This window comes from Agrococcus baldri (assembly GCA_900114805.1).
In the GTDB taxonomy this organism is placed as follows: domain Bacteria; phylum Actinomycetota; class Actinomycetes; order Actinomycetales; family Microbacteriaceae; genus Agrococcus; species Agrococcus baldri.
The window spans coordinates 57,672-113,870 of the sequence record FOZN01000002.1 but is presented as its reverse complement, the minus strand read 5'-3'; the positions used below and the strand labels follow the sequence as shown (position 1 = coordinate 113,870).

The 56,199-nt window shown below is 69.7% G+C and carries 56 protein-coding genes, 3 tRNA genes and 1 pseudogene (2 of these 60 running past the window's edge); 35 read left to right on the top strand and 25 right to left on the bottom strand.

The features are described 5' to 3' along the window. The 3 genes in view from BM288_RS04625 to BM288_RS04620 are tightly spaced (at most 23 nt apart) and all read left to right on the top strand, a layout consistent with a single transcriptional unit that may run on beyond the window. Positions 1–439: the 3' end of a sodium-dependent transporter gene (locus tag BM288_RS04625; RefSeq protein WP_092916433.1), read on the top strand. Its footprint begins 1,094 nt before the window's first position; 439 of the gene's 1,533 nt are visible here — the last part of the coding sequence; its start codon lies beyond the left edge, outside the window; its stop codon occupies positions 437–439. Beyond that, the gene (locus tag BM288_RS14255; RefSeq protein WP_177220254.1) at positions 436–564 is read left to right on the top strand and encodes a methionine/alanine import family NSS transporter small subunit; all 129 of its coding nucleotides are present in this window, start codon (positions 436–438) and stop codon (positions 562–564) included. Before BM288_RS04625 ends, BM288_RS14255 begins: the two co-directional genes overlap by 4 nt. 23 nt (positions 565–587) lie before the next feature. Beyond that, on the top strand, positions 588–2,579 hold the full coding sequence (locus BM288_RS04620) for a glycoside hydrolase family 13 protein (protein ID WP_092916430.1): 1,992 nt from the start codon (positions 588–590) through the stop codon (positions 2,577–2,579). A 129-nt stretch (positions 2,580–2,708) separates the two neighbouring features. On the opposite strand, the gene BM288_RS04615 is transcribed toward BM288_RS04620, so the two are convergent. Next, positions 2,709–3,707, bottom strand: a complete 999-nt coding sequence (locus tag BM288_RS04615; RefSeq protein WP_092916428.1) for an epimerase — start codon at positions 3,705–3,707, stop codon at positions 2,709–2,711. A gap of 66 nt (positions 3,708–3,773) precedes the next feature. Here BM288_RS04615 and BM288_RS04610 point away from each other — a divergent pair. From BM288_RS04610 to BM288_RS04575, 8 genes are all read left to right on the top strand, one after another. Continuing rightward, a tRNA-Thr gene (locus BM288_RS04610) sits at positions 3,774–3,845 on the top strand. 39 nt (positions 3,846–3,884) lie between these two features. Further along, positions 3,885–3,958, top strand: a tRNA-Met gene (locus BM288_RS04605). A gap of 166 nt (positions 3,959–4,124) precedes the next feature. Then, positions 4,125–5,081, top strand: coding sequence for a homocysteine S-methyltransferase family protein (locus tag BM288_RS04600; RefSeq protein ID WP_092916426.1), 957 nt, complete (start codon positions 4,125–4,127; stop codon positions 5,079–5,081). A 9-nt stretch (positions 5,082–5,090) separates the two neighbouring features. After that, on the top strand, positions 5,091–5,540 hold the full coding sequence (locus tag BM288_RS04595) for an FAS1-like dehydratase domain-containing protein (RefSeq protein ID WP_092916424.1): 450 nt from the start codon (positions 5,091–5,093) through the stop codon (positions 5,538–5,540). Continuing rightward, a complete protein-coding gene (locus BM288_RS04590; protein ID WP_092916422.1) occupies positions 5,537–5,968 on the top strand; it encodes a MaoC/PaaZ C-terminal domain-containing protein in 432 nt (143 codons plus the stop codon). Before BM288_RS04595 ends, BM288_RS04590 begins: the two co-directional genes overlap by 4 nt. Then, a complete protein-coding gene (locus tag BM288_RS04585; protein ID WP_092916420.1) occupies positions 5,965–7,164 on the top strand; it encodes a UDP-N-acetylmuramate dehydrogenase in 1,200 nt (399 codons plus the stop codon). The genes BM288_RS04590 and BM288_RS04585 overlap by 4 nt, the downstream gene beginning before the upstream one ends. A gap of 16 nt (positions 7,165–7,180) precedes the next feature. Then, a complete protein-coding gene (locus BM288_RS04580) occupies positions 7,181–8,356 on the top strand; it encodes an adenosylhomocysteinase (RefSeq protein ID WP_092916418.1) in 1,176 nt (391 codons plus the stop codon). A gap of 39 nt (positions 8,357–8,395) precedes the next feature. Further along, a complete protein-coding gene (locus BM288_RS04575) occupies positions 8,396–8,896 on the top strand; it encodes an SRPBCC domain-containing protein (protein ID WP_143103021.1) in 501 nt (166 codons plus the stop codon). Between the two features lie 21 nt (positions 8,897–8,917). On the opposite strand, the gene BM288_RS04570 is transcribed toward BM288_RS04575, so the two are convergent. Both BM288_RS04570 and rraA read right to left on the bottom strand, forming a co-directional pair. Next, on the bottom strand, positions 8,918–10,111 hold the full coding sequence (locus BM288_RS04570; RefSeq protein ID WP_092916414.1) for a pyridoxal phosphate-dependent aminotransferase: 1,194 nt from the start codon (positions 10,109–10,111) through the stop codon (positions 8,918–8,920). Between the two features lie 108 nt (positions 10,112–10,219). After that, the gene (gene rraA, locus BM288_RS04565; protein ID WP_092916412.1) at positions 10,220–10,699 is read right to left on the bottom strand and encodes a ribonuclease E activity regulator RraA; all 480 of its coding nucleotides are present in this window, start codon (positions 10,697–10,699) and stop codon (positions 10,220–10,222) included. Positions 10,700–10,844: 145 nt separating this feature from the next. Here rraA and BM288_RS04560 point away from each other — a divergent pair. From BM288_RS04560 to BM288_RS04535, 6 genes and pseudogenes are all read left to right on the top strand, one after another. After that, positions 10,845–10,917: transfer RNA gene (locus BM288_RS04560), tRNA-Trp, on the top strand. 131 nt (positions 10,918–11,048) lie between these two features. After that, positions 11,049–11,252, top strand: a complete 204-nt coding sequence (gene secE / locus BM288_RS04555) for a preprotein translocase subunit SecE (protein ID WP_404799692.1) — start codon at positions 11,049–11,051, stop codon at positions 11,250–11,252. A 121-nt stretch (positions 11,253–11,373) separates the two neighbouring features. Next, positions 11,374–11,976, top strand: a pseudogene (nusG, locus tag BM288_RS04550) (transcription termination/antitermination protein NusG); the annotation flags it as partial. Between the two features lie 77 nt (positions 11,977–12,053). Continuing rightward, positions 12,054–12,485, top strand: coding sequence for a 50S ribosomal protein L11 (gene rplK, locus BM288_RS04545; RefSeq protein ID WP_092916405.1), 432 nt, complete (start codon positions 12,054–12,056; stop codon positions 12,483–12,485). Between the two features lie 95 nt (positions 12,486–12,580). Further along, the gene (rplA, locus tag BM288_RS04540) at positions 12,581–13,273 is read left to right on the top strand and encodes a 50S ribosomal protein L1 (protein ID WP_092916403.1); all 693 of its coding nucleotides are present in this window, start codon (positions 12,581–12,583) and stop codon (positions 13,271–13,273) included. 118 nt (positions 13,274–13,391) lie between these two features. After that, positions 13,392–14,006, top strand: coding sequence for a hypothetical protein (locus BM288_RS04535; protein WP_092916401.1), 615 nt, complete (start codon positions 13,392–13,394; stop codon positions 14,004–14,006). Here the strand turns inward: BM288_RS04535 and BM288_RS04530 are convergent. Both BM288_RS04530 and BM288_RS04525 read right to left on the bottom strand, forming a co-directional pair. Further along, positions 13,993–14,589, bottom strand: a complete 597-nt coding sequence (locus BM288_RS04530; protein WP_092917696.1) for a response regulator — start codon at positions 14,587–14,589, stop codon at positions 13,993–13,995. The two genes, BM288_RS04535 and BM288_RS04530, sit on opposite strands and share 14 nt — an antisense overlap. A gap of 65 nt (positions 14,590–14,654) precedes the next feature. Further along, positions 14,655–16,109, bottom strand: a complete 1,455-nt coding sequence (locus BM288_RS04525) for a sensor histidine kinase (RefSeq protein ID WP_092916399.1) — start codon at positions 16,107–16,109, stop codon at positions 14,655–14,657. Positions 16,110–16,383: 274 nt separating this feature from the next. On the opposite strand from BM288_RS04525, the gene BM288_RS04520 reads away from it, so the two are divergent. The 3 genes from BM288_RS04520 (at position 16,384) to BM288_RS04510 (ending at position 20,044) form a co-directional block, all read left to right on the top strand. Further along, a complete protein-coding gene (locus BM288_RS04520; RefSeq protein WP_092917694.1) occupies positions 16,384–18,006 on the top strand; it encodes an ABC transporter substrate-binding protein in 1,623 nt (540 codons plus the stop codon). 101 nt (positions 18,007–18,107) lie between these two features. Then, entirely contained in the window at positions 18,108–19,112 is a 1,005-nt protein-coding gene (locus BM288_RS04515; protein ID WP_092916397.1) for an ABC transporter permease, read from the top strand. Further along, entirely contained in the window at positions 19,109–20,044 is a 936-nt protein-coding gene (locus BM288_RS04510; RefSeq protein ID WP_092916395.1) for an ABC transporter permease, read from the top strand. The genes BM288_RS04515 and BM288_RS04510 overlap by 4 nt, the downstream gene beginning before the upstream one ends. A 60-nt stretch (positions 20,045–20,104) precedes the next feature. On the opposite strand, the gene BM288_RS04505 is transcribed toward BM288_RS04510, so the two are convergent. Both BM288_RS04505 and BM288_RS04500 read right to left on the bottom strand, forming a co-directional pair. Then, positions 20,105–21,751, bottom strand: coding sequence for an ABC transporter ATP-binding protein (locus BM288_RS04505; protein ID WP_092916393.1), 1,647 nt, complete (start codon positions 21,749–21,751; stop codon positions 20,105–20,107). Positions 21,752–21,792: 41 nt separating this feature from the next. Next, entirely contained in the window at positions 21,793–22,746 is a 954-nt protein-coding gene (locus BM288_RS04500) for an NADP-dependent oxidoreductase (protein ID WP_092916391.1), read from the bottom strand. Between the two features lie 104 nt (positions 22,747–22,850). Here BM288_RS04500 and BM288_RS04495 point away from each other — a divergent pair, with 104 nt between their 5' ends. After that, positions 22,851–23,552, top strand: coding sequence for a DUF998 domain-containing protein (locus BM288_RS04495; protein ID WP_092916389.1), 702 nt, complete (start codon positions 22,851–22,853; stop codon positions 23,550–23,552). A gap of 13 nt (positions 23,553–23,565) precedes the next feature. On the opposite strand, the gene BM288_RS04490 is transcribed toward BM288_RS04495, so the two are convergent. Continuing rightward, positions 23,566–24,309: an alpha/beta fold hydrolase gene (locus BM288_RS04490; protein ID WP_092916387.1), complete on the bottom strand. Its 744-nt coding sequence runs from the start codon at positions 24,307–24,309 to the stop codon at positions 23,566–23,568. Next, positions 24,309–24,974 (bottom strand): YqaJ viral recombinase family protein, encoded by a 666-nt coding sequence (locus BM288_RS04485; RefSeq protein ID WP_318255334.1) that lies wholly within the window; start codon positions 24,972–24,974, stop codon positions 24,309–24,311. Before BM288_RS04485 ends, BM288_RS04490 begins: the two co-directional genes overlap by 1 nt. A 63-nt stretch (positions 24,975–25,037) precedes the next feature. Between BM288_RS04485 and BM288_RS04480 the strand changes: the two genes are divergently transcribed. From BM288_RS04480 to BM288_RS04450, 7 genes are all read left to right on the top strand, one after another. Beyond that, a complete protein-coding gene (locus BM288_RS04480) occupies positions 25,038–26,030 on the top strand; it encodes a phosphotransferase enzyme family protein (RefSeq protein ID WP_092916383.1) in 993 nt (330 codons plus the stop codon). 105 nt (positions 26,031–26,135) lie between these two features. Further along, a complete protein-coding gene (locus BM288_RS04475; protein ID WP_092917692.1) occupies positions 26,136–26,879 on the top strand; it encodes a response regulator transcription factor in 744 nt (247 codons plus the stop codon). A gap of 19 nt (positions 26,880–26,898) precedes the next feature. Next, positions 26,899–28,386 carry a sensor histidine kinase gene (locus BM288_RS04470; protein ID WP_092916381.1) on the top strand — a complete coding sequence of 496 codons (1,488 nt, stop codon included), beginning with the start codon at positions 26,899–26,901 and terminating at the stop codon, positions 28,384–28,386. 298 nt (positions 28,387–28,684) lie between these two features. Next, on the top strand, positions 28,685–29,203 hold the full coding sequence (rplJ, locus tag BM288_RS04465; RefSeq protein ID WP_092916379.1) for a 50S ribosomal protein L10: 519 nt from the start codon (positions 28,685–28,687) through the stop codon (positions 29,201–29,203). A 33-nt stretch (positions 29,204–29,236) separates the two neighbouring features. Further along, positions 29,237–29,626 (top strand): 50S ribosomal protein L7/L12, encoded by a 390-nt coding sequence (gene rplL / locus BM288_RS04460; protein ID WP_092916377.1) that lies wholly within the window; start codon positions 29,237–29,239, stop codon positions 29,624–29,626. Between the two features lie 84 nt (positions 29,627–29,710). Beyond that, positions 29,711–29,923, top strand: coding sequence for a helix-hairpin-helix domain-containing protein (locus BM288_RS04455; protein ID WP_092916375.1), 213 nt, complete (start codon positions 29,711–29,713; stop codon positions 29,921–29,923). Beyond that, entirely contained in the window at positions 29,916–30,629 is a 714-nt protein-coding gene (locus BM288_RS04450) for an MBL fold metallo-hydrolase (RefSeq protein ID WP_092916373.1), read from the top strand. Before BM288_RS04455 ends, BM288_RS04450 begins: the two co-directional genes overlap by 8 nt. 38 nt (positions 30,630–30,667) lie before the next feature. Here the strand turns inward: BM288_RS04450 and BM288_RS04445 are convergent, their stop codons facing one another. Next, positions 30,668–31,147, bottom strand: a complete 480-nt coding sequence (locus BM288_RS04445; RefSeq protein ID WP_092916371.1) for a DUF6226 family protein — start codon at positions 31,145–31,147, stop codon at positions 30,668–30,670. Between the two features lie 60 nt (positions 31,148–31,207). On the opposite strand from BM288_RS04445, the gene BM288_RS04440 reads away from it, so the two are divergent. The 5 genes from BM288_RS04440 to BM288_RS04420 all read left to right on the top strand — a co-directional run bounded on the left by BM288_RS04440 (position 31,208) and on the right by BM288_RS04420 (position 38,413). Beyond that, positions 31,208–33,076 (top strand): ABC transporter ATP-binding protein, encoded by a 1,869-nt coding sequence (locus BM288_RS04440; RefSeq protein WP_092916369.1) that lies wholly within the window; start codon positions 31,208–31,210, stop codon positions 33,074–33,076. An 87-nt stretch (positions 33,077–33,163) separates the two neighbouring features. Continuing rightward, positions 33,164–34,333, top strand: a complete 1,170-nt coding sequence (locus BM288_RS04435; protein ID WP_177220253.1) for an ROK family transcriptional regulator — start codon at positions 33,164–33,166, stop codon at positions 34,331–34,333. 131 nt (positions 34,334–34,464) lie between these two features. Then, positions 34,465–35,976 (top strand): multiple monosaccharide ABC transporter ATP-binding protein, encoded by a 1,512-nt coding sequence (gene mmsA, locus BM288_RS04430; RefSeq protein ID WP_177220307.1) that lies wholly within the window; start codon positions 34,465–34,467, stop codon positions 35,974–35,976. A gap of 36 nt (positions 35,977–36,012) precedes the next feature. Continuing rightward, positions 36,013–37,260 (top strand): multiple monosaccharide ABC transporter permease, encoded by a 1,248-nt coding sequence (gene mmsB, locus BM288_RS04425; protein ID WP_404799691.1) that lies wholly within the window; start codon positions 36,013–36,015, stop codon positions 37,258–37,260. A gap of 46 nt (positions 37,261–37,306) precedes the next feature. Then, on the top strand, positions 37,307–38,413 hold the full coding sequence (locus tag BM288_RS04420) for a substrate-binding domain-containing protein (RefSeq protein ID WP_092916363.1): 1,107 nt from the start codon (positions 37,307–37,309) through the stop codon (positions 38,411–38,413). A gap of 117 nt (positions 38,414–38,530) precedes the next feature. Here the strand turns inward: BM288_RS04420 and BM288_RS04415 are convergent, their stop codons facing one another. After that, positions 38,531–38,908: an MGMT family protein gene (locus BM288_RS04415; protein WP_092916361.1), complete on the bottom strand. Its 378-nt coding sequence runs from the start codon at positions 38,906–38,908 to the stop codon at positions 38,531–38,533. Positions 38,909–38,980: 72 nt separating this feature from the next. Between BM288_RS04415 and BM288_RS04410 the strand changes: the two genes are divergently transcribed. Continuing rightward, positions 38,981–40,378 carry a cystathionine beta-synthase gene (locus tag BM288_RS04410; protein WP_092917688.1) on the top strand — a complete coding sequence of 466 codons (1,398 nt, stop codon included), beginning with the start codon at positions 38,981–38,983 and terminating at the stop codon, positions 40,376–40,378. Between the two features lies 1 nt (position 40,379). Beyond that, complete coding sequence (locus tag BM288_RS04405) at positions 40,380–41,582, top strand: cystathionine gamma-synthase (RefSeq protein WP_092916359.1); 1,203 nt, start codon at positions 40,380–40,382, stop codon at positions 41,580–41,582. A gap of 4 nt (positions 41,583–41,586) precedes the next feature. Here BM288_RS04405 and BM288_RS04400 read toward each other — a convergent pair whose 3' ends face one another. The 14 genes from BM288_RS04400 to BM288_RS04335 all read right to left on the bottom strand — a co-directional run. Next, positions 41,587–42,444 (bottom strand): fumarylacetoacetate hydrolase family protein, encoded by an 858-nt coding sequence (locus BM288_RS04400; protein WP_092916357.1) that lies wholly within the window; start codon positions 42,442–42,444, stop codon positions 41,587–41,589. 5 nt (positions 42,445–42,449) lie between these two features. Further along, positions 42,450–42,827 (bottom strand): RidA family protein, encoded by a 378-nt coding sequence (locus BM288_RS04395; protein WP_092916355.1) that lies wholly within the window; start codon positions 42,825–42,827, stop codon positions 42,450–42,452. 13 nt (positions 42,828–42,840) lie between these two features. Beyond that, complete coding sequence (locus BM288_RS04390) at positions 42,841–43,953, bottom strand: alanine racemase (protein WP_092916353.1); 1,113 nt, start codon at positions 43,951–43,953, stop codon at positions 42,841–42,843. Between the two features lie 32 nt (positions 43,954–43,985). Continuing rightward, complete coding sequence (locus BM288_RS04385) at positions 43,986–44,831, bottom strand: PIG-L deacetylase family protein (protein ID WP_092916351.1); 846 nt, start codon at positions 44,829–44,831, stop codon at positions 43,986–43,988. A gap of 36 nt (positions 44,832–44,867) precedes the next feature. Next, the gene (locus BM288_RS04380) at positions 44,868–46,532 is read right to left on the bottom strand and encodes a dipeptide ABC transporter ATP-binding protein (RefSeq protein ID WP_092916349.1); all 1,665 of its coding nucleotides are present in this window, start codon (positions 46,530–46,532) and stop codon (positions 44,868–44,870) included. A 1-nt stretch (position 46,533) separates the two neighbouring features. Further along, positions 46,534–47,439, bottom strand: coding sequence for an oligopeptide ABC transporter permease (gene opp4C / locus BM288_RS04375; RefSeq protein WP_092916347.1), 906 nt, complete (start codon positions 47,437–47,439; stop codon positions 46,534–46,536). Then, positions 47,436–48,395, bottom strand: coding sequence for an ABC transporter permease (locus BM288_RS04370; RefSeq protein WP_092916345.1), 960 nt, complete (start codon positions 48,393–48,395; stop codon positions 47,436–47,438). The genes opp4C and BM288_RS04370 overlap by 4 nt, the downstream gene beginning before the upstream one ends. A gap of 4 nt (positions 48,396–48,399) precedes the next feature. Then, the gene (locus BM288_RS04365) at positions 48,400–49,953 is read right to left on the bottom strand and encodes an ABC transporter substrate-binding protein (protein ID WP_177220252.1); all 1,554 of its coding nucleotides are present in this window, start codon (positions 49,951–49,953) and stop codon (positions 48,400–48,402) included. 120 nt (positions 49,954–50,073) lie between these two features. Beyond that, entirely contained in the window at positions 50,074–50,919 is an 846-nt protein-coding gene (locus BM288_RS04360; protein WP_318255417.1) for a fumarylacetoacetate hydrolase family protein, read from the bottom strand. Positions 50,920–50,932: 13 nt separating this feature from the next. Further along, positions 50,933–51,445: a hypothetical protein gene (locus BM288_RS04355; protein ID WP_092916339.1), complete on the bottom strand. Its 513-nt coding sequence runs from the start codon at positions 51,443–51,445 to the stop codon at positions 50,933–50,935. Next, positions 51,442–52,443 carry a Gfo/Idh/MocA family protein gene (locus BM288_RS04350; protein WP_092916337.1) on the bottom strand — a complete coding sequence of 334 codons (1,002 nt, stop codon included), beginning with the start codon at positions 52,441–52,443 and terminating at the stop codon, positions 51,442–51,444. Before BM288_RS04350 ends, BM288_RS04355 begins: the two co-directional genes overlap by 4 nt. An 11-nt stretch (positions 52,444–52,454) precedes the next feature. Beyond that, positions 52,455–54,008 carry an N-acyl-D-amino-acid deacylase family protein gene (locus BM288_RS04345; RefSeq protein ID WP_177220251.1) on the bottom strand — a complete coding sequence of 518 codons (1,554 nt, stop codon included), beginning with the start codon at positions 54,006–54,008 and terminating at the stop codon, positions 52,455–52,457. Positions 54,009–54,015: 7 nt separating this feature from the next. Beyond that, positions 54,016–55,341 carry an aspartate aminotransferase family protein gene (locus tag BM288_RS04340; protein WP_092916333.1) on the bottom strand — a complete coding sequence of 442 codons (1,326 nt, stop codon included), beginning with the start codon at positions 55,339–55,341 and terminating at the stop codon, positions 54,016–54,018. Further along, positions 55,338–56,199, bottom strand: the 3' portion of a protein-coding gene (locus BM288_RS04335) for an amidohydrolase family protein (RefSeq protein ID WP_092916331.1). 38 nt of this gene lie beyond the right edge of the window; the window shows 862 of its 900 coding nt (coding positions 39–900); the start codon falls outside the window, past its right edge; the stop codon is at positions 55,338–55,340. Before BM288_RS04335 ends, BM288_RS04340 begins: the two co-directional genes overlap by 4 nt.

The following is a 56,199-nucleotide window of genomic DNA, read 5'->3' as shown; positions in this document are numbered from 1 at the left end:
CATCCCGCTCGCGCTGATCAGCATCCTGCTGTTCTCCACCACCAGCGGCGTCTACGTGCTCGACATCGCCGACTACTTCATCAACCGCTTCGGCATCCTGCTCGCTGCCCTGGTGGCGATGGTCGCCATCGCGTGGGGTGTGCGCAAGGTGCCCTGGTTCGCCGATCACATGAGCCGCTACGGCTCGATCAGGCTGGGCGCCTGGTGGCGGGTGCTGGTGATGTTCGTCACGCCGATCGCTCTCGTGATCATGCTCGTGCAGGAGACGATCACCGCGATCACCGTGCCCTACGAGGGCTACCCGGCCTGGATGCTCGGGCTGTTCGGCTGGGGCGTTGCGGCTGCCGCGATCGTCGCCGGCATCCTGCTCTCGCTGACCAGATGGAAGCCGTCGACGCCGATGGAGGCGCCGGAGCGCGACGAGGAGGTGGTCCGATGAGCGGCGACGCCGTTGCGATGATGGTCCTGGCGATGGTGGTCCTGTGGGGCGGCCTGGGCGCTGCGATCGTGAACATCGTGCGCTTCAAGGGTCGCGAGCCGCAGGAGTCGATGCGCGACCTGTGACGCGGATGCCCTAGCGTGGTCGGGTGCTCCAGCCCCACCACGACGGTTCTGCCCTCCACGTCTCGACCCTGACGCCCGCCCTCGGCGAGACCGTCAGGGTGCGCCTGCGCATCCCGGTCGCCCACGACACCCCGCTCGAGGTGCTCGTGCGCTCGAACCCCGACCGCGAGCCCTTCTTCAACAAGGCCGTGCACATCGGCTCCGTCGGTGCCTACGACTGGTGGGAGGCCGAGATCCGGGTCGCGAACCCGGTGCACCGCTACCGCTGGCTGGTGCACTACGAGTCCGGCCACACCGACTGGATCAACCAGGAGGGCGTGCAGGGCATCGAGACCCGCGACGACGCCGACTTCGCGCTCGTGGCGCACGAGCCGCCCCCGGCGTGGGCGACGGATGCGGTGCTCTACCAGGTCTTCCCCGATCGCTTCGCGCGCTCTGCGGATGCCGACAGGCATCCGGTCCCTGCCTGGGCACAGCGAGCCGACTGGGACGAGCCGGTGATCGGCTCGGGCCCTGGCGTCTCGACGCAGCTCTACGGCGGCGACCTGCCGGGCATCGAGGCGCACCTCGACCACCTCGTCGAGCTCGGCGCCACCGTGCTCTACCTGACCCCGGTCTTCCCCGGCGCCTCGAACCACCGCTACAACGCCTCGACCTTCGACCACGTCGACCCGCTGCTGGGCGGCGACGAGGCGCTCGTCTCGCTGGTCGAGGCGGCGCACGCGCGCGGGCTCAAGGTGCTCGGCGACCTCACCAGCAACCACACGGGTGACACGCACGCGTGGTTCGTGGCGGCGCAGGGCGATGCGACGGCACCGGAGCGCGACTTCTACTACTTCCACGAGGGCGGCACCTACGCGGCCTGGCTCGGGCACGGCTCGCTGCCGAAGCTGAACTGGAACTCGCAGGAGCTGCGCGATCGGTTCATCGAGGGGCCTGACTCGGTGGTCGGCAAGTGGCTGCGGCCGCCCTACTCGTTCGACGGCTGGCGCATCGACGTGGCGAACATGACCGGCCGCTACGAGGCCGACGACCTGAACGCCGAGGTGCGGCAGATCATCCGCCGCACCATGATCGACATCAACCCCGACACGCTGCTGCTGGGAGAGTCGACCAACGACGCGACGGATGACTTCCAGGGCGACGCGTGGCACGGCGCGATGACCTATGCGAACTTCACCCGGCCCGTGTGGGGCTGGCTGTCGGTGCCGGGGTCCGCGGCGTTCGGCGGCCTCGGCATGGCGCGCTCGGTCATCCCCTCGTACACGGGCGTCGACCTGCACGCGCAGCACCAGCGGTTCATCGCGGGCATCCCGTGGCGCACGCGCCTGCACAACATGAACGCGCTCGACACGCACGACACCCCGCGCTTCGCGACCAACGCGCTGCCTGGCGCCGTGCCGGCGGCGCTCGGCATGGCGGTGTCGCTGCCGGGCATCCCGGTCGTGTGGGCGGGCGACGAGCTCGGCCTGACGGGCGTGAACGGCGAGGACTCGCGCACGCCCATGCCGTGGGAGTCGCTCGCCGAGCATGCCGACTCGATCGAGCTCTACCGCGAGCTGCTGGCGCTGCGCGCGGCCCAGCCGGCCCTGCGGGGCGGGGGGATGCGGTGGCTGCACGTGGGCGAGGAGGTGCTCGTCTGGGTGCGCGAGTGCGCCGAGTCGAGCGTGCTGTGCGTCGCCGCCCGCGGCTTCTACGACGTCGTGCTCGAGGAGGGCGACGTGTGGCTCGAGGGCGAGCCGGAGCGGCTCTTCGGCGACGGCGGGGTGAGCCTGTTCGGCGACAGTGGGCTGCGGCTGACGGGCGCGGGCCCCGCGTTCGCGGCGTGGTCGCTGCCGGGCGTCGAGGTGCCGAGCACCGACGACCACGAGGAGCTCGCGCAGCAGGCGCTGCTGGACGAGAACGCCTCGCAGGACGCCGCGCTGTCGCACGGCGAGCCGGCGGCGCCGACGCTCACCGCAGCCTGGAGCAAGGACACCGTGCTTCCCGAACCGGCCGACCCGTTGGTCGAGTAGGGCGCGCGGCGCGCGCATCGAGACTCAGGTCCCCCCAGACTCCGTCGTTCAGACGGGCGCCTGGTTCGGCAACGCGATTATCGGCGGTATCCAGCCAATGACCCGTCTGGGGAACGGGATGACCGCGAGCTAGGCTCCAGCGCGCATCCTGGCCCAGATGTCCCGCAGCGACCAGTCGAGCCGCGGCTGCTGGAAGACGTAGCCCGACGCCAGCAGCTTCCCGGGCGAGACCCAGCGGCTCTTGAGCAGCAGCTCGCTCTCGGTGCGCAGCAGCCAGGTGGCTGGCTCCAGCACGAAGCGCGGCGCGGGGATGCCGATCGGCATGCCGACGGTCTGCCGCAGCAGCCGCATCAGCTCGGCGTTCGTCGACGCCTCCGGCGCTGCGAAGTTCACCGGCCCGGTGATCGAGGGCGTCGCCTCGATATGCCGCACCGCGCCCACCACGTCGTCGATGTGGATCCACGAGAAGCGCTGCCGACCGCGCGTGCCGCGCCCGCGACTGGGCGCCCTCGCCTCCTCGCTGCCGCGGTCGGCTGCGAGGCTGCGGTAGCGGTCGTGCGCGAACCACCAGCCGTCGATCTGCGGCCCGCCGAGCCCCAGCCGCGCAAGCCGGAACAGCAGCCGGGTCGCCTCGCTGTCGTGCCCCAGTGCGATCGTCGTGCGCATCGCCGCCCTGCGCGTCGCCGGCGCATCGGCGAGCTCGAACTCGCGCTCCCAGGCCCGCGCGACATCCTCCGAGAAGCCCTGCTGGCCGGTGGGGTCGTCCTCGGTGTGCGCGTGGGTGGTGGAGTGCGAGTAGGCGGTGGCGGTCGACTGGTTCAGCCAGAGCGCCGGGGGAGCGGCCGAGCGGGCGACTGCTTCGCCGAGCTCGCGCGTGGTCTCCACCCGTGAGCGCAGGATCTCGTTCCTGGACGCATCGTCGTAGCGCGCATGCACCGGCTTGCCTGCCAGGTTGATGAGCAGTGCTGCGCCGTCGAGCACCCGGGTGAGGCCGTCTGCATCGCCCCACACCGCATCCGCCGCACGGCCTCTGCCGATGGTGCGCACGGAGCGGCCCTCTTGCCGGAAGGCGGCGCTCAGGTGGCTGCCGATGAAGCCCGATGCCCCAGCGATGACGACGTCGGTCATGCTGCCTCCCAGTGTGCGATGGCGTTCCTCCCGATGCTATGATCGTTCGGTTGCCTACGCGGCATCGCCCCGATAGCTCAGTGGTAGAGCACTTCCATGGTAAGGAAGGGGTCGCGAGTTCAATCCTCGCTCGGGGCTCGCGCTTGCTTGATGCCTCGTGCTTGGGTGAGCGTATCTGGCGGGGTAGCTCAGTTGGTGAGAGCGCACGACTCATAATCGTGAGGTCGCGGGTTCGAACCCCGCCCTCGCTACCGTCAGGGAAGGCCCGGCTTCGGTCGGGCCTTCTGCGTTCCCGCCGGCGCCGACGGCCGCTGGATGCGCCGCGATCCGGGGGCTTCACCTCGGTTCACTACGGATGTAGTATTCGCGCATCGCGGGCCGTGGGGCCCGCGCCAGAGGAAGAGGACGACGATGTCCATGGAGACCGCGACGCGCCCCGCCGAGCACGGCTGGCCCACGCCGACGCATCCGTACGTCACCGACGGCGGCCTGGAGACCGACCTGATCTTCAACCACCACGTCGACTTGCCGCACTTCGCCGCCTACCCGCTGCTGCGCAGCGAGCGCGGCCGGGCGCTGCTGGCGACCTACTTCGCCGCCTACGCGGCGCTCGCGCATCGCTTCGGCACGGGGCTGCTGCTCGAGACGCCGACCTGGCGCGCCAACCCGGACTGGGGCGCGCGGCTCGGCGACAGCCGCCGCCAGCTCTACGACGCGAACGTGCACGCCGTGCGAGAGCTGCATCAGCTGCGCGATGCCTACGACGTCGACGACGTGCTTGTCAGCGGAGCGATCGGCCCGCGCCACGACGCCTACGCGCCGACGCAGCCGATGGATCCCGGTGCCTCGCAGGTCTACCACGAGCAGCAGGTGGGCGCCTTCGCCGAGGCCGGTGCCGACCTCGTCACCGCCTTCACGCTCACCGACCCCGGCGAGGCGATCGGCATCGCGCGCGCGGCCTACTTCCACGGACTGCCCGTGGTCATCGGCTTCACCGTCGAGACCGACGGCCGCATGCGCGACGGCACGACCCTGGCGCAGGCGATCGGCACCGTCGACCGCGAGGCGCACGTGCTGCACTACATGATCAACTGCGCGCACCCCGAGCACGTCGACGGCGCCCTCGAGGAGGGCGGCGCGTGGCGAGACCGGATCGGGAGCGTGCGCTACAACGCGTCGACCCAGAGCCACGCAGAGCTCGACGCGGCCGAGCACCTCGACGCCGGCGACACCGCGCTGCTGCGCAGCGGGCATGACGCGCTGCGCCCGCTGCTGCCGCGGCTGTCGGTCGTCGGGGGCTGCTGCGGTACCGACGCGCGCCACGTCGCGGCCCTCTGGGAGGAGCGCGCGCCCGCGCAGCGCGTCCCCGCCTAGACTGTCCGCGTGCCAGTGAACCCCGAGCTCCAGGGCAGGCAGTACCCGCCCACAGCCCCCTACCTCGTCGGGCGCGAGAAGGTGCGCGAGTTCGCGCGCGCCGTGCAGGCCACGCACGCCGAGCACCTCGACGTCGAGGCCGCGCGCGCCGCCGGCCACGCCGACGTGATCGCGCCGCCCACCTTCCCGATCGTCATCCAGCAGCTCACCTGGAACCAGCTGCTCGACGATCCGGAGGCCGGCATCGTGCTCGAGCGCATCGTGCACGGCGACCAGCGCTTCACCGCCACCCGCCCGATCGTCGCGGGCGACGAGCTCACCGCGCAGCTGACGGTGACGCGCGTGCGCTCGCTCGGCGGCAACGACATGGTCACGTGCGAGACCGAGGTGACGGATGCGTCGGGCGCCCACGTGGTGACCGCCACGTCGTCGCTCGTGGTCGCGGGGGAGGCGGCATGAGCGGCATCGAGGCGGTGCAGTTCGAGCCGCAGCTCGAGGTCGGCCAGGTGGTCGCGGAGCGGGAGCTGCGCTTCACGCGCGACAGCCTGGTGCGCTACGCCGGCGCCTCGGGCGACTTCAACGCCATCCACTACCGCGACGACGTCGCCGCGGCTGTCGGGCTTCCGGGCGTGCTTGCGCACGGCATGCTGACGATGGGCGCCGCCGTGCAGCCGGTCATCGACTGGGCCGGCCCCGCGCGCATCCTCGACTACCAGGTGCGCTTCACCCGCCCCGTGGTCGTCGACCAGGAGACGGGTGCGACCCTGCACGTGCTCGCGAAGGTCGGGCAGCTGGGCGAGGGCACCGCACGCATCGACCTGACCGTCAGCGCGGGCGAGCAGACCGTGCTCGGCAAGGCGCAGGTCGTCGTCGCGATCGATCGATGAGGGCGGGCGCAGTGAGCGACAGCCGCAGCACCCCGCGCACCCTCGCGGCGGCCACCACCATGCAGGTCGGCGGCGAGGTCGCGACCTGGGTGGAGGCGACCACGCGCGACGAGATCGCGAGCACCTACGCCGCCGCCCTCGACGACGACTACACGCCGCACCTGCTGCTCGGCGGCGGCTCGAACACCGTCGCCTCGTCCGAGCCCTTCGACGGGACGGTCCTGCGGGTCGCGACCCGAGGCATCCGCACCCTGCCCGCCGCGCAGCGGCCGCATCGCCCTGCCGGGGAGGAGCCGCCGAGCGACGACTCGGTGGTGCTGCGCGTCGAGGCCGGGGAGTCGTGGGATGCGCTGGTCGCGCAGACGGTCGCCGACGGACTGGCCGGACTCGAGGCGCTCAGCGGCATCCCCGGCTCGGTCGGTGCCGCACCGATCCAGAACATCGGCGCGTACGGGCAGGAGGTCGCCTCGACGCTGCTCGGCATCGAGCTGCTCACACTCGACGATGCGAGCGGCGACCTGATGGTGCGCGAGGTGCCGGCGTCGGAGCTGCGGCTCGGCTACCGCGACTCGGCGATCAAGCGGGGCGTGCTGCGGGGCGTCGTGCTCTCGGCCGACCTCCGGCTGCGCCGAACGCCCGACGGGCGGAGCCAGCCGGTGGCCTACCAGCAGCTCGCGACCGCGCTCGGCGTCGAGATCGGCACCCGCGTGCCGCTCCAGGATGTGCGCGCCTCGGTGCTCGAGCTGCGGCGCTCGAAGGGCATGGTGCTCTCGGACGACCCCGACTCGGTGAGCGCCGGCTCCTTCTTCACGAACCCCATCGTCTCCGCCCGCTTCGCGAGCGCGCTGCCCGTGGATGCGCCGCGCTGGTCGGTCTCGCCGCAGCCCTCCGCGACGGTGCTGCCGCTCGACCCCGACACTCCCGCCGGCGCGGGCGTGCCCTCGCTCGACCGGCCGGTGCCGCAGGTGAAGCTCTCGGCCGCCTGGCTCATCGAGCACTCCGGCGTCACCCGCGGCTTCGCGCTGCCGGGCTCGCGAGCCGCCGTCTCGTCGAAGCACACCCTCGCGCTCACCAACCGCGGCGGAGCGACCGGCGAGCAGGTGGCCGAGCTCGCGCGCTTCGTGCAGGCGCGGGTCGAGAACCAGTTCGGCGTGCACCTGGTGCCCGAGCCGGTGCTGGTCGGCCTGCCGCTCTGAGCAGGAGGGCACCCGCATGACCGACACCGCACAGCAGCTCGCCGCCGAGGGCGCCGCCCGCATCGAGTGGATCCGCTCGCGCATGCCGCTGCTGGCGGCGCTGCGCGACGAGTTCGCCCAGACGCAGCCCTTCGCCGGCCGCACCATCGGCGTCTCGCTGCACCTCGAGCCCAAGACCGCCGTGCTGGTCGAGACCCTCGCCGCCGGCGGCGCGCAGCTCGTCGGCACCGGCAACCACGGCTCGACGCAGGACGACGTCGTGGCCGCGCTGCAGGCATCCGGAGCCCGCCTGTTCGGCCGGCGCGACGACACCCTCGACGACCACCGCGCCAACCTGCGCCGCACGCTCGAGGCGCGACCCGACATGCTGCTCGACAACGGCGCCGACCTCGCGCTCGGCACCGTTGAGCACGGCTTCGCGCACGAGGTCGTCGGTGGCACCGAGGAGACCACCTCCGGCGGCTTCAGGCTGCGCGAGGAGGGCATCGCCGTGCCGTTCCCGGTGATCGTCATCAACGACTCGCGCATCAAGGCGATCGGCGAGAACCGGCACGCCGTCGGCCAGAGCGCCGTCGAGTCGCTCATGCGCATCACCAACCTGCAGGTGCCGGGCAGCCGCTTCGTCGTGATCGGCTACGGCTGGTGCGGCCGCGGCGTCGCGCAGTATCTGGCAGCGCTGGGCGGCAAGGTGGGCGTGGTCGAGCGCGACCCCGTGACGGCGCTCGAGGCCGCCTACGACGGCCACCGCGTCGGCACGCTCGAGGAGCTGCTGCCGTGGGCGGAGGTCGTGGTGACGGCGACCGGGCGACCGGATGCGCTGCCCGCGGCGGCGCTGCCGATGCTCGCCGACGGCGCGGTGCTGGCCAACATCGGCCACTTCCCGTGGGAGATCGACGTCGACGCGCTGCGTGAGGGCGCCACGAGCCGGCAGGTCGCGCCGGCGATTGAGCGCATCGAGCGCGACGGCCGCCACGTGGTGCTGCTGGCGGAGGGCCGCATGTTCAACCTCGCCGGGCCCCATCCCAAGGGCAACTCCATCCAGTCGATGGATCTGGGCTTCCTGCTGCAGGCGCGCTCGCTGGAACGGGCGGCAACGGGCGAGGGGCTCGTCCCCGGCCCGCAAGGGGTGCCCGTCGACATCGAGCACGGCATCGCGCTCGCGATGCTCGCGGCGATGGGCGCCTCGCGCTGAGTGCTTGCCCGCTCGTCACGGCCGTGGCAGAGTCGACCGTTGGGGGACAGCATCATGGACGAGCACGACACCGCGCAGGCCGACGACACCGCGCTGGCCGAGTCCGGCGACGCGTCCGCGCCGATCACGCATGAGGTGGAGGTCGCGGTCAGCCGCACGCGCGCCTGGGATGCCTACGTGCACGGGCTCGAGGAGTGGTGGCACCCCGGCTGGACCGCATTCGGCACGGGGCTGGACCGCATCGAGGTGGAGCCGCACGCGGGCGGCCGCATCATCGAGCACGGCCGCGACGGCGAGCAGCGCGAATGGGGCGAGGTGCTCGAGGCCGAGCCGGGCGAGCGCTTCGCGCACACCCTCCACCCCTCGCACGAGGGTGACCCGACGGTGGTGACGGTCGACTTCGACGACCTGCCGCACGGCGGCACGCGGGTGCGCCTCACGCACGGCGGCTGGAACGAGAGCAACCTCGCCGGTCGCGCGAAGCACACCGACTGGCCGATGCTGCTCGAGCGCTACCGCGCCCACGCCCAGCACGTCTGAGCGGCGCGCCGCCGCCGCGGCTCAGGCGCCGAAGAGCCGCTGCAGCCGCTGCGCGCCCTCGAGCAGCGCGTCGTCGGCGAGCGCGTACGAGAAGCGCAGGTAGCCCGACGGCCCGAAGGCCTCGCCGGGCACCGCCGCGACCTCGGCCTGCTCGAGCATGAGGTCGGCGAGCTCGAGGCTCGAGGTGGGCGTCACCCCGCCGAACTCCTTGCCCAGCAGTCCCGACACATCCGCGTAGACGTAGAAGGCACCCTTGGGAGTGGGCACCGAGAAGCCGGGGATCTTCGACAGCTCGGTCACGATGGTCTTCCGGCGCACATCGAACGCCGCCAGCATCTCGGCGACCGCGTCCTGCGGACCGTTCAGCGCCTCGACCGCGCCGAGCTGCGCGACGTTGTTGACGTTGCTGGTCAGGTGCGACTGCAGGTTGGCGGCGGCCTTGATGACGTCGGCCGGGCCGACCATCCAGCCCACCCGCCAGCCGGTCATCGCGTAGGTCTTCGCGACGCCGTTGACGAGGATGGTGCGGTCGGCGATCGCCGGGTGCGCCTCCACCACCGAGACGGCCCGCTCGCCGTCGTAGACGAGGTTCTGGTAGATCTCGTCGGCGATGATCCACAGGCCGTGTCTCTCGGCCCACTCGGCGATCTCGCGGATGCGCTCGGCCGGGTAGACGGCGCCGGTCGGGTTCGAGGGGCTCACCATCAGCAGCACCTTGGTGCGATCGGTGCGGGCCGCCTCGAGCTGGTCGACGGTGACCAGGTAGCCCTGGTCGGCGCCGGCGAAGACGTCGACCTGCTTCGCGCCGGTCAGCCCGATGGCCTCCGGATAGGTGGTCCAGTAGGGCGTCGGCACGAGCACCTCGTCGCCCGGGTCGAGGATGGTCTGGAACGCCTGGTAGACCGACTGCTTGCCGCCGTTGGTGACCAGCACCTGGCTCGCCTCGACCTGCAGCCCCGAATCGCGCAGCGTCTTCGCGGCGACCGCCTCGCGCAGCTCGGGCAGGCCGGCGGCGGGCGTGTAGCGGTAGTTCTTCGGGTCGGCGAGCGCCCGCTGGGCGGCCTCCACGATGTTCGGCGGCGTGGCGAAGTTCGGCTCGCCCGCGGCGTAGGAGATCACGTCGCGGCCGTCGGCCTTCAGCGCCTTGGCCTTCGCGTCGACTTTGAGGGTGGCGGATTCGTTGATCGCGGCGATGCGCGCAGAGATGCGGTTCACGGCACCAACACTACGGTGGCCCGAATGCTCGGGACAGGGGACGTCAGTCGGACCGACGCCCGAGACGGGCGACGGCGCCGGGGTCGCGGTGACGGCCCGAAAGGGCCGTCACTCCAGAGCTCCACCGCGCTCGACCAGCACGCCGTCCTCGTCGGCCCAGAGCATGGCGCCGGGACGGAAGGCGACGCCGCCGAACTCGACCACCGCATCCGCCTCTCCCGTGCCCGACTTGCCGCTCTTGCGGGGGATCGATCCGAGCGCCTTCACGCCCAGGTCGAGCTGCGCGAGCGCCGTGCGGTCGCGCACCGGACCGTGGATGATCACGCCCGCCCAGCCGTGCTCGAGCGCCGAGCCGGCGATCATGTCTCCCATCAGCGCCGTGGCCATCGAGCCGCCGCCGTCGACCACCAGCACGGCGCCGTCGCCGGGGGAGGCGAGCGTCGCCTTCACGAGCGCGTTGTCGTTCCGGCATCGGATGGTGCGCACGGGCCCGGAGAACCGGGTGCGCCCGCCCAGGTCGAGCAGCTGCGTCTCGAGCGCCTGCAGCTCGTCGCCCCGGTCGTCGTAGAGATCGGCTGTGCTCGTCATGCGGCCAACCGTACTCGCGGATGCGCGACAGGCCGTGAAGTGGACAGGGGGCCGGGCGGCGAAGTATGCTGTTCCCTTGGTGGTTGACGACTGCCATGCTGTCGCGTGCCCTCGGGCTCACGAGCGCATGGGTCTCCACCAGCCCAGGGCGGTGGCGCAATTGGTAGCGCAGCGGTCTCCAAAACCGCAGGTTGCAGGTTCGAGTCCTGTCCGCCCTGCTCGAGGCATCGGTCACGGTGCCTGACGGGCTCCGGCACTCGCCGGGCCGAACAGACGAAGGGTCACTGTGGCTGAGAACGCGATCGAGGAGGCACCCCGCTCACGCGAGGGAGCCTCTCGCAACCCGTTCGTGCGCCTGGTCGCATTCCTCAAGGAAGTGCTGGTCGAGCTGCGCAAGGTCGTCACACCGACGCGCAAAGAGCTGATCCGCTACACGCTCGTCGTGCTCGTGTTCGTCGTGTTCATGATGCTCTTCGTGTCAGGTCTCGACCTGGTGTTCGGCTCCTTCGTCGGCTGGATGTTCGGCGATCTGCCGCTGTTCGGCCTCGTCTGAGCCCGATCCGAGACTGAAGGAGAAGTACTACGTGTCTGACGTCAACGACCTCGACATCGAGCTGAACAAGGCGCTCGACGACCTCGTCCCCGATGACGAGAAGCCGGCCGAGCCGGAGACCGACCTGTACGAGGACTTCAAGCGCGAGATGCGCATGAAGCCCGGCCGCTGGTACGTCATCCACTCGTACGCGGGCTACGAGAAGAAGGTCAAGGCCAACATCGCCTCGCGCGCCGAGAACATGCAGGTCGACGGCATCTACGAGATCCAGGTGCCCACCGAGGACGTGCTCGAGACGAAGAACGGCCAGGCCAAGCGCGTCAACCGCGTGCGCGTCCCCGGCTACGTGCTGGTGCGCATGGACCTCGACGAGGACACCTGGTCGATCGTCCGCCACACGCCCGGCGTCACCGGCTTCGTCGGCAATGCCCACAACCCGGCGCCGCTGCGCTTCGACGAGGCGTTCACGATGCTGAAGCCGCTCGCCGACGAGGAGCTCGCCGAGCAGCAGAAGGCCACGCCCGACGCGAAGCCCACGCAGCTCGCGGTCGAGGTCGACTTCGAGGTCGGCGAGACCATCACGATCACCGAGGGCTCGTTCGCGGGCTTCCCGGGCACGATCTCCGAGATCCAGCCGGCGAGCCGCAAGCTCACCGTGCTCGTCAGCCTGTTCGAGCGCGAGACTCCTGTCGAGCTCGGCTTCGGTCAGGTCAGCAAGCTCTAGTCCCCCAGAGGGGACTGGATGCGGTCCCGGGCTTCACACGCGAGCCCACGACCGCGAACCACCAAGAAGGAAGAGACATGGCACCCAAGAAGAAGGTCACGGGTCTGATCAAGCTGCAGATCCAGGCCGGCGCCGCCAACCCCGCACCGCCGGTCGGTCCGGCGCTCGGTCAGCACGGCGTCAACATCATGGAGTTCTGCAAGGCGTACAACGCGGCGACCGAGTCGCAGCGTGGCAACGTCATCCCGGTCGAGATCACCGTCTACGAGGACCGCTCGTTCGACTTCGTGCTCAAGACCCCGCCGGCAGCTGAGCTCATCAAGAAGGCAGCTGGCGTCAAGAAGGGCTCCGGCGTCCCGCACACGACGAAGGTCGGCAAGCTGACGCAGGCGCAGGTCGAGGAGATCGCGCAGCAGAAGATGCCCGACCTCAACGCGAACGACCTCGAGGGCGCGAAGAAGATCGTCGCCGGCACCGCCCGCTCCATGGGCATCACCGTCGAGGCCTGACCTCGACGCTGCGCTCGCGCAGACCCGAGCCGCACGGCTCACCAGTGGCAGCGCCGGCCAGGCGCGCACCACGAACTCTGAACTAGGAGATCCACATGGCACAGAAGTCCAAGGCCTACAGGGCCGCAGCGGCGAAGATCGACGCTGACGCCTCGTACACGGCCGCAGAGGCCGTCGCAGTCGCTCGCGAGACCGGCTCGAAGAACACCGACTCGACCGTCGAGGTGGCGCTGAAGCTCGGCGTCGACCCGCGCAAGGCAGACCAGATGGTCCGCGGTACCGTTTCTCTTCCTCACGGCACCGGCAAGACCGCTCGCGTCATCGTCTTCGCGCAGGGCCCCGCAGCCGAGGCCGCCATCGCTGCTGGCGCCGACGAAGTGGGCTCCGACGAGCTCATCGAGAAGGTCGCCGGCGGCTGGACCAACTTCGACGCAGCCGTCGCGAGCCCCGAGCTCATGGGCAAGGTCGGTCGTCTCGGCAAGGTGCTCGGCCCGCGCGGCCTGATGCCGAACCCGAAGACCGGCACCGTCACCCCGAACGTCGCGCAGGCCGTCACCGACATCAAGGGCGGCCGCATCGAGTTCCGCGTCGACAAGCACTCGAACGTGCACTTCATCATCGGCAAGGCCTCGTTCTCGGCCGAGCAGCTCACCGACAACATCCAGGCAGCGCTCGACGAGATCGTCCGCCTCAAGCCGTCGTCGTCGAAGGGCCGCTACGTCACGAAGGCCACGGTCTCCACGACCTTCGGCCCCGGCGTGCCGGTGGACGTCACCAGCATCGGCTGAGACCCCGTCTCACACGAAGGCCCCGCTCCGGCGGGGCCTTCGTCGTTCCGCGGCCGCGGATGGGCACTGTCGCGCCGCGCGCGCCGGGCGTATGGTGCCACCGGATGCGGGAGGCGGCATGGGCGCATCGGGAGACCGAGGTCGGGGCGGAGCGCTGCGCGCGACCGTCGCGCGCGACGACCTGCGCGGTGCCGCGCTCGGTGCAGCCGCGGGGCTGGCGTGGATCGGGGCGCTCCGGGTCTGGATGGCGCTGCTGGCGGGGAGCGAGTCGACGGTGACGTGGCGCACCGGACCGTTCGTGCTGCTGCCGGGCGCGATCGTCGGCGCCGCGCACGGCCTGGGCGCGAGCCGCCGCTCTCATCGCGAGCTGGTGCCCATGGCGGTGCGGTGGAGCCCGATCGCGTTCGCCGCGCCGCTGCTGCTACCGGGCGCGATGCCGAAGTTGCTGCACTCCGGCATCGGGAGCGGCGCGCTCATGCCGCTCACGGCGATGGCTGTGTCGGGGGCGGTGCTGAGGCCCGCGTTCGCGCACGACCGACCGCGCGTGCGGCAGGGCGCTGCTGTGGTCGCCGCGCTCGCCATCGTCGGCGGCATGGTGGGCGGCGCGACCACCCGCGCACTCGCCCAGCCGCTGCGCGGCGCCCTCGTCGGCCTGCTCGGCACGAGCCTCCTCGTGCTCGCCGGCGTTGCAGCGCCCCTCGCCTACGACCGCGCGGTGGTCACGCCTCGATGAGGCGATGCTCGTAGGCGAGCGCGATGAGCTGCACGCGGCTCGCGACGCCGAGCTTCGTGAGGATCGCGCGCATGTGCGTCTTCACAGTCGTCTCGGCCACCCACAGCCGCTTCGCGATCTCCGCGTTCGAGAGTCCGCGGGCGGCGAGCGCGAACAGCTCGCGCTCCCGCTCGGTGAGCTCTGCGAGGATCGCCGTGTCGGGCGCGGGCCGCACGGGCGCGAACGCCCGCAGCAGGTCGAAGGTCTCGGCGGGCGCGATCACCTGCTGGCCGTCGACGACCGCGCGGATCGACTGCACGAGGAACTCCGACCGGGCGTCCTTGAGCAGGAAGCCGCTCGCTCCCGCGCGCAGCGCATCCACGACCGCCTTGTCCTGCCGGATCGTGGTGAGCACGATCACGTGCGGCGGCGGCTCGGGCGCCTCACGGCGGATGGCGGCGGTGGCGCTGACGCCATCGAGCACCGGCATGCGGATGTCCATCAGCACCACGTCGGGCCGCAGCTCCCGCGTGCGCGCGACCGCCTGCTCGCCGTCGAGCGCCGTGCCGACGACCTCGAGCCCGTCCTGGCTCTCGAGGATCATCGACAGCCCCTGCAGGAAGAGCTCCTGGTCGTCGACCAGCAGCAGCCGGATCGGCGCGGTCTGGCTCACCGGAGCGTCTCGTCGGGCGACATGGGGTTGCGGATGCGCCCATCGGGCAGGCGGGCGTCGGTCAGATCGACCGTGGTCGCCTGCGACCAGTCGTGCGTGGGGTACGGGGTGGTCGGATACGGCGTGGCGGGCTGTGCGCCGGGCTGCTGCGCGCCGCTCTGCTCCGGGTGGCGCTGCTGGTGCAGCCGGGTCGCCTCGACGATCCACGGCGCCACGACGTCTTCGGGCCGCTGCTGCTTGGGCACCGGCAGGGTGAACAGCTGCTCCTCGGTGAGCGGCGGGGTCGGCTCGTGGCTGATCGGCTCATAGGGCAGGTAGGCGCTCACGACGAAGCTGTCGCCATCGGCATCGATCTCCACCGTGCCGCCCGCGAGCCGGGCGCGCTCGTGCATCCCGGCGATGCCGCGGCCGGCGGGCTTCAGCACGATGCGGTCGAGGATGGGGGAGGCGATCGCGATCGAGAGCCCCGGGCCGGTCCAGGTGAGTGCAACGACGATGTCGATGTCGGCACCGCCGTGGCGGAGGGCGTTCGTGAGGCTCTCCTGCACGATGCGGTACGCGGCGATGTCGGCCAGCCGCGACAGGTGGCCGTGGGCGCCGATGTCGTGCAGCGCGACGCGCGGGCCGGCAGAGCGCAGCTGGGCGACCACTCCGGGGATGTCGGCGCTGGTGGGCTGCGGGCGGCGCGCGTCGTCATCGACCCGCTCGAGCAGCTGCCGCACCTCGACCAGCGCGAGCCGCGCCGTGTCGCTGATGGTCGTGAGCACCGGGTCGATGCGCTCCGGATGCTGCTGGTGGCTCAGGCGCAGTCCCTCGGCCTGGGCGGCGAGCACGGCGAGCGAGTGCGCCATCACGTCGTGGAAGTCGTGGGTCAGATCGGCGCGCAGCCGCTCGTCGCGCAGCTCGGACTCGACCACCGTGGTGCGGGCGACCGCCTGCTTCTTCGCGCTCTCGGCGCGCAGGGCGTCGCGCAGCCCGCGCGCGCCTATGACCGCTGCCCAGCCGAGCATCGCCGGCAGCCACCCGAGCAGCACCTCGTCCACTGATGGCACGATGGCACCGCCCAGACCCCACCACATCGACTGCGTGCTGAGCTGCCAGGTGATCGCGATGCCCGCGACGACGGCGATCGGCAGACCGGAGAGCAGCCGCAGTCGCAGCGGCTCGATGTGCCACGAGGCCAGCGCGGCCGTGACGAGCCCGATGGCGATGATGAACCAGGCGTTGTTCGGCTCGGTCGGCGCGGCCCAGAGCGCGCCGAGCAGGCCGAGCGCGTAGGCAGCCCAGACCCAGCGCATGCAGATGGCGAACCCGGCCAGCACGAGCATCACGGCGACGAGCGCTCCTGGCCCCTGGATCTGCGCGCTCATCGCCATCGACACGAGCGCGATGAGGGCGACGGGCGCGGGCCACCATCGCAGGCCGATGCCGAAGGCGCGCGTCAGGTTCATGCGCTCAGGCTAAGCCGGTGCGTGCGACCCGCGCACCGCATCCGGGACCATCTCGTCCTGAAGGACGAGAGCACCGGCCGCGCGGGAGGAAGGTCGTTGCGCAATCGTGACTGTCCGCGAACGATGTTTCCGCTGTGGTGCGGCTAGGTTGGTGCTCACGCACGCTCACCGCGGAGCCGCGGGCGCGTGCGAACGATCCCATAAGGAAAGGTCCAGCACCGTGATCTCACCCGCAAAGCGGCGTCTGCTCGCCGGCCTCGCCGGAGCTGCAGCCATGACGCTCGTGCTCACCGGTTGTGTGCAGAGCCAGCGCGACGACACCGACACAGGCGACGGCGACAGCGCCGCGCCCAGCGACGTCAACTCCACCTTCGTCTTCGCCTCCTCGAGCGACCCCTCGGGCCTCGACCCGGCCTTCGCCAACGACGGCGAGACGTTCCGCATCTCGCGCAACATCTTCGAGGGCCTGATCGGCGTCGAGCCCGGCACGGCCGACCCGGCGCCCCTGCTCGCCGAGGACTGGACGACGACCGAGGACGGCCTGTCGACCACCTTCAACCTGAAGTCCGATGTCACGTTCCACGACGGCACTCCGTTCGACGCCGAGGCGGTGTGCACCAACTTCGAACGCTGGTTCAACTGGACCGGTATCGCCGCGACCGAGAGCCTGTCCTACTACTACGGCGCGCTCTACCACGGGTTCGCCGGCGACGAGGACGCGCTCTACGAGTCGTGCTCGGCCGACGACGAGCTCACCGCCACCGTCACGTTGACCCGTCCGTTCTCGGGCTTCATCCCCTCGCTGTCGCTGCCGGCCTTCGCCATGCAGAGTCCGACTGCGATGGAGGAGTTCGGCGCGGATGACGTCGGCGGTTCGGCCGAGGCACCCGAGTACTCGGAGTACGCCGAGGCGCACCCGGTCGGCACCGGCCCCTTCACCTTCGACTCCTGGTCGCCCGGTGAGTCCGTCGTCCTGCAGGCTTACCCCGACTACTGGGGCGAGCAGGGTCAGGTGCAGGAGGTCGTGTTCCGCGTGATCGACGACCCGACCGCGCGCCGCCAGGCCCTCGAGGCGGGCGACGTCGACGGCTACGACCTGGTCGCGCCGGCCGACACCGCCGCGCTCGAGGAGGCCGGCTTCAACGTCATGCAGCGTGACCCGTTCACGATCCTCTACCTCGCCTTCAACCAGCAGGTCGAAGAGCTGCAGGACCCGCTCGTCCGCGAGGCGATCTCGCACGCGATCGACCGCGACGCGCTCATCACGCAGGTGCTCCCCGAGGGCACCGAGCCGGCGACGCAGTTCATCCCCGACGTGGTCAACGGCTACAACGAGGACGTCACGACCTACGACTACGACCCGGAGCGCGCGCGTGAGCTGCTCGCCGAGGCCGGCTACGAGGACGGGCTGGAGCTGACCTTCAACTACCCCGTCAACATCTCGCGCCCGTACATGCCCAACCCCGAGGAGATCTTCGTCGCGCTGTCCGGCCAGCTGGAGGAGGTCGGCATCACCGTCAACCCCGTCTCCAACGAGTGGGTCGACTACCTCGACCTCATCCAGGGCAGCGCCGACCACGGCATCCACCTGCTGGGCTGGACCGGCGACTACAACGACACCGACAACTTCGTCGGCGTCTTCTTCGGGTCGCAGGGCAACGAGTGGGGCTTCGACAACCCGGAGCTCTTCCAGGCCCTCGCCGAGGCGCGCGAGCTGCCCGACTTCGAGGAGGCCGGTGCTCGCTACCAGGAGATCAACGAGCAGATCGCCCAGTTCATCCCCGGCGTGCCGCTCGCGCACCCGGCGCCCTCGCTGGCATTCAACGAGCGCGTGATCTCGTACCCGGCCAGCCCCGTCAACGACGAGGTGTACAACATGATCGAGCTCAGCGAGTAGTCTCGGTCAGTCATGCGGATGCCGTGGGGCGCAAGCTCCACGGCATCCGCACGACCGGGTAGATCCCGGTCCCCTGAGCTAGCCCCCGACGGAGAGACGACGTGCTGCGAACCATCGGCAGACGCCTGCTGCTGCTGATCCCGACCCTGTTCGGCTTGACCGTGCTGCTGTTCTTCTGGGTGCGGGCTCTGCCCGGCGGCCCGGCTGCAGCGCTCCTGGGCGAACGCGCGACGCCGGAGGCGATCGAGCGGATCAACGAGGCCTACGGGTTCAACCGGCCGCTGCCTGAGCAGTACATCACCTGGCTCGGCAAGCTCGTGCAGGGCGACTTCGGCAACTCGATCGAGACCCGCAGGCCGGTGCTCGAGGAGTTCATGAACCGCTTCCCGGCCACTATCGAGCTGTCCGTGTTCGCGCTCATCATCGCCGTGGGCATCGGCGTCCCGCTCGGCTACTGGGCGGCCCGCAACCACGGCAGATGGCTCGACCACCTCTCGGTGGGGGCGAGCCTGCTGGGCATCACCATCCCCGTCTTCTTCCTCGCGTTCATGCTCAAGTGGGCGTTCGCGGTGCAGCTCGGCTGGCTGCCGACCACTGGGCGTCAGGATCGCGGCGTCGACGCGACGCACTTCACGGGCTTCTACGTGCTCGATGGCGTCCTGACCGGCGAGTTCGACGCATCCTGGAACGCGATCGTCCACCTGATCCTGCCTGCCGTGGCGCTGGCGACCATCCCGCTCGCCATCATCGTGCGCATCACCCGCGCATCCGTGCTCGAGGTCGTCAACGCCGACTACGTGCGCACCGGCCGTGCGAAGGGCGTCTCGAAGCAGATCATCCGCAACCGGTTCGTGCTGCGGAACGCCATGCTGCCGGTCGTGACCACGATCGGCCTGCAGACGGGCCTGCTGATCTCCGGCGCGGTGCTCACCGAGACGGTGTTCGCCTTCCCCGGGATCGGCTCGTTCCTCGCGAACGCCATCTTCGCGCGCGACTTCCCGGTGCTGCAGGGCTTCGTGCTCTTCATCGCCGTCGCCTACGCGCTGATCAACCTGCTCGTCGACATCTCCTACAGCATCATCGACCCGAGAGTGAGGATCCAGTGAGCACCACAGAAGTCCTCCAGCCCTCCACCGGTCCCGAGACGGGAGCGGAGGCACCACGCCGCAGCGGCAGCTTCTGGGGCGATGTCTTCCGTCGCGTGCGCAAGAACCCGGCCGCCTGGGTCGGCGCGATCGTGGTGCTGCTGTTCATCCTGGTCGCGGCACTCGCACCCTGGCTGGCGCCGTACGCCGAGCTCGACACCCCTGGTCGTGAGCACCTGCGGCCGACCTCGCTGCCGGGTCCCGGTGACTTGGCGGAGTTCCCGCTCGGCATCGATCGCTTCGGTGGCGACGTGCTCTCGAAGCTCATCTGGGGTGCGCAGGCATCCCTGCTGATCGGCGTCATCTCGACCTTCTTCGGGCTGGCCGGCGGCATGGTGCTCGGCGCGATCGCCGGCGCGTTCGGCGGCTGGATCGACGGCCTGATCATGCGCATCGTCGACATCCTGCTGTCGGTGCCGAACCTGCTGCTCGCGGTCTCGATCGCAGCCATCCTCGGCCGCACGCCGCTCGCGATCATGATCGCCATCGGCGTCTCGCAAGTGCCGATCTTCGCACGTCTGCTGCGCTCGTCGATGCTCGGCCAGCGCAGTGCTGACTACGTGCTGGCCGCCCGCACGCTGGGCCTCGGCACCGGCCGCATCACCATGACGCACCTGCTGCCGAACTCCGTCGGCCCGGTGATCGTGCAGGCGACGCTGACGCTCGCGACCGCAGTCATCGACGCCGCAGCGCTGTCGTTCCTCGGCCTGGGTGGCGGCCGGCCTGAGACGGCCGAGTGGGGCCGCATGCTCACCTACGCGCAGAACGAGCTCGCGATCGCGCCGTCGCTCGCCTTCCTGCCCGGCGTCTGCATCATGATCACGGCGCTCGGCTTCACCCTGCTGGGCGAGTCGCTGCGCGAGGCCATGGATCCGCGCACGCGCAAGCGCTGACGCCGAAGCAGCAGACGCCCTGGGCCGCACTCGGCTCGGGGCGTCTGCCGTCGGCGCGGCTCAGCTGGCGATCTTGAGCTCGTTGCCCGGGATCGACGCGAGCAGCTTGCGCGTGTACGGGTCACGCGGGTTCGTGAAGATCTCCTCCGAGGTCGCGGCCTCGACGAGCCTGCCGTTCTGCATCACGCTGACGTAGTCGCTGATGAGGCGCACCACCGCGAGGTCGTGCGAGATGAAGAGGTAGCTGAGGCCGAGCTCCTGCTGCAGGTCGCCCAGCAATCGCAGGATCTGATCCTGCACGAGCACGTCGAGGGCAGAGACCGGCTCGTCGCAGACGATCACGTCGGGCTTGAGCGCGAGCGCGCGAGCGATCGCGACACGCTGCCGCTGGCCGCCCGAGAGCTCCGAAGGGTACCGGCGCGCCATCTCGCTCGGAAGCGCCACCTGGTCCAGCAGCTCGCGCACGCGCAACTCTCGCTCTCGCTTGCCACCCTGCTGGTAGAAGGCCAGCGGCTCCTCGATGATCTTCTCGATCGTGAACATCGGGTTGAGCGACGAGTACGGATCCTGGAACACCGGCTGCACGCGCTGCCGGAACTCGCGCTGCTCCTGCTTCGACAGCCCGAAGACGTCCTTGCCCTCGAAGCGGATGGTGCCGCTCGTGGGCTCGAACGCCTTCAGCAGCATGCGGGCAGCCGTGGTCTTGCCCGAGCCCGACTCTCCCACGATCGAGACGGTCGTGCCGCGGGGCACCTTGAGCGAGACGTCGTCGACGGCCTTGAACGGCTCGCGGCTGCCCCGCACGGGGAACTCCTTGGTGACCCCCTCGAACTCGACGATCACGTCCTGCGCGAGCGCCGCATCCGTCCCCTCGTCCTTCGAGAAGTCCTCCGGGCGCAGGCGAGCCATCGCGACCGAGGGAGCCGCCTTGACGAGCGACTGCGTGTAGGGGTGCTGCGGCGCCTCGAGGATCTGCTTCGCGGGCCCCTGCTCGACGACGCGGCCGCGGTGCATGACCACGACGTGCTTGGCGCGCTCTGCCGCGAGTCCGAGGTCGTGCGTGATGAGCAGCACCGAGGTGCCGAGCTCCTTCGTCATCGTGTCGAGCTGATCGAGGATGGTGCGCTGCACGGTGACGTCGAGCGCGCTCGTCGGCTCGTCGGCGATCAGCAGCTGCGGCCGGCACGCGAGGCCGATCGCGATCAGCGCGCGCTGGCGCATGCCGCCGGAGAACTCGTGCGGATACTGCTTTGCGCGTGCGGCCGCGTCGGGGAGCCCAGCGGCCTCGAGCGTCTCGGCGACCTTCTGATCGACGTTCTTGCGCGTGGCCAGCCCGTGCGCGAGCAGCGTCTCGGCCACTTGCGTGCCGATCTTCGCCACCGGGTTGAGGTTCGACATCGGATCCTGCGGGACGAGCCCGATGCGGCCGCCTCGGATCTTCCGCAGCTTCGCCTCGCTCGCGCCGATCAGCTCTTCGCCATCCAGGCGCACGCTGCCGGCGGTCGCCCGCCCGTTGCCGGGCAGCAGGCCGATCACGGCCATCGCGGTCGTGGACTTGCCGGAACCCGACTCGCCCACGATCGCGAGGGTCTCGCCCGCACCGATCGACAGGTTCGCCTCATGGACTGCCGTCACCACGCCATCCTGCGTGGTGAACTCGACCTTGAGTCCGGAGACCTCCAGCAGCGGCTTCTTCGCGTCGCTCATGGCGACCATCCTGCCGTACTGCCGGGCTCGAGAACGACGACTCAGCGCACCTTCAGCACGAGCTTGCCCCGCACGTGGCCGCCCTGCAGCTCGGCGAACGCCTCGCGCACCTTGTCGAGCGGGTACACCTTCTGCACCTCGACGCGCACATCGCCGGCGTCGATCAGACGGCTGATGATGCCCAGGTTGCCGCCGTCCGACTCGACCTTGACGGAGGAGGCGCGCATGCCGCGACCTGCGGCGACGGATGCGTAGTCGGGCCAGGAGCCGGTGGGCACGTTCAGATACAGGCCGCCGTGCTTGAGCGCGTCGAGCGAGCGCGTGCCCGTGTCGTCGGCGACGTTGCCGATCAGGTCGACGACCACGTCGACCTTCTGCAGCACCTCCTCGAAGCGGTCCTTGCGGTAGTCGACCACCTCGTCGGCGCCCAGCGAGCGCGCGAAGTCGACGTTGCGCTCCGAGACGGTGGTGGCGACGTGCGCGCCGAAGTACTTCGCGAACTGCACAGCGAAGTGGCCGACGCCGCCGGCACCGGCGTGGATGAGGATGCGCTGGCCGGCGCGCGCCTTGGCGATCCGCACGACCGCGTCCCAGGCGGTGAGCGCTGCGCACGGCACCGCGGCGGCCTCCTCGAAGCTGAGCGACTCGGGCTTCGGGGCGAGCGCCAGGCTCGGCACGACCGCCTGCTCGGCGTAGCTGCCGCGCGTGCGCCAGTGGTTCACGATGCCGAACACGGCGTCGCCTGGCTGCAGGTCGTGCGCCTCGTAGGGCGACTCGGCGACGGTGCCCGCGACGTCGCCGCCCGGGATCCAGGGCAGCAGCGGCTCGACGGCCTTCGCGGCGCCCTTGCCGATGGCGGTCTTGTAGTCGATCGGGTTCATGCCGGCCGCGTGGACGTCGACGATCACCTCGGTGCCGAGCTTCATGGGAGCGTCGATCTCCCCGATCTCGACGGTCTCGGTCGGGCCGAACTCCCGTACCAGCACTGCGCGCATCGCACTTCCTCCCAGCTACGCCTCGACGCTAGCGCACGCGTATGACGCGCAGAGGTCCGCATGACGGCATGTGACGCACGGCCGCGCACGGCTACAGTGCTCCTGTGTCCCGCCACCGACCAGACGGCGTCGTCGTCGCCGACGCCGTCGTCGCATCCGCCGCCGCCGTCTGCCTCGTGGCCGGGGCGGTCGTCATCGGGCAGGCGCGCGCAGCGCTCGACCGGTTCCTCTACATCTCCGAGCTCGGGGCGCTGGGCATGCCCACGGCCGAGCAGTTCCAGGTGGGCTTCCTGCTGGTGATCGCCGGCATCCTGCTGGTCGCGGTGGTGCTGCGCGACGTGCGCACGCGGCTGCCGTTCCTGCGCGGCGTGCTGCCGGCCGCCGCGCTCGTCGCCGCGGGCGCGCTGTTCCTGGTCGCCGCGGCCGTGCCCTGCTCGATGGGCTGCCCCTCGCTGCTCACCGACGAGGCGCAGTGGCGCGACTGGGTGCACATCGTCGCCGCGGTGCTCGCGTTCGCGGCCGGCTGCCTGGCGATGCTGCAGTTCGCGACCGCGCGCGACCGCTGGGTCGCGCGGCTCTCGACCGCCGGGGGACTCGCAGTCGGCAGCATCGCCGCGACCGGCGGCATCATCTCGCTCGCGCGCGGCAACACCGACATCGGCTCGACCCTCGAGTACGTGGCCGCCGCGATCGGCATCGTCTGGATGCTCGCGATGGCGGCCGTCCACGTGCTGCCCGCCGCGGCTCAACGGCCATTGCAGACCGATGTGCCGATTTCTCGCACATCGGTGCCGAGCAGCCGTTGAGTCTCGGTGGCGACTAGCGGATGCCGGTCAGGAAGCTGCCCAGCTGGTGCCGGAACCACGCCATCATCGCCTGCTCGCCGTCGTCCCGTGCGGGTGAGACGAGCATGCGCACGCCCAGCTCGTCGCGCCACGCCTCAGCCACGTGCAGCGGATGCACCGGGTCGCGCGGACTCGCGAGCACCACGGTCGGCGCGGGGATGCGCAGCTCGCCCGGCCGGTAGGCGGCGTTGCGGGGGATCTCGAGCAGACGGATGCGTCGTTCGGCCGCCAGGGGCTGGGTCGCCTGGGCCTCGAACGCGCGGGCGTGCGAGAGCGACTCGTGCGCGATGGCGCGCCAGGCGCCGGAGGCCCGCAGCTGGTCGAGCACGCGCTGCGGGCGCCGCTCGTCGAGGAGCCGCCCCAGCACGGGGAAGACGGCCAGGTTCGGCGGCAGCGGCTCGGTGGTGAAGGCGGGCCGCACGAGCGCGACCCGGTCGAGCGGGAAGCGGCCCGAGCGCGCGATCAGCGCGGCCAGCGCCGCGCCGAGCGAGACGCCGACGATCGAGACGGGCGAGCCGTCGCCGACGCGGACGAGCTCGTCGGCGACCTCCTCCGCCAGCGCCTCGAGCGCGAAGTCGGCGGGCTCGCCGATGAGCGGGCTGGTCCCGTGCGCGCGCAGGTCGGGCGCGAGCACCTGCACACCGGCGGGCACCGCGCCCGCCAGGTAGTCGCGCATGGCGCTGGAATCCGAGCCCAGGCCGTGGATCGCGAGCAGCATCAGCGCGCCAGCAGCGCGAGCAGCTGGTCGGCGCGGTCGACGAGCGCGGCGATCTCGTCCTCGTCGCGCTCCACCCACTGGTGCCTCGGCGGACCGACCGGCACGAAGTCGCGGTGCTGCTCCCAGACGAAGAGCGTGCGCTCGGCGCCGAGCACGTACTGCTGCCACCAGATCTGCCGCAGGTAGTGCTTCGGGATGCGCTCGAAGGGCTTCGACGTCGTCTTGATCTCGGCCAGCACGCTGCCGTCGTCGCTGATGCAGTCGGGCGTCGCGAGGTGACGGCGCTCCGGCACCGAGTGGAACAGTGCGTCGGATGCCGTGAGCGAGAAGTGGTCGTGCACCCAGTCGGCGATGTGCGGCTCGCGCGCGCGGCCGTGGTCGGTGAAGGCGTTGCCGGTGAAGCCGCGCGGGCCGAACTTCTCCATCGCCACGTTCTGGATCGAGCGCTGCGTGCTGAGCTTCGCCGCGTCGGTCGCGGTGACGCCCTGCGAGCGCGCGCGCAGCCACGCGACGCGGTCGCTCGAATAGGCGACGATCCGGCGCACGTGCCCGGCGATCACGACGGTCGACTGCGCGAGCACCTGCGCGCGCGGGCCGGCTTCCGACGCCGGGGGAGCGGTCGACAGCTCGGCCTGATCGCCGAAGATGTCGAGCTGCACGTCCACCGCTCCATCGTCCCACGCCCCGCCGACGCGGCGGGCCGCCGCGCGCGTGATGCAATAGCGCCCATGACGCATCCGTACGACGAGCTGAGCGACGCCGAGCAGGTCGAGGCGCTGCGGCCGGTCGCGCTGCAGGCAGCAGCGGCGTTCGGTCTCGAGGTGGCGACGCTCGTGCCGCTGCTGCACGCCTACAACACCACCTTCGAGCTCGGCACATCCGACGGCCGGCGCTTCGCGCTGCGGGTCGGCACCAATTCGCAGAGCACGCCGGCGCACGCGATCGCGCAGCAGTCGTGGATCGCCGCGATCGCCGAGCAGACCGAGGTGCTCGTGGCACGGCCGCAGCGCACGCGTGCGGGGCAGTGGTTCGTCGAGGTCGACTCGAGCGCGCTCGGCCGGCCCCTGCTCGTGACGGTCGCCGGGTGGCTCGCGGGCGAGGATGCGGATGCCTTGGGGCCAGACGCCGCCGCGGCGCTCGGTCGCACGATGGCCGCGCTGCACGCGCACGCCGAGACGTGGCAGCTGCCGGAGGGCGCCGAGCTGCCGCGCTTCGTCGAGCCGCTGTTCGGCGACCGCGACCTGCTCGACGCCGCACCCGGGCTGAGCGACGAGGACCGCGAGGTGCTGCGGCGCACGCGGCAGCGCGCCGGTGAGGCGTTCGACCGGCTGCGCACCGGCCGGCTGCGGCCGCTGCACGCCGACCTGCACGGGGGCAACCTGAAGTGGCACGAGGGGCGGCTCGCGGTGTTCGACTTCGACGACGCCGGGCTCGGGGCGCCGGTGCTCGACCTGGCGATCTCGACGTTCTACCTGCGCGGCGAGGACCCGGCGCTCGAGGCTGCGGTGCGCGCCGGCTATCAGCAGCTGCTGCCGCTGCCTGAGGTGGAGCCAGCCGACTTCGAGGCGCTCGTCGCCTCGCGGCAGCTGCTGCTCGCGAACGCCCTGCAGCTGAGCACCACGGCCGATCTGAAGGCGGGCGCCGCCGAGTACCTGCGCACCTCGATCGCGCGCCTGCGCCAGTGGCTCGAGACCGGCACCTTCACCCGCGCCATCGGCTGAGCTGCGCGCGCCGGCGACTGCTGCTTCGCGCACATCAGGAACGCACAGGAATGGCATAGGCTGACTCCTGATGCGCGCATAGGAGACTCTGGCGAAATGGATGGCATGACCGATACCGCTCAGCAGCAGCTGCGGGCTCAGCCCCGCCTCACCCGCCAGGACGGCTCGCCCATCCGGGTGGTCGTCGTCGACGACGAGCAGAGCCTCGCCGACCTCGTCGCCATGGGTCTCAAGTACGAGGGCTGGGACGTGAAGACCGCCGCGAACGGCCAGCAGGCACTGCAGGCCGTGCGCGAGTTCCGCCCCGACGCCGTCGTGCTCGACATCATGCTCCCCGACATCGACGGCCTCACCGTCCTCCAGCGCCTCCGCTCCGCCGGCTTCGACGTGCCGGTGCTCTTCCTCACCGCGAAGGATTCCCTCGACGACCGTGTCGCCGGCCTCACCGCCGGCGGCGACGACTACGTCACCAAGCCGTTCGGCCTCGAGGAGGTCGTGGCCAGGCTGCGCGGCCTCATCCGCCGCACCGCCGCCGCCGCCGAGGAGTCGAGCGTGCTCTGGGTGGGCGATCTGATGATGGACGAGGACTCCTACGAGGTGCGCCGCGGCGGCCAGCAGGTCGACCTCACGGCCACCGAGTTCGAGCTGCTCCGCTACCTGATGCGGAACCCGCGTCGCGTGCTGTCGAAGGCGCAGATCCTCGACCGCGTCTGGTCGTACGACTTCGGCGGCCGCGCGAGCGTGGTCGAGCTCTACATCTCCTACCTGCGCAAGAAGATCGACACGCTCGGCCCCGCGATGATCCACACCGTGCGCGGCGTGGGCTACCAGCTGCGCGCGGCCGAGTGACCGCGAGGAGCACCACGGCGTGACTCAGGCTGCGGCGTCCGCAGCCCAGCTGGGCCGACGCATCCAGAACCCGTCGTCGTGGTCGCTGCGCCGACGGCTCCTGGTCGTCGTGGTGGCCCTGTTCGCGCTGCTCACCGCGGCCGTCGCGATCGCCAGCGTCATGACCATGCGCGTGGTGCTCGAGACCCGTGTCGACGAGCAGCTGCGCGAGCTCTCCGACCGCGCGGTGGTCGCCGCGCAGCGCGCGGTCGAGACCGGCAGGGACCAGCCGATCGAGCTGGGTGGCAACCCGGTCGGCGCGCTCATCGCCGTCGAGCGCGACGGCGAGCTGATCAACCCGTACATCGTCAATCGGCTCAGCCAGCGCTTCGCGCTCACCGTCGCTGACGAGTGGGTCGTGCTCGCCTCGACGACCGGCTCCATCCAGACCGAGTCGCTGCCGGGCTTCGGCTCGTACCGGGTGGTCGCGACCGAGGTGGGCGATCTGCGCGTCATCGTCGGCCTCTCGCTCGCCGACGCCAACCAGACGCTCGCCGCGCTCGGCTTCGTCATCGCCGTCTCCGCCATCGCCGCGGTCACGATCGTGCTGCTGCTGGGCGACATGATCATCCGCCGTGCGCTGCGGCCGCTCACCTCCGTCATCGCCACCACCGAGCGCATCTCGCAGCTGCCGCTCGCCTCCGGCAACGCGCAGCTCACCAACCGGGTGCGCATCGAGGAGCCGGCGAGCGAGGTCGAGCGCGTGCAGGAGTCGATGAACCGCATGCTCAACCACATCGAGGAGGCCTTCCAGGCGCGGTCCCTCAGCGAGCAGCGGGTGCGGCAGTTCGTGGCGGATGCGTCGCACGAGCTGCGCACGCCGCTCGCGGCCGTGCGCGGCTACGCAGAGATCACCCGCAAGCACGACACCCAGCTGAGCGACGACTCCCGCGCCTCGCTCGAGCGCATCGAGGCGGCCGCGCACCGCATGCAGGCGCTCGTCGACGACCTGCTGCTGCTCGCCAGGCTCGATGAGGGGCGCGAACTGCTGCGGGCAGAGGTCGACCTCTCGCTCATGGTGGTCGAGGCCGTCGCCGACGCGCAGGCGGCAGGACGCGATCACCCCATCTCGCTCGAGCTGCCGGAGGAGCCGGTGGTCGTTGCCGGCGACCAGTTGCGGCTGCAGCAGATCGTCGCGAACCTGCTGGCCAACGCGCGCGTGCACACGCCAGACGGCACCGCCATCGACGTGCACCTGCGCGCCGAGGGCGATGAGGCGGTGATCGACATCATCGACGCCGGCCCCGGCATCTCGCCGGAGCTGCAGCAGTCGGTCTTCGAGCGCTTCGCGCGCGGCGACTCGAGCCGCTCCCGCATGACGGGCTCCTCGGGCCTCGGGCTCGCGATCGTGCAGGCGCTCGTCGAGGCGCACCACGGCAGCATCGCGCTGTCGAGTGAGCCGGGCCGCACGGCCTTCACCGTGCGGCTGCCGCTCTGGCGGCCGGCGACCGGGGGTGAAACGCGGTGACCGACGCCCGGGACGGGCGTCGGCCCTGGGGTCGCGGCGACGACCCGAAAGGGTCGTCGCTCGGGAGCTCCACCGCGCGCTTGCGTCGCGCATCCGTCGTGCCGTAGTCTTTCCTCATACCAAAGACCGCTGGTCGTTGGCGCGTGCTCGAAAGGTGCGCGGCAGCCGAAGGCTTGCTCGTGAGAGCGAAGGCCCGCGCAGGTGCAGAAGTCCCGTCGAGGGCCGAGCTCCGTGCGCATGCGCCGGAGCTCATTTTCATGTGTGAGCCAGGGAAGCCAGCAACGATGCAAGGAGCACCATGGCGAACAAGGAAGCTGCGGTCGCCGAGCTCTCGGAACTCTTCGAGAGCTCGAACGCCGTTCTGCTGACCGAGTACCGCGGTCTCACCGTCGGCCAGCTGAAGACGCTGCGCCGTTCGATCAGTGAGCACGCGACGTACGCCGTGGTGAAGAACACGCTGACCAAGATCGCAGCCAACAACGCCGGTATCACGGCGTTCGACGAGTCGCTTGTCGGCCCGTCGGCGATCGCCTTCGTGCACGGCGACCCTGTCGCTGTCGCGAAGGAGCTGCGTGCCTTCGCCAAGGCGAACCCGGCGCTCGTGGTCAAGAACGGCTTCTTCGACGGGAACCCGCTCACGACCGACGACGTCAACAAGCTCGCCGACCTCGAGTCTCGGGAGGTGCTGCTGGCCAAGCTGGCAGGTGCCTTCAAGGCCTCGCTGTTCGGCGCTGCCTACATGTTCAACGCCCCGCTCGCCCAGGCCGTTCGCACGGTCGAGGCGCTTCGGGTCAAGCAGGAGTCCGCGGCCGAATAGGCCACGGTCAGTTCTAGAAACAAGGAGAAGACGATGGCAAAGCTGTCGACTGACGAGCTGCTCGAGCAGTTCAAGGAGCTCACGCTCATCGAGCTCAGCGAGTTCGTGAAGGCATTCGAGGAGACCTTCGAGGTCACCGCTGCGGCTCCGGTCGCTGCTGCTGCAGCTCCGGCTGCCGGTGGCGCTGCCGCTGCTGAGGAGGCTGAGGAGCAGACGGAGTTCGACGTCGTCCTCGAGGCCGCCGGCTCGGCGAAGATCCAGGTCATCAAGGTCGTGCGCGCGCTGACGTCGCTCGGCCTGGGCGAGGCCAAGGCCCTCGTCGACGGTGCTCCCGCCAACGTGCTCGAGGGCGCGAAGAAGGAAGACGCAGACAAGGCGAAGGCTGACCTCGAAGAGGCCGGCGCTACGGTGACCATCAAGTAGTCACCCGCTGCATCTCGAAGGGCCGCATCCATCTCGGGTGCGGCCCTTCGTCATGCGTGCGCGGCCGGTGGCACACTGGCTCGCATGAGCACGCGTGGCCTGCCCGAGCAGATCGGCGACCTGCCGAAGATCGGCCGCCCGGCCACCGGGGCGCTGCTCGCTGTCGGTGTCACGACGCTCGACGGTGTCGCGGCGATGGGTGAGGCCGAGCTGCTCGCACTGCACGGCGTCGGGCCGCGGGCGATCCGCATCCTGCGTGCGGCGCTCGAGCAGCAGGGCAGGAGCCTCGATGCCTGAGCCGGCAGGCTCCATGCCCGAGCTGCTGCAGGTCGCGCCCGGCATCGACCGCTGGGTGATGCCCGAGGCGACGATGAACGCCGTGGTGATCGCCGACGCCGGTGAGGCGCTCGTGGTCGACCCCGGCACTCTGCCCGCTCGCGCCGCCGAGCTGCGTGCCGCGATCGAAGCGCGCGGCGACCGCGTCGTCGCCGTCGTGATCACGCACGCCCACTGGGATCATTGCTTCGCGCTCGCAGTCCTCGACGACGTGCCCGCCTACGCGCATCCTGCCACCATCGCCGAGCTGCGCGAGCACGGCGAGACGCAGCGCGAGGCGGTGCTGGGGTTCAGCACGGGTGCCACGGCGGATGCGGTGCGTCACCTCGAGATCGTGCTGCCGGGCTCCGCGGTGCCCGAGCCGCGCACGCTCCGCATCGGCGCGCTCGAGGTGGAGCTCGAGCCGCTCGGCCCAGCGCACACCAGCGGTGACCTGGTGATCCACGCGCCGGCCGCAGGGGTCACCATCGCCGGCGACCTGGTCGAGACGGCCGACGACCCGCAGCTCGACGAGTCGACCGAGGTCAGCGGATGGCTGCGCGCGCTCGACCGGCTCGCCTCCCACGCGCAGCCGCTGCTCGTGCCGGGCCACGGTGAGCCCTGCGGTCACGAGCGGCTCGCCCACCACCGCGCGCTGCTCGAGGGCTTCGCGTCTGCCGGCACGTGATCGGGTCAGCACACCTGGGCAGCCTGCCGGCGAAGCGGTCAGTCGGCGCGCCGCGACCATGCGGTCGAGCCGCTGACGTGCGCGAGCACCCGGTCGCAGAACTGGGCCGCGGCACGCTCGAGGGACTCGTCGCACGCGTCGCAGCCGCACATCGGCGCGGCCTCCGGCACTTCACCGCCGAGGTCAGCGAGCACGCCGGGGAAGGCCGTCCAGGCGAAGCGGATGCCCGTGCCGCCGCCGACGGGCCGCACTCGCAGCGCACGCAGCTCCTTCGTGCCGCTCGAGGCCGTCGGCTCCGCTTCAGCGGCGCAGTCGTACTCGGCGAGCAGGTGTGCGACGAGCGCGTCGGCGACGTCGTGCAGCGGCGCATAGCGCTCGGTGTTCGACGTCACCGAGTACGCCTCATCCGGCGGTGAGCCCATGCCCCAGCGGTTGCCGTACGCGATCACCCGCCCGTCGGCGTCGAGCCACCGCCCGCTCGGCAGCGGCGGCATGACGAATGCGGCGGGCGGGGCCATGGCACCATCCTCGCACCCCGCCCGGCAGGGCAGGTCGGTGCGCGGCGCTACGGTTGCCCCATGAGCATGCGGATGGGCGGGGGCGGCGGCGGACGCGTCGCGATGCGCGACGAGAAGGCGCAGCGCCGTGCCAATGCCGACGCACCCCGCGTGCCAGACCTGGGCAAGCGCATCGTCAGCCTGTTCGCGCCGCACAAGCGGCAGATCACGCTCACGATCGTGCTCGTGCTGGTGGTCGCGACGATCGCGGTCTTCCCGCCGCTGCTGACCCAGCGCGTGTTCGACGAGGCGCTCTTCCCGCTCGACGGCAGCGGCGTCGACCTGCAGCTGCTGTGGACGCTCGTGGGCATCATGGTGGCGCTGTGGGTCTCGTCCAGCCTGCTGGGCATCTGGCAGACCTGGATCACCTCGCGCGTCGGCAACCGAGTCATGGGGCAGCTGCGCACGAGCCTGTTCGACCGGCTGCAGGGCATGGAGCTGGCCTTCTTCACCCGCACCAAGACGGGCGTCATCCAGTCGCGGCTGCAGAACGACGTCGGCGGCGTCGCGAGCGTGCTCTCGAACACCGTCTCGTCGGTGGTCGGCAACACGGTCACCGTCATCGCGAGCCTTGTGACGATGCTGATCCTGTCGTGGCAGCTGACCATCGCGGCCGTGCTGCTGACGCCGGTGCTGATCATCCTGCAGCGCCGCGTCGGGCAGGTGCGCGCGCGCATCGCGACGAAGACGCAGGAGTCGCTGAGTGAAATGACCGCGATCACGCAGGAGTCGCTGTCGGTCTCCGGCATCCTGCTGGCGAAGGCGTTCGGCCGGCAGGCCGACGAGTCGCGCCGCTACCGCGACGAGAACGACCGCCAGATCGATCTGCAGGTGCGCCTCATGATGAGCGGGCAGACCTTCTTCGCGCTCGTGTCGATCTTCATCTCGATCCTGCCCGCGGTGATCTACGTGATCGCCGGCTACTTGATCACCGGGCAGGCACCGGGGGCGGATGAGGGAGTGACGGCAGGCACGCTCGTCGCGTTCACGACGGTGCAGGCGCGGCTGCTGATGCCGCTGATGGGCCTGCTGCGGGTCTCGCTCGACCTGCAGACCTCCTCCGCGCTGTTCGCCCGCATCTTCGAGTACCTCGACCTGGTGCCGGCCATCGTGCCGCCGGCCGAGCCGAAGCCGTTGCCGCGCGAGCGCGCCGGCGAGGTGGAGTTCGACCGCGTCGAGTTCCACTACCCGGATGCCCGTGAGGGCGAGCGTGCAACGCTCGACGGCGTCTCGTTCCGGCTCGAGCCCGGCACCTTCGCCGCCTTCGTCGGCCCCTCGGGGGCCGGCAAGACCACGATCGGCTACCTGCTGCCGCGCCTGCACGAGGTGACCGGGGGAGCGGTTCGGCTGGGCGGCGTCGACGTGCGCGAGCTCGACCCGGCGGCGCTGACCGACCACATCGGCATCGTGAGCCAGGAGCCCTACCTGTTCCACGCATCCATCGCCGAGAACCTGCGCTACGCCAAGCCCGACGCGACCGACGCCGAGCTCGACGCGGCCACCAGGGCAGCGAGCATCTACGACACCATCCATCGGTTCCCGGACGGCTACGACACGATCGTCGGCGAGCGCGGCTACCGCCTCTCCGGCGGTGAGAAGCAGCGCATCGCGATCGCGCGCGTGCTGCTGAAGGACCCGGAGGTGCTGGTGCTCGACGAGGCCACCAGCGCCCTCGACACCGTCTCGGAGCGTGTCGTGCAGGCCGCGCTCGACGCGGCCGCGCGCGGCCGCACGACCCTCGCGATCGCGCACCGCCTCTCGACCATCCGCGACGCCGACGTGATCTTCGTCATCGACGCCGGCCGCATCGTCGAGCGCGGCACACACGCCGAGCTGCTGGCGCTCGGCGGCACCTACGCGACGCTGTTCGCCCAGCAGTCGGCGGACTGAGGCGCACACGCATCATCCGATGACCAGCACCTGCCCGGTTGCGTTCATTTCTTGACAGCAATGTGCTGCGGCGTCACGATAGGCGACATGGCGACGAACCGCAGGCCCGGCTCTCAGGGCGCCCTGCGCGCCGCGAACCAGGCGCGGGTGGTGCAGGCGCTGCGCGCGGCGCCCGCGACGCAGTCCGAGATCGCCGAGCGCACCGGGCTGGCGCACGCGACGGTGTCGAACATCGTTCGCGATCTGCGGGAGCGCGGTGCCGTCTCGACCCAGCCGACTGTGCACCAGGGTCGGCGCGCGAGCCTCGTGACGCTCGAGCGGGCCGAGGGGCCGACGGTCGTCGGCATCGACTTCGGCCGGCAGCACGTGCGCATCGCCGTGGCCGCCGACGACCCGGTGGTGCTGGTCGAGGACGAGGTGGTGCTGCCGGTCGGGCACAGAGCGGACGACAGCCTCGCCATCGCGGCGGAGCGCCTCGACGAGCTGCTGGAGGAGGCCGGGCTGCAGCGCGGAAGCGTGGCTGCGATCTGCGTCGGCGTGCCGTGCCCGATCGACCTGCGCACCGGCGCGATCCTCGGCCACTCGATCCTGCCGGAGTGGGACGGGGTGACGCAGGATCGCATCAGCGAAGCCTTCGGCATGCCCGTGGAGCTGGCGAACGACTCCGATCTCGGCGCGATCGCCGAGCGCGCCTTCGGCTCGTACGGCGAGGTCGACGATCTCATCTTCGTGAAGCTCGGCACGGGCATCGGCAGCGGGCTGGTGATCGGCGGCCGGCTGCACCGCGGCTCCTTCGGCATCGCGGGCGAGTTGGGCCACGTGCAGGTCGATCCTGCCGGGACGCTCTGCGTCTGCGGCAGCCGCGGGTGCCTCGAGACGCTCGCCTCCGTGCGAGTGATGGCGCAGTCGCTGTCCGCCGTGTTCGGCAGGCCCATCAGCTCCGCCGACATCGTGCGGCAGGCGCTGGCGGGCGACCCCGCCACCCGCCGCGTGGTCGCCGACGCCGGGGCCGCCATCGGGCGCGCCATCGCCAACGCCGCGAACCTGCTGGCGCCCGCAGTGGTGGTGGTGGGCGGCCCGCTCGCCGAGCTCGGCGACCTGCTGCTCGAACCGGTGCGCGACGGGTTCGAGCGCTTCGCGCTGCACGCGCTCACGACGTCGACCCGGATCGTCGGCACATCGCTCGGATCGCGGGCCGAGGTGCTCGGGGCCGTGACGCTCGCGCGGCAGAGCGCCAAGGCGGCCGCGTTCATCTGAAGATAACGATTTGGTTACTTGCGTTCAAGACTTGACGCAACGTTCCGTGCCGCGTAGGTTGATCCGCGTTCCTGCCGAGGCCGGCGGGCGCGCGAAAGGAGCCGAGGGTGGCTGAGCCGGTGATCCTGTCGATGCGGAGCATCACGAAGGAGTTCCCCGGCGTGCGCGCCCTCGACGCAGTCAGCCTCGAGGTTCGCAAGGGCACCATCCACGCGATCTGCGGCGAGAACGGCGCGGGCAAGTCGACGCTCATGAAGGTGCTCTCCGGCGTCTACCCGCACGGCACCTTCGACGGCGAGATCGTCTACCAGAACGAGCCGGTGGCCTTCGGCAGCATCAACGACTCCGAGCGCGCCGGCATCGTCATCATCCACCAGGAGCTCGCGCTCGTGCCCGAGCTGTCGATCGCCGAGAACATCTTCCTCGGCAACGAGCCCCGTCGCGGCATCGCGATCGACTGGGACACGGTGCGGATGCGCGCCACCGAGCTGCTCGCGCGCGTCGGCCTGGACGAGGACCCCGACACGCCCATCAAGCACATCGGCGTCGGCAAGCAGCAGCTGGTCGAGATCGCCAAGGCGCTCGAGAAGCACGTCAAGCTGCTCATCCTCGACGAGCCCACCGCGGCGCTCAACGAGGCTGACTCGCAGCACCTGCTCGACCTGATCGTCGGCCTGAAGGCCAAGGGCGTGACGTCGATCATGATCTCCCACAAGCTCAACGAGATCGAGCAGATCGCCGACGACATCACCATCATCCGCGACGGCAGGATGATCGAGACGCTCGACATCGCCGAGGGCGCCGTCGACGAGGATCGCATCATCCGCGGCATGGTCGGTCGCACGCTCGGTCAGCGCTTCCCAGAGCGCGCCCACACCACGGGCGAGGTCTTCTTCGAGGTGCGCGACTGGACGGTGCAGCATCCGCTCTCTGCCGAGCGCCTGGTCGCGAAGGGCTCGAGCTTCACCGTGCGGCGCGGCGAGATCGTCGGCTTCGCCGGCCTGATGGGCGCGGGCCGCACCGAGCTCGCCATGAGCGTCTTCGGCCGGCAGTACGGCACCTGGCTCGGCGGCACGATCCACAAGGACGGCGAGGAGATCAAGGTGCGCTCCGTGCCCGACGCGATCCGCCACGGCATCGCCTACGTGAGCGAGGACCGCAAGGCGCTTGGGCTGAACCTGCTCGACACCATCAAGCGCTCGATCGTCTCGGCGAAGCTGTCCAAGATCGCCCGCGCCGGCGTCGTCGACGGGCTGCAGGAGGCAGAGACGGCGGAAGAGTACCGCCGCTCGCTGCGCATCAAGTCGCCGAGCGTCGAGCACGGCGTCGACACGCTCTCGGGCGGCAACCAGCAGAAGGTGGTGCTAGCGAAGTGGATGTTCACCGACCCCGACCTGCTGATCCTCGACGAGCCCACCCGCGGCATCGACGTCGGCGCGAAGAGCGAGATCTACCAGATCGTGCGTGAGCTGGCAGATGCGGGCAAGGGCGTGATCCTGATCTCCTCCGAGCTGCCGGAGCTGCTGGGCCTGGCCGACCGCATCTACACGATCTTCGAGGGGCGCATCACAGGCGAGCTGCAGGCCGCCGATGCCGACCAGGAGATGCTCATGCGCCGCATGGCGCCGACGAAGGGTGACTGAGACATGACCGATCGCGTGGACGAGCGCCGCGGCTTCCTGGCCGAGTTCAGCATGCTCTTCGGCAAGAAGGGCTCGCTGAAGGAGTTCGGCATCCTCGGCGCCCTGATCGTGATCGTGCTCGCCTTCCAGTTCGCCACCGGCGGCACGACCCTCGCCCCGGGCAACGTCATCAACATCGTGCAGTCGCAGTCGTACATCCTGATCCTCGCGATCGGCATGGTGATGGTGATCATCGCTGGCCACATCGACCTCTCGGTCGGCTCGGTGGCGGCGTTCGCGAGCGTGGTCGTGGCCATCTCCATGAACGACTGGGGACTGCCATGGGGCGTGGCGATCCTGATCGGCCTCGGGCTCGGCCTGCTGATCGGCGCCTGGCAGGGATTCTGGGTCGCGTTCGTCGGAGTGCCGGCCTTCATCGTGACGCTCGCCGGCATGCTGCTCTTCCGCGGCCTCAACCAGGTCGTCGGGCAGTCGCGCGGCATCGGCGTCGACCGCGGCTTCGTCGACGCGCTCGCCGGCTACCTGCCGGAGGTCGGTCCCGACACCGGCTACAACAACCTCACGCTGCTGCTCGGCCTGCTCGCGATCGTCGCGCTGGTGGTCTTCGAGCTGCGCGGCCGTGCGCGTCGCAAGCGGATCGGCGCAGAGGTCCCCCCGCAGTGGGTGCTGATCACCCGGCTGGCGCTGCTCTCGGGCATCATCGTCGCGACGACCCTGCTCTTCGCGAGCGGCCGTCCCGGCACGAGCTTCCCGCTCTCGGGCATCCTGCTGGTCGCCTTCGTGCTCGGCTACGGCTTCCTGACCCAGCGCACCACGCTCGGCCGCCACATCTACGCCGTCGGCGGCAACCGCCGCGCAGCCCAGCTCTCGGGCGTGCGCTCGCGCTGGATCGACTTCTTCGTGATCGCCAACATGTCGGTGCTCGCATCGGTCGCGGGCATGATGTGGATCGCCCGCGCCCAGGCGGCCGGCCCCGCCGACGGCGTCACCTGGGAGCTCGACGCGATCGCCGCGGTCTTCATCGGCGGCGCGGCCGTGGCCGGCGGCATCGGCACCGTCACCGGCAGCATCATCGGAGGCCTCGTGATGGCCGTGCTCTCGAACGGCCTGTTCGCGCTCGGCACCGGCTCCGACTGGATCCAGGTGATCAAGGGCCTCGTGCTGCTGATCGCCGTCGCCATCGACGTGCTCAACAAGCGCCAGGGCCGCTTCTCGATCATCGCGCTACTGCAGCGCGGGCTCACCCGCGGCCGCGACCGCGACGCACCGACGGTCGCGTCCTGAGCCACCCGACCCAACCCATCCCACACCGAACACCACAGGAGTACTGATGAGGAAGACCACCATCGCGGCGCTGGCCGGCATCGCAGCCGTCAGCATCGCACTGACCGGCTGCGGCCGCGCCGACACCGGCACCGGCACCGAGGGCGAGAGCGGTGAGCCGCAGGCCGGCTTCGCCGCCGACGCCACGATCGGCGTCGCCCTGCCCGACCGCACCAGTGAGAACTGGGTGCTGGCCGGCGACCTGTTCACCAACGGCCTGACCGACGCCGGCTTCACCGGCAACGTGCAGTACGCGGGCTCGTCGAACTCGGTCGGCGACCAGCAGCAGCAGATCCAGAGCATGATCGCCGACGGCGCAGAGGTCATCATCATCGGCGCCGCAGACACCGGGCAGCTGGCGACGCAGCTCGAGGCCGCCGACGCCGCCGACATCACGGTGATCGCCTACGACCGCCTGATCCAGGACAGCGAGCTGGTCGACTACTACGTCGCGTTCGACAACTTCCACGTCGGCGAGCTGCAGGCGCAGTCGCTGCTCGAGGGCCTCGAGGCGCAGCACGGCGACCTCGACACCTGGAACATCGAGCTCTTCTCGGGCTCGGCCGACGACTCGAACTCGGCGGTCTTCTTCGACGGCGCGATGAGCGTGCTGCAGCCGATGATCGACGACGGCACCCTGAACGTCGTCTCCGGCCAGACCACGGTGCAGCAGACCTCGACCGAGGACTGGGCGGCGGAGAACGCGCAGAACCGCATGGACACGATCCTGCAGGCCTCGTACGGCGGTGAGGACCTGCACGGCGTGCTCTCGCCGAACGACAACCTCGCCCGCGCCATCCTCACCTCGGTGCAGAACGCCGGCCGCGACGTGCCGGTCGTGACGGGCCAGGACTCCGAGGTCGAGTCGGTGCAGTCGATCGTCGACGGCGTGCAGTACTCCACCATCTACAAGGACACGCGCGCGCTCGTCGCCGCGGCGATCGAGATGGCGCAGGCGCTGCAGGCGGGCGAGGAGCCCACCACCACCGGCACGCAGGACAACGGCGCGATGGAGGTTCCCTCGAACCTGCTCGAGCCGGTCATCGTGACGCAGGAGAACGCCGCAGAGGCGTACGCCGAGAACCCTGACCTGGCGCCGCTCACCGAGGGGTAGCCAGCGATCCATGACGGGCGGTCCCTTCGGGGGCCGCCCGTTGCTCGTTGCGCACGGGCGGGTGCGTCCAAGCCGCCAGCGGATGCGTCGTCCAAGTCGGCAGATGCGTCCCGGTCGTCAGGCGGATGCGTCCAGGTCGTCCGCGTCCGGGTCCGGCAGGTCGGCGGTCGCCTCGCGCCACTGCAGCTCGAGCTCGCCCATGTCGGCGGCGTAGTCGGCGTAGCGGCAGCCGAGCCCGTTGGGCTTGACGGCGATGCCCTCCTCCTCCCAGTGCGGGCGTGCGCGGTCGAGCAAGTCGCCGGGGAAGTCGCCCGAGGCATTCGTGATGCGCCACCAGGCCAGGTCGCCGGACCAGTGCCGCATGATCGAGCCCACCTGCCGCGGGCCGATGCCGCAGATGGCGGCGATCGCGCCGTACGAGGCGACGCGGCCCGCGGGCACCAGCTCGATGCAGCGCAGCACGCGCTCGATCACCAGCTCCCGGCGCGCATCCACCCGCCCATCCTGCACCAGTCCGCCGTGCGGGTGCAGCCCCGGCGGTACGCTCGACCGGTGGCAGCAGACGGCATGCGATACGCGGCATCGATCCTCGACACCATCGGCGACACCCCGCTCGTGCAGCTCACGAAGGTGACCGCCGGCATCGCGGCGACGGTGCTCGCGAAGGTCGAGTTCCTGAACCCCGGCGGCTCGGTGAAGGATCGCATCGCGCTGCGCATGATCGAAGAGGCGGAGGCGGAGGGTCTGCTGCGCCCGGGCGGCACCATCGTCGAGCCGACGAGCGGCAACACCGGCGTCGGCCTCGCGCTCGTCGCGCAGCAGAAGGGCTACCGCTGCGTGTTCGTCTGCCCCGACAAGGTCGCCGAGGACAAGCTGGCCACCCTGCGGGCGTATGGCGCCGAGGTGGTCGTGACGCCGACCGCGGTGGCGGCCGACAGCCCCGAGAGCTACTACGGCGTCGCCGACCGGCTCACCGAGGAGATCGAGCGCGCCTACCAGCCCAACCAGTTCTTCAACCCGGCGGCGCCCGCCGCGCACGAGGCGAGCACAGGCCCGGAGATCTGGCGCGACACCGCCGGCCGCGTCACGCACTTCGTCGCCGGCGCCGGCACCGGCGGCACCATCACCGGCACCGGCCGCTTCCTGCGCCGCGTCTCCGAGGAGCGCGCCGCAGAGGCAGGCGGCCGCGTGCGCATCATCGCCGCCGACCCCGAGGGCTCCATCTACTCCGGCGGCACCGGCCGCCCCTACCTCGTCGAAGGCGTCGGTGAGGACATCTGGCCGGGCAACTACGACCCGAGCGTCATCGACGAGGTGATCCCGGTGAACGACGCCGAGTCGTTCGCCATGACTCGCCGGCTCGCCCGCGAGGAGGGGCTGCTGGTCGGCGGCTCGAGCGGCATGGCCGTGGTCGCCGCGCTGCGCATCGCCAAGGATCTTCCCGCCGACGCGGTCGTGGTGGTGCTGCTGCCCGACTCCGGCCGCGGCTACCTGCAGAAGGTCTACTCGGATGCCTGGATGCGCTCCTACGGGTTCGCCGCGCCCGACGCGGAGACGACGGTGCGCGACGTGCTCACCGGCAAGCGCGGCGACGGCGCGATCCCGGCGCTCGTGCACGCGCACCCCGGCGACACCGTGCACGACGCGATCGAGATCATGCGCGAGTACGGCGTCAGCCAGCTGCCGGTGCTCACCGCCGAGCCGCCGGTGGTGATCGGCGAGGTCGCCGGCGCCGTCGACGAGCGCTCGCTGCTGGAGGCCGTCTTCGCCGAGCGGGCGCAGCTCACCGATCCGATCGCCGAGCACGTGGGGGAGCGGCTGCCGCAGATCGGCATCGCCGACTCGATCGAAACGCTCCGCGCCGCGCTCAAGGACTACGACGCGCTGCTCGTGCTCGAGGACGCCAAGCCGGTCGGCGTGATCACCCGCACCGACCTGCTCACCCACCTCTCGAAGGAGGCCTGACATGACCACCGAGCCGAACGCATCCGCCCCCGTGCCCGCCGAAGCGACCGTGTCCAACCGCCGCGGCTTCGCAACCCGCGCCATCCACGACGGGCAGAGCTTCGACCCGCGCACCGGCGCCGTCATCCCGCCCATCTTCATGACCAGCACGTTCGTGCAGGACGGCGTGGGCGGGTTCCGCGACGGCTACGAGTACTCGCGCGGCGGCAACCCCAGCCGCGACGCGCTGCAGCAGCAGCTCGCGAGCCTCGAGGGCGGCACACACGCGTTCACCTTCGGCTCAGGCCTGGCCGCAGAGGACGCCCTGCTGCGCGCCGTGCTCAAGCCCGGCGACCACGTGCTGATGGGCAACGACGTCTACGGCGGCACGCACCGGCTCGTCTCGCAGCTGCACCAGAAGTGGGGCGTCGAGATCTCGACCGCCGACGCCAGCGATCTCGACGCCGTGCGCGCGGCGGTGCGGTCGAACACCCGCATCCTGTGGGTCGAGACGCCCTCGAACCCGCTCATGAAGGTCGCCGACATCGCCGGCCTCGCCGAGCTCGGGCACGCGGCCGGCGCGGTCGTCGTGGCCGACAACACCTTCGCGACGCCCTACCTGCAGCAGCCGCTCGCGCTCGGCGCCGACGCGGTCATCCACTCGACCACGAAGTACATCGGCGGGCACTCCGACCTCGTCGGTGGTGCGGTGGTGACGGCGGATGCGTCCCTCGCCGAGAGCGTCGGGTTCCAGCAGTTCGCGGTGGGGGCCGTGAACAGCCCGTTCGACGCCTGGCTGACGAGCCGGTCGCTCAAGACCCTCGCGGTGCGGGTTGAGCGGCACTGCCAGAACGCGCAGGCGGTCGCCGAAGCGCTCGTCGGCCACCCGGCCGTCACCGCCGTGCACTACCCGGGACTGCCGGATCACCCGCAGCACGAGCTCGCGAAGCGGCAGATGCGCGGGTTCGGCGGCATGGTCTCGATCCAGCTCGCCGGCGGCGTGCCCGCGGTGCACGAGCTGGTGGCGCGCACGCGGCTGTTCCAGCTGGCAGAGTCGCTCGGCGGCATCGAATCGCTCGTCTGCTACCCGTCGGAGATGACGCACGCGTCGGTGAAGGGCACCGAGCTGGCCGTGCCGGAGGATCTGCTGCGGCTCTCGGTGGGGCTGGAAGAGGCCGCGGATCTGATCGCCGACCTGACGCAGGCGCTCGACTCGCTCAGCTGACGACTCATGCCCGCGCGCTCGCCGCGATGAGGTGCGAGCGCTGCTCGCCGAGGCCGGTTAGCCCCATCTCCATCACGTCGCCGTCCGCGAGATACGGAAAGCGGCCCGACAACGCGACACCCTGCGGCGTACCGGTGCAGATGAGATCGCCGGGCTCGAGCTGGACGTGCTGCGACAGCCCGTGAACGATCGCCGGCACATCGAAGATGAGGTCGGCCGTGGTCGAGTCCTGTCGCGGCTCGCCATTCACCGTCGACCAGATCCGCAAGTCGCCCGACTCAACCTCGCCCGCGGGAACGAGCAGGGGACCGACGGGGCAGAAGGTCGGCGCGGTCTTGCCTTTCGACCACTGGCCCAGCGAAGTAACAAGCTGATGGTGACGCTCCGAGACGTCGTTGCACACGACGTACCCAGCGATCGCGGCCTCTGCCTCGTCGCGGGAGGAGAGGCGGTTCGCGGCGCGCCCGATGACCACGCCGAGCTCGACCTCCCAGTCGAGTTGCTCGGCGCCCGGGGGGATGACGACGTCGTCGAACGGCCCTACGACGGTGTTGGGGTGCTTGAAGAAGACGATCAGCTCGCTTGGCGGCTCGGCGCCCGACTCCGCGGCATGGGCGGCGTAGTTCTGGCCGATGCAGATCACTGCGGTGGGCCGGGCGATCGGCGCGCCGACGCGTTCGCCCTCGATGCTCACCGCAGGCAGCTCACCAGCGGCGAGCGCCTGCGCGACGCGACCGATCCCGTCACTGGCGAGGAAGACTCCGTCGATGTCGCCGGTGAGGCTGTCCAGTGCGTAGGTCGCGCCGTCGTGCCTGACGACCGGGCGTTCTCGGCCGATCGCTCCGATGCGCATCAGTTCCATGGCCGTCACTCCTCCGAGGAGATGGCGAGGATCGCATCGATCTCGACAAGGAAGCCGTTCAAGTCCGCCTGGATCGACGTGCGCGCCGGGTAGGGCGTGGTCAGGAACTCCTTCGAGACCTCGTTGAATTCGGCCCAGTCACTGAGGTCGTTGAGGTAGACGCCGATGCGCACCGCATTGCGCATCGACGTGCCCGCCGCTGCGGCGACGGCCTCGAGATTCGCGAATGTCTGTCTGACCTGATCCGCGAACGTCTCTCCGACGATCTCCGACTCCGTGTTGAACGGCCCTTGACCCGCGAGGAACAGGAAGCCGCCGCTGACGATGCCTGCGGAGTATGGGCCTGCCGGAGCCGGGGCCGTGGTTGCTGAGATCTGCTGCATTGCAATTCCTTTTCTAGTGACGGCCCAGAACGGGCCAGATGTCGACGACTACGCCGTCCTCGACGGCGAAGACGTGCGAATGCATGTTGGTGAGCCCACATGCATGGTTGGGTCGCACCCGAATCAGGTCACCGACCTGCAGCGGCGACGAACCGCGGAGGAAGCCGTGCTCCTCATGCCCGACCGAGATCAGGCCCCCGCCGTCGGAGACCACGGTGCCGATCCGACCGTCGCCGTGCATGCCACCATCCGAGCTCATTGCTTTGATGCCAGCGTCGACGAGCACTGGCTCGCCGCGCTGCGTGCTGATGACACTGCTGAGAACGGTCATCGCGGTGTCACCAGGATCGACCGTGCCGATCGCGACCTGGTTCTCATCACCGTAGACATACGTGCCGGGGCGCGCCTCTGTCACTCCCGCAACACGAGGTGCCGATCGCGCTCCGGCGGTCGATCCGACTGAGACGCCCGGAATCTCGAGTCCGTCTGCCCGAAGCGTTTCAGCGACCTCCACCAACAGGCGTCCCGCTGCCGTGCCGGTGCTCATGCGGCGCTCGGGGTCGGCGCCGACGCCTTGGACATGCCCCTCGTGCGTGAAGACGCCCTCGAGCACCAGCCCGGGCATCCGCGCGAGACGCCGGGCGACCGTCAACGCGTCGTCGGCGTCGACGCCAGCACGCCCTAGCCCGGTATCGACTTCGAGGCGAACTTCGAACTCGATCCCCTCCGCGACAGCGGCTTCGGCGAGCGGCTCCGCTGCCGCGAGCGAGTCGAGCCCGATGAGCACCCGAGCGCGCTGCGCGGTGCGCAGAGCGGTCCGGATGCGGTGGGCACCGACGGGCGAATAAGCCCAGAAGATGTCGTCAAAGCCGGCGTCGACAAGAGCCTCGACCTCTGCTGCTGTCGCTGCCGTCAGCCCGACCGCCCCCGCCCCGAGCTGCAGGCGACCGACTTCGGCGCACTTGCTCGTCTTCCAGTGCGGGCGCAGGGCGACGTCAGAGTCGCGCGCAACACCCATCATCTGCTCGATGTTGCGGTGCAGCGTCGGCAGGTCGATCAACACGGAGGGGGTCGGCAGCTCATGGATCGAGCGGCCGATGCGGTCGGACATGACGGTCACGGTCATACGTCTTCCAATCAGGCGGATGGGCTCGGTCGCTACTTGATCGGGAACTCGCGCCGCACGTCGAACTGGGAGTACGTGACGTGACGTGTGAGCGGGTCAACCCCATCTGCGTGTTCGGTCAGCGGGAGCAGCGACCTTGTCTCGCTGCGGAACCGGACGTACGGCTCCGCGAGCGCGACACCCGCCGAGCGGCCGAACTCGCCGTTGCTCGCCTCAATGAGCTTCCGGGCGAACGGGCCGTCGTAGCCCTGGCTGGCGAAGCAGTCCATCGCCGCGATCTTCCGGCCGACGACCGACGTGATGTCGATCATGAGGTCGTTGCGCACCCCATAGGTCGAGAGCGCGTCGCTCGCGAGCACGGGGAGGCCGCCCAGGAACACCTGCTTGACGTTGACCTCTTCCTTGCCGTCCAGGTTCCTCAGGAACGAGGCCGCGCGGTCCATCGCCGCGATCAGGACCATCGTCGCGACGGTGTGGGTGGAGTTCGTCACAGCGGGGTTCTGCGGGTAGTCGGCGATGACGACGTCGGGTCGATGCTCTGCGATGAGCTCGGCGACCTGATCCACGACGTCCTCCTGGACGGTGCTCATGAGATCGTCGTGGTCGAGGAACTCGATCGTGCCGATGCCGATGATGTCGGCGGCGCGACGCAGCTCTTCCTTCTTGTTCTCGATGATCTCAGTCCTGCCGGCCGCGGTGAGCCTCGGATCGGCGTCTTCCTTGCGCGCCTCCTCTGCGTACACGTTCGGGTGGATGCGGCCACCGTGCGTGAGGATCACGGCCACGATCTCGTCACCGGCGTCGGCGTGCAGCGCGAGCGTGCCGCCGCAGTTGGTGATGGTGTCTGCGGGATGGGCGTAGACAGTCATGATGCGCATTGCGTGTTCTCCTGTTTGGGGATGGGTCGTACGGAATTAGGCAGTGGTGATCGTTGTGAGGTGGCGGGCCCGCTGACGCGCCGGGTCTGGCAGCGGCGCGGCGTCGACGAGGCGGCGCGCGTACTCGGTCTGCGGAGCATTGAGTACCGATCGCGCGTCGCCTTGCTCGACGATCTGCCCGCGCTGCAGCACGACCACGCTCTCTGACAGCAGTTCGACGACGGCGAGGTCGTGGCTGATGAACAGGCACGAGAAGCCGAGCCGCTGCTGCAGCTCCTGAAAGACGTCGAGCACCGCGGCCTGCACAGAGACGTCGAGCGCCGAGGTCGGCTCGTCGGCGATCAGCAGCTCGGGCTCGAGCGCCAGGGCGCGTGCGACACCGACGCGCTGGCGCTGGCCACCGGAGAGCTCATGCGGAAAACGCGTCACCCACGCGGCGGGCAACTCAACCTGCTCGAGCAGCTCGACGACACGTTCGCGGCGTGCGGTGCGCGACATTGATTGCCGGTGCGCCACAAGCGGCTCGCCGATGCATTCGCCGATCGTCATTCTCGGGTTGAGCGACGACGCCGGATCCTGGAACACCATGCCGTAGGTCTCGCTCGCCTTGCGCGCCGCGCTGCCGCGCAACTCCTTCAGCTCGACTCCTCCGACCCGGATGTGCCCAGACGTAATCGGCGCGAGCCCCACGATCGCCTTGCCGATCGTCGATTTTCCCGACCCCGACTCGCCGACCAGCCCGACAACCTTGCCCTTCGGCACAGAGAAGCTGACATCGTCGACCGCGTGGAATCCCTTCCTGCGCCACGTCCGGTTGTACTCCACGACGAGGTTCTCCACCTCGAGCACAGCAGGCTCTGCTGCCTCCGGCTGCGCGACCTCTGACACTTCGGCCGACGGCCGAGGCACCGCATCGAGCAGCTTCTGTGTGTACGGATGCTGGGGAGACGAGAAGAGCGCGTGCACTTCCGCGGTCTCCACGATCTTCCCCTCTTTCATCACGACGATGCGATCGGCCATGTCGGCGATGACGCCCATGTCGTGCGTGATGAGCAGAATCGACAGGTCGCGCCGATCACGGAGCTCCCGAAGCACGGCGAGGATCTCCGCCTGGATCGTGACATCGAGCGCTGTGGTGGGCTCGTCGGCGATGATGAGGTCGGGGTCGTTGATCAGCGCCATCGCGATCACCGCGCGCTGACGCATACCGCCGGACCACTGGTGCGGGTACTGCTTCGCCCGCTCGACGGCGTCGAGCACGCCGACCTGCGTCAGGGTCTCGACCATGCGCGCGTGTGCGTCTGCCCGCGAGGAACGAGGGTGGTGGATGCGGTATGCCTCCACGATCTGCGCCCCGATCGTGATGACAGGATCGAGGGTCGTCATGTGGTCTTGGAAGACCATCGCGATGCGGCGACCTCGGATGCTCCGCATCCGGCGAGCGCTGAGCGTGGCAAGATCGACGCCTTCGAAGTCGATGCCTCCGCTGACGATCTTTGCGGTGGGCGGCAAGATTCGGAGCACACTGAGCGCGGTCATGCTCTTGCCTGATCCAGATTCGCCGACGATGCCGACGATCTCACCCGGGTGCACTTCGAGAGCGACATCTTCGAGGATCCGCACCGTCCCGTTCGGGGTGGCAATGTCGAGCGTGAGGTCACGCACGGCGAGCAGTGGCTTCTTCGCAGTCTCGTTGTTCATGTCACGTGTTCTTCCGAGGGTCGATTGCGTCACGGATGCCGTCGCCGACCGCCATTGCCGACAGGACGGTGATGGCGATCATGAGGCCTGCAGGCACCCACAGCCACGGCATGGACGAGAGCACGGTGAGCGACTGTGCCTCGTTCAGCATGTTGCCCCAGCTGGATTCCGGCGGTTGCACGCCGGCGCCGAGGAACGACAGCGACGACTCGAGCAGCACGGCTTCCGCCACGAGCAGCGTTGCCGAGACCACGATCGGCGGGAGCACTCCCGGCACGAGGTGGCGAAAGATGATGAATCCTGTTCGCGAGCCGAAGGCTCGGGCGGCTTGAACGAACTCTTCTTCTCGCAGGCTGAGCACGACGCCGCGGGCGATGCGCGCGGGCGTCGGCCATGCAAGGCCAGCGATCACCACGATGAGCATCGGCACGCTCGGGCCGATGACGCCGGCGAGCACGATGATCACGAGCACCGCGGGCACCGACAGCATGATGTCGATGATGCGGCTGATGATCCCGTCGATGATCCCACCGAACCAACCGGCTGCCACGCCCGCCAGTGTGCCGATCGCGACCGCCATCAGGGCGGCCAGGAAGCCGACCATGAGCGAGATCTGTCCGCCCGCGAGCAGCCGACTGAACACGTCGCGGCCCGTCGAGTCTGTGCCAAGCAGATGATCTGCGGATGGCGGCTGACGCACGTTCGTGAGGTCGATGGCCGTCGGCGGGTACGGGCTGATGATCGGAGCGAGCACGCTCGCAAGCACCGTGATCAGCAGCGCGATCACGCCGATCACCGCGATCGGGTTTCGCGTGAACCGGCGCAGCGCGAGCTTGTCCGGCGATGATTCCTGCACGGTCGGAACGAGGTTCACGGCCGACGTGGGAAGCAGGCTTGGGCGTTTCATCGTGCGGTCCTCACTCTCGGGTCGATGATCGAGTAGGACAGGTCAGCGATCAGGTTGCAGACCAGGACGAGCAGGGCGATGTAGAGGCCGAAGCCGATGAGAATGGGGTAGTCGCGGTTGGTGAGGGCGTAGATGGCCAGTTGACCCATGCCGGGCCAAGCGAAGATCTGCTCGAGCACGACTGCACCAGAGAGCGTGATGGGAATCGTCATCGCGAGCACCGTGACGAGTGAGAGCAGACTGTTGCGCAGCGCGTGCCGCAACGCCCTCGACGGCGTTCCGCCTTTCGCGATGATCGTGCGGACGTAGTCTTTGCCGAGCTCTTCGAGCACGCCGCTGCGCACGTAGCGGATGAAGCTTGCCGCATTCGCTAGGGCGAGCAAACCGACCGGCATGACCATATGCAGCAGGAGGTCGCCGAGATCGTCGCGACCCGTTCCATGCATACCCGATGACGGGAGCACCTGCAGCTTTACCGCGAAGAAGTAGATGGCGAGCATGCCGAGGAAGAAGCTCGGCACCGAGATCGCGATGACGCTCACCGAGCTGATCGTGTAGTCGGCGATGCTGTTCTGTCGCACCGCGGCGATCACGCCCGCCGGCACGGCGATGATCAGGCCGATGAGCAGCGCGCTCCCCATCAGCAGTGCTGTCGGGCCGAGCCGGTCGGCGAGAAGCTCGCCGACCGGCTGACCGTTCGTGTAGGAGTAGCCGAGATCTCCCGTCATCAGCCCGCCAAGCCACCGCCAGAACTGCACCACGACGGGTTGGTCGAGACCGAACCGTTCACGGACAGCAGCGGTGTAGGCCTCTCGATCGGCGCCTCCGATCTCCGGCGGCACCATCATCTCGATGGGGTCGCCGGGGGCGAGGCGTACGAGCGCGAACAGCCCAACTGCGATGAGCAGGAAGACGGCGACGCTCGAGACGAGGCGGGTGACGAGGGTTCTCAGCATGGGATCAGTCCGTCACCGTCCAGTCGGCGGCGTTCCAGAAGCCGTTGGCGAAGTCGCCGTGCGGCTCGAAGCCTTGCAAGCGGTCGCTCGTCGCCCACAGTGTGTCGGGAACGTACAGCCACAGGTAGGGCACCAGCTCGTTGTCCAAGCGAACAGCGTCCTGGTAGATCGCTGCGCGCTCGTCCTCGTCGGCCGTCACGGCACCCTCGTTCAGCAGCGTGTCGAGTTCCTCGTCGCAGAACAGCGAGGTGTTGCCACCGGCCGGGAAGACGCGATCGCACAGCAGCGCATTGGCCGAGACCGTCGGGTCGGGGGTGTACGTGCCACCGCCCGAGACCATCAGGTCGTACTCTGCGTTCTCGATCATGCCCAGCTGGTTCGCGCTCTCCATCTGGTCGGCGACGGCGTTGATGCCGATTGCCTTGAGGTTCTCGAGCACGACGGCGACCGCTGCATCACGGTCGGCGGTTCCCGGAATCCAGCTCAGTCGCAGTTCCTGCGAGAAGTCGTAGCCGGCTTCTTCGAGGAGCTCCTGCGCCCGCGCGGGGTCATACTCGTAGGCTTCGAGATCATCAGGGAGCGCCCACGGGGTCATGATCGTGCTGTTGATGGTCTCACCGTGGCCTCCGAGCACGCCGTCGATGATGCCTTGACGGTCGATGGCGTAGAGGAACGCCTGACGGACACGCTCGTCGTCGAACTTCTGGAAGTTCACGAGCAGCCGGAGGAATCCGGGCGAGGGCGCCGAGCTGACCGTGACGCCGTCGAGCCCCTCGACCGTTGCGAGGTCTTGCGGAGAGATCTGCACGACATCGGTCTCGCCCGTCGCAAGCTGGGCGGTAGCGACGTCACTGGTGACCATCTGCAGGTAGAGCGTGTCGATGCCCACCTCTGACCAGTAGTTGTCGTTGGCCTCGAGCACGACGTTCTGGTCGACGTTGAACTCCGTCATGACGTAGGGGCCGGAACTCACCGTCGGCTTCTTGAAGAACTCGTGCTCCATGATGGCGCTGGGTTCGACGTCGCCAAGGATGTGCTCTGGCAGGATGCCGTAGCCGCTGCCGAAGAGGGCGAGGAAGCCGGGGGTCGGTTCAGCCAGGCTGATCGTGACCGTCTGGTCGTCCTCTGCCACGATTCCCTCGAGTGCGTCAGCCGTGCCGTCTTGGACTTCGTCAAAGCCAACGACGGCTGCAAAGGGTGCGGTGTTGGGGCTCGCGACGTCTGGGTTGACGAACAGGTTGTACGTGAAGACCACGTCATCTGCTGTCAGTGGCTCGTCGTCACTCCAGGTGAGGCCATCCCTCAAATGGAAGGTGTAGGTCATGGCGTCATCCGCCACGTCCCACGACTCTGCCAGCCGCGGCACCGACTCGAAGTCCGGCCCGACGTTGAACAGGCCGTTGTACACGAGCGACATGGTCAGTTGCTCGGCGCCCTGTCCAGGTGCCAGCGGATTGAACACCACCGGCTTCTGGTACAGGTACAGGTTGGCCGAGGTGAGTGCGTCGCCCGTTTCCCCCTCGGTGTCGGGGCTGCTGCTTGCGCAGCCCGCCAGCATGGCGGTGGCGACGCCGAGCGCAAGAGCGCTGACGGCGATACGTGATCTCATGATGACTCCTTTGTAATCAGATGGATCGGAAATGATGCGTGGGGATGGGGTGTGTGAGTCGGGGAGGCATTACGCCGCCACGATGGGGGTGGTCAGAGAGCCGAGCCCCTGAACCTCGGCGACCATGCTGTCGCCGGGCTTCAGGAAGACGCCTGTCGTGGCCCCGACTCCGGAGGGCGTGCCCGTGAGGATCACGTCACCGGGGTTGAGGGTCATGAGCTTCGAGCTGAACGACACGAGCTCAGCGACGGTGTGGACCATGTCGGTCGAACTCCCGCGCTGCATGATCTGACCGTTGAGCTCGAGCGTGAGGTCGAGGTTCTGCGGGTCTGGCACTTCGTCGGCAGTGACAAGGTAAGGGCCGAGCGGCGCTGAGCCGTCGAGCCATTTGCCCTCGAGCCAGTCGAAGAAGCCGGTCCAGGCCTCGCCGTCGCGCTCGACACCGAGGTCGAGGCTGCGTGCGGAGATGTCGTTGCTGGTGGCGTAGCCGAACACATAGTCGAGTGCCGCATCCACAGGCACGTTCTGGGCACGGCGACCGATCACCGCGGCGATCTCCACCTCCCAGTCGAGCTGCTGGGTGATCGGGTTGAGCACCACTGGCGCGTCGGGACCGGTGATCGAGGTGTCGGGCTTCAGGAAGAGACGTGGCGTTGCCTTGGCCTGGTCGCGGGCCTCACCGCCGGCCTCCTTCACGTGCGCCTGATAGTTCGCGGCGGCCGCGATCACTTTGCCCGGTGTGAGCAGCGGAGCGAGGATGCGAGCGCCCTCGATCGGGCGGCGCGCACCAGCCTCGGTGCCGGTCTCACCCCGGAGTACTGCCGCAAGGTCGCCGTCGCCGGTCACGACGATCTCGTCGCCCTCGACGTACCCGTGCCTGATGGCACCATCGTCGTCGAATGTCAGCCACTTCATGTCTTGTCCTCCATCACCAGGTGATCGATATGGTTTGGCCGGATCGCGCCGAGGCTGCGATCGCGGTAAGGGCTTCGGCTGCATCGCCGGGCGAGACCTCTGCGCGGCGCGCGCCGAATGACGGATGCCTCATCCCGGCTGCCGTGCGAACGTCGAGACGCGGGCGCAGCAGGTCGACAAGGACGGAGCCGTGCGTGCCGACCAGCCTGATCGTCGCGCGCAAGCACTCCCGACGCTCTCCCGCGACGACCGACACGTGTGCGTTCACGACGACCCCGTGACCGGCACGCCCGAGGAACGTCGTGGCACCGCCGTCCGACGTCGAGTGGGCCTGGAGTTCGACCGAGCTCGGCCCGGTCACGGCGCGCAAGACGCCGATCGCCTCGATGCGGAGCCCCTGCAGCGCGTCGCCCCCGCCGACGGCGACGAGGTCGAGAGCGACAGCTCGCAGCAGGCCGATCTCGCCGCCGCGGACGGCAGCGAGCGCCCGGGTGAACCCGGGCTGCGTCGTCAGTGGGGCGCTCATACCGATGCTCCGATCTCGATCGTGCGGCCCTCGCGCAGCGACGTTTCTGAGGCAGCAGCAACGTCGACGGCGTGGATGGCCGCTGACACCGGCGGGATGACCTCAGCTTCGCTGCGGGAGGAGGCGACGAAGGCCTCGAGCTCGCGGACGAAGACTCGCTCTGCGAAGCCGTCGGCAGCCCAGGCAGTGAGGCCCGTATCCGTCCAGGCGAGCACGCCCTCAGCATCCCACTCGCGCGAGACGACACCCTTGGTGCCCACGACGGTGAGCTCGAGATAGCTGGCACTTCGCGGCCGCTCGCCCCGACTGATCTCGCAGACGGCCGAAGCGCCGTTTGCGAAGCCGAGCTCCATGACCAGGTAGTCGTAGATCTCGAGCGATTCGCTCGTGGCATGCTGCCCGACCGAGAACACGCTCGTTGCAGGTTCCCCGATCCACCAGCTCGCGAGATCGATGAGGTGGGTGCCGTTGTGCAGCGAGTGCCCGCCGGACAGTGCGGGGTTCAGCACCCACGCTTGCCAGCCGGGCCAGATCCATCCGCCATTCATGACGACGCGAACGAATCGCGGCGTGCCGATCTCGCCCGAATCGATAACCTCGCGAATAGCGACGCTCTGGTCACTGAATCGGTGACTGTGGCCGACGGCGAGTGCGAGCCCGCGCTCTGCCGCCTCGTTCGCGACCGCGCGTGCCCCTGCAGGGGTCATCGCCAGCGGCTTCTCCATCAGCAGGTGCTTGCCTGCCGCGAGCACCTGCACGCCGAGCGCTTCGTGGGTCATGTTGGGGGTGCAGACGATGACGGCCTCGACCGCGTCATCGGCAAGCAGCGCTTCGACCGAGCCGTAGCCCTCGCATCGCTCGGCGTGGGCAACCTCGGCGGCGCGGCTCGCGTCGACGTCGCACACAGCAACGAGCTGAGCGCTCGTCATGGTGCGCAACGCGGCCATGTGCGACAGAGCGATGCCGCCCACCCCGACGATGCCGATCCCTAGTGGCATTCCGTGATCCGTCACTGCTGCCGCCTCCTGATGAGCGTTCCAGGACGTGCCGCCGTGGGGCGCCCAGCCCCGACGACGGCCGTGCCGTTGACATAGACGTGGTCGAGCCCGACCGAGGGCCGCGCCGGCTCTGCGAACGTCGCCGCTGCGTCGAAGGTGTGGTCGTCGAAGACGACGAGATCGGCGCGGTGCCCGGAAACGATGCCGCTGATCATGCCGACGCGCGCGGCCGGCGCGGTGGAGAGCCGACGAACTGCCTCACCGACGGGAGTGCCGTGCTGCCGCAGTCTGCGGTAGCCGGCAGAGAACGCGCCCCAGGAGCGGGGGTGTGCGGCGGATGCGCGGTGCGTGCGGTTGAGTGCAGTGCCGTCTGAGGCGATGCTGATCCAGTCGGTGGCGAGCGCCTGATCGACGTCGCTCCAAAGCCCGCTCTCGACTGCGACATCCACCATTCCCTGGTTCTCGACCAGGAGGTCGACGAGCCAGCGCCAAGGGTCGCCCTCGGCGCCCGTGAGGTCGAGCCCCACGGCGTCGGGAGTCTTCGCGGCCTTCATGATGATGATCTGCTCGGGCGTGTAGCCCGCGGACGCAAGGTGCTCGGCGATTGTCGCCGGATCGGCCATGCAGGCGCTGACCACGGCGTCCGGGCCGGCAGCGCGGAGAGCTGGCGGCAGCAACTGGATGAGCGTGGTGTGCCCGTGCACGTAGGGGTAGGCGTCGGCGGCGATGTCCTTCGACTTGCGGAGCGTCTCGAGGTGCGCGAGTGCGTCTGCGAATCCGGGCTCGCCTCCCACGCCACGCAGGTGAGAAACCTGGAGCCTCGGGCCGTCGCTCTCGACGACGTCAGCGAGTTCGTCGATCGAGCGACGCAGCGCGCTGGTGCGATAGTCGCGAAGGTGCGCCGACAAGACGCCGTCATGGGCCGCGACGACGCGCGCAACCAGGGCGAGCTCTTCGGTGCGCGCCGATTCGCCCGGGGAGTACATCAGCCCGAGGCTGGCTCCTACGACGCCGGCCGAGAAGGCCTCCTCGAGCTCGCGCTCGAGCGCCGTCAGCTGACTGCGCTCGAGCGGTGCCGCGCTGGTGCCGGCCACCGCGAACCGTGCTGAGCCGTGCCCGACGTGGGCCGCGACGTTGGTCGCCGTTGAGCACTCGTCGAGCGCCTGCAGCCACCCGGCGACACCACTCCAGGTCCATTCCAGATCGGGGGTTACGTCGATCGTGCTGATGACACGGGCCAAGCCCTCGGCGTCGGCATTGCCCGGGGCCGGGGTCATGCCGCAGTTCCCGACGACCTCGGTCGTGATGCCCTGCGTGATGCGACTCTCGTTGTCTGGGTAGGCGAGCAAGCTGAGGTCAGAGTGGCAGTGGATGTCCACGAAGCCGGGGGCGATGACCCGGCCCGTGCAATCGATGATCTCTGCGTCGTACCCGCCGCTCGGGCGCACGCTCGCTGGCACGACAGCAGTGATCGTCGCGCCCGCGATGACGACATCGCCGAGAAAGGGGTCACCGCCGTGCCCGTCGGCGATGAGGCCTCCGCGCAGCACAGTCTGAGAGATCAAGGGCAAGTCAGACCCCGGCCTTCGCCGTCTCGAAGAGACCCTCGCGTGCCATGGTGCCGATGACATCCTCAGCCTGTGCGAGCGTCCTGTCGATGTCGGCTTCCGTGTGCGCGAGCGAGATGTGGTTTCGCTTCAGAGCCATCGGGTACATGAATGAGCCCTGCTCGATCATGCGGCGCTGGAACGTGGCGCTGGCCTCGTCGTTGTTGCGAAGCAGATCACGGTATCCGCGAATCTCGCCATCCATGAAGTACGGAACGAAGACTGACCCGACACCTGCCATGCGCGCGGCGATGCCATGCTCGTCAGCGATTGACTGCAGTCCCGCGCGCATGCGGTCGCCAAGACCGTAGACGTGACCGTAGAAGTCGACTTCTGGATCCTTCAGCACCGTGATGGTGGCGATCGCGGCGGCCATCGAAACGGCATTGCCATTGAAGGTGCCCGCCAGCATGACGGCGCCGCCGGAGGGCGTGAAGTTGCTCATGACCTCTGCGCTGCCTGCAAGGCCCGCGACGGGGAAGCCATTGCCCATTGCCTTGCCGAATGTGGTCAGATCCGGCATGACGCCGCACAGCTCTTGGTAGCCGCCAAGCGCATGCCGGAATCCCGTGATCACCTCGTCGAAGATGAGGAGGCTGCCGTGCTTCCGCGTGAGGGCACGAAGGCCCTCGAGGAATGACTGCTCTGGAAGCAACGCACCGACGTTGTGCGGCACAGGCTCGAGGATCACGGCCGCGATCTGCTCGGGGTGCAGGGCGAACAGTTCCTCCACCGAGGCCAGGTCGTTGAACTCGGCAATGAGCGTGTTGTCCACGGCGTCATCGAGAATGCCCGACGAGTTGGGGTCACGCTTCCAGGCGCGATCGGGTGCCGAGATGACATTGCGCGCGAGCGCGTCGTACGAGCCGTGGAACCCGCCCTGGAACTTCACGATGTAGGGGCGCGCTGTCGCCCCGCGAGCGAGCCGCACCGCCTGGAAGGTCGATTCTGAGCCACTCATCGTGCTGATGACCATCTCGGCACTCGGAATGGCATCCACGATCAACTGCGCTGCCTCGACCTCGAGCTCTGTCGTACCGACGCCCACAAGGTCGATGTCGGTAATGGCACGCGTGACGGCGTCGTTGACGCGCTCGTCGGCGTGGCCGAGGAGGATCGCGCCGAACGCCGCGTGGTAGTCGGTGTAGACATTGCCGTCCATGTCGGTCATGGTCGGGCCCTTGGCAGACCGCCACGCCCACGGGGCGCCGATGTTTCGTGTGGCGGAGTTCACTCCACCCGGGATGATGCGCTCTGCCACCTCGGCCAAACGGCGGGAGTCGGAAGTCACGTGATGCTCCTTGGTGTCGAACGATGCGTGTCGACGAGTCGGTGTGAGGTACGGGGATCGGAGAGCTCGAGCATCTGCAGCGCATCGCAGTGGATGATCTGCTCGATGGTCTCGTCGGCGACGAACGGCAGGTTGCCGGCACGGAACTGTGCGATCGATCGGAGGTTCGCGAGGGCCTGGGTCGGCGTCCAGAGCGGATAATCAGAGCCGAAGACGAGCTTGTCGACCGTGCGCCACTCCTGTGCGCCCACCAGCGCGAAGAACGCATCCATCGGTCGTGACGGCACACCCGAGACGTCGGCGAACACTCGCCGGTTCTTGCGCAGCACCACGTTGGTATCGCGTTGCCACGGATGCCCCATGTGGGCCATCACCTGCGTGAGATCCGGGTGGCGCCGGGCGACCTCGTCGATCACCATCGGCTGGCTGACCGAAAGGCGACCTATCGGGCTGGGCGTGGCACCCATGTGCCAGAGGGCAACCATGCCGTTCGACTGCAGCTTCGTGTAGAATTCGTCAAACTCCGGTGCGAGCGGGTCGAAGAGCGAGAGCACTGGGTAGAGCTTCACCCCTTGAAAGCCGAGCTCGATCGCCTCGTCGAGCTGGTCGCGCCAGTCGGCGTCGAGTGGGTCGATGGAGCAGAACGGGATCGCGGGTGTCTGCATCTTTGCGACGAAGTCGGCGACGAATGCGTTCGGCGTGCGCACGCCGGCCCGCGACGCCGCAAGGCCGAACACGACCGCGACGTCGACCTCAGCCGCCTGCATTTCCCGGTCGTAGGACTCCGGCGTGACGGTGGGATAGGGGTCGCCGCCGTAGGCGCCCTGCCAATGGTCTTCGTGTTCGTTGCCCCAGTGC

Excerpts from the sequence above, each read along its gene's own strand:
- BM288_RS04360 (WP_318255417.1), bottom strand. The coding sequence starts at position 50,919 with ATGAAGTGGCTGACATTCGACGACGATGGTGCCATCAGGCACGGGTAC.
- rplJ (WP_092916379.1), top strand. The coding sequence starts at position 28,685 with ATGGCGAACAAGGAAGCTGCGGTCGCCGAGCTCTCGGAACTCTTCGAG.
- BM288_RS04480 (WP_092916383.1), top strand. The coding sequence starts at position 25,038 with ATGACGCATCCGTACGACGAGCTGAGCGACGCCGAGCAGGTCGAGGCG.
- opp4C (WP_092916347.1), bottom strand. The coding sequence starts at position 47,439 with ATGAAACGCCCAAGCCTGCTTCCCACGTCGGCCGTGAACCTCGTTCCG.
- rplK (WP_092916405.1), top strand. The coding sequence starts at position 12,054 with ATGGCACCCAAGAAGAAGGTCACGGGTCTGATCAAGCTGCAGATCCAG.
- BM288_RS04455 (WP_092916375.1), top strand. The coding sequence starts at position 29,711 with ATGAGCACGCGTGGCCTGCCCGAGCAGATCGGCGACCTGCCGAAGATC.
- BM288_RS04535 (WP_092916401.1), top strand. The coding sequence starts at position 13,392 with ATGGGCGCATCGGGAGACCGAGGTCGGGGCGGAGCGCTGCGCGCGACC.
- BM288_RS04420 (WP_092916363.1), top strand. The coding sequence starts at position 37,307 with ATGAGGAAGACCACCATCGCGGCGCTGGCCGGCATCGCAGCCGTCAGC.
- BM288_RS04525 (WP_092916399.1), bottom strand. The coding sequence starts at position 16,109 with ATGAACCTGACGCGCGCCTTCGGCATCGGCCTGCGATGGTGGCCCGCG.
- BM288_RS04385 (WP_092916351.1), bottom strand. The coding sequence starts at position 44,831 with ATGCGCATCATGACTGTCTACGCCCATCCCGCAGACACCATCACCAAC.
- mmsA (WP_177220307.1), top strand. The coding sequence starts at position 34,465 with ATGCGGAGCATCACGAAGGAGTTCCCCGGCGTGCGCGCCCTCGACGCA.
- BM288_RS04530 (WP_092917696.1), bottom strand. The coding sequence starts at position 14,589 with ATGATCCTCGAGAGCCAGGACGGGCTCGAGGTCGTCGGCACGGCGCTC.
- BM288_RS04600 (WP_092916426.1), top strand. The coding sequence starts at position 4,125 with ATGGAGACCGCGACGCGCCCCGCCGAGCACGGCTGGCCCACGCCGACG.
- BM288_RS04365 (WP_177220252.1), bottom strand. The coding sequence starts at position 49,953 with ATGCTGGCGGGCTGCGCAAGCAGCAGCCCCGACACCGAGGGGGAAACG.
- BM288_RS14255 (WP_177220254.1), top strand. The coding sequence starts at position 436 with ATGAGCGGCGACGCCGTTGCGATGATGGTCCTGGCGATGGTGGTCCTG.
- BM288_RS04590 (WP_092916422.1), top strand. The coding sequence starts at position 5,537 with ATGAGCGGCATCGAGGCGGTGCAGTTCGAGCCGCAGCTCGAGGTCGGC.
- BM288_RS04580 (WP_092916418.1), top strand. The coding sequence starts at position 7,181 with ATGACCGACACCGCACAGCAGCTCGCCGCCGAGGGCGCCGCCCGCATC.
- BM288_RS04615 (WP_092916428.1), bottom strand. The coding sequence starts at position 3,707 with ATGACCGACGTCGTCATCGCTGGGGCATCGGGCTTCATCGGCAGCCAC.
- BM288_RS04355 (WP_092916339.1), bottom strand. The coding sequence starts at position 51,445 with ATGAGCGCCCCACTGACGACGCAGCCCGGGTTCACCCGGGCGCTCGCT.
- rplA (WP_092916403.1), top strand. The coding sequence starts at position 12,581 with ATGGCACAGAAGTCCAAGGCCTACAGGGCCGCAGCGGCGAAGATCGAC.
- rraA (WP_092916412.1), bottom strand. The coding sequence starts at position 10,699 with ATGACGAGCACAGCCGATCTCTACGACGACCGGGGCGACGAGCTGCAG.
- BM288_RS04585 (WP_092916420.1), top strand. The coding sequence starts at position 5,965 with ATGAGGGCGGGCGCAGTGAGCGACAGCCGCAGCACCCCGCGCACCCTC.
- BM288_RS04440 (WP_092916369.1), top strand. The coding sequence starts at position 31,208 with ATGAGCATGCGGATGGGCGGGGGCGGCGGCGGACGCGTCGCGATGCGC.
- BM288_RS04450 (WP_092916373.1), top strand. The coding sequence starts at position 29,916 with ATGCCTGAGCCGGCAGGCTCCATGCCCGAGCTGCTGCAGGTCGCGCCC.
- BM288_RS04395 (WP_092916355.1), bottom strand. The coding sequence starts at position 42,827 with ATGCAGCAGATCTCAGCAACCACGGCCCCGGCTCCGGCAGGCCCATAC.
- BM288_RS04490 (WP_092916387.1), bottom strand. The coding sequence starts at position 24,309 with ATGCTGCTCGCGATCCACGGCCTGGGCTCGGATTCCAGCGCCATGCGC.
- BM288_RS04370 (WP_092916345.1), bottom strand. The coding sequence starts at position 48,395 with ATGCTGAGAACCCTCGTCACCCGCCTCGTCTCGAGCGTCGCCGTCTTC.
- BM288_RS04475 (WP_092917692.1), top strand. The coding sequence starts at position 26,136 with ATGACCGATACCGCTCAGCAGCAGCTGCGGGCTCAGCCCCGCCTCACC.
- BM288_RS04445 (WP_092916371.1), bottom strand. The coding sequence starts at position 31,147 with ATGGCCCCGCCCGCCGCATTCGTCATGCCGCCGCTGCCGAGCGGGCGG.
- BM288_RS04390 (WP_092916353.1), bottom strand. The coding sequence starts at position 43,953 with ATGACCGTGACCGTCATGTCCGACCGCATCGGCCGCTCGATCCATGAG.
- BM288_RS04405 (WP_092916359.1), top strand. The coding sequence starts at position 40,380 with ATGACCACCGAGCCGAACGCATCCGCCCCCGTGCCCGCCGAAGCGACC.
- BM288_RS04435 (WP_177220253.1), top strand. The coding sequence starts at position 33,164 with ATGGCGACGAACCGCAGGCCCGGCTCTCAGGGCGCCCTGCGCGCCGCG.
- BM288_RS04500 (WP_092916391.1), bottom strand. The coding sequence starts at position 22,746 with ATGCGCGCAGTGCTGGTACGGGAGTTCGGCCCGACCGAGACCGTCGAG.
- BM288_RS04520 (WP_092917694.1), top strand. The coding sequence starts at position 16,384 with ATGACGCTCGTGCTCACCGGTTGTGTGCAGAGCCAGCGCGACGACACC.
- BM288_RS04505 (WP_092916393.1), bottom strand. The coding sequence starts at position 21,751 with ATGAGCGACGCGAAGAAGCCGCTGCTGGAGGTCTCCGGACTCAAGGTC.
- BM288_RS04410 (WP_092917688.1), top strand. The coding sequence starts at position 38,981 with ATGCGATACGCGGCATCGATCCTCGACACCATCGGCGACACCCCGCTC.
- BM288_RS04400 (WP_092916357.1), bottom strand. The coding sequence starts at position 42,444 with ATGGAACTGATGCGCATCGGAGCGATCGGCCGAGAACGCCCGGTCGTC.
- rplL (WP_092916377.1), top strand. The coding sequence starts at position 29,237 with ATGGCAAAGCTGTCGACTGACGAGCTGCTCGAGCAGTTCAAGGAGCTC.
- BM288_RS04350 (WP_092916337.1), bottom strand. The coding sequence starts at position 52,443 with ATGCCACTAGGGATCGGCATCGTCGGGGTGGGCGGCATCGCTCTGTCG.
- BM288_RS04380 (WP_092916349.1), bottom strand. The coding sequence starts at position 46,532 with ATGAACAACGAGACTGCGAAGAAGCCACTGCTCGCCGTGCGTGACCTC.